Source organism: Pseudomonas sp. GL-B-12, from assembly GCF_019955895.1.
Classification (GTDB): Bacteria; Pseudomonadota; Gammaproteobacteria; order Pseudomonadales; family Pseudomonadaceae; genus Aquipseudomonas.
In genome coordinates, this window is the sequence record NZ_JAHBCX010000013.1 from 1 (window position 1) to 57671 (window position 57671).

General features: G+C 60.6%; 46 protein-coding genes and 3 pseudogenes (1 of these 49 running past the window's edge). 38 read left to right on the top strand and 11 right to left on the bottom strand.

The features are described 5' to 3' along the window. From KGA85_RS08720 to KGA85_RS08760, 9 genes and pseudogenes are all read left to right on the top strand, one after another. Window positions 1-548, top strand: a 548-nt coding sequence (locus tag KGA85_RS08720; protein WP_317850329.1) for a calcium-binding protein, incomplete at its 5' end; no start/stop codon positions are given. Between the two features lie 341 nt (window positions 549-889). Next, window positions 890-971, top strand: a pseudogene (locus KGA85_RS31395) (hypothetical protein); the annotation flags it as partial. Window positions 972-1156: 185 nt separating this feature from the next. Further along, the gene (locus KGA85_RS08730) at window positions 1157-2386 is read left to right on the top strand and encodes a Zn-dependent hydrolase (RefSeq protein WP_223456456.1); all 1230 of its coding nucleotides are present in this window, start codon (window positions 1157-1159) and stop codon (window positions 2384-2386) included. 151 nt (window positions 2387-2537) lie between these two features. Beyond that, a complete protein-coding gene (locus tag KGA85_RS08735; RefSeq protein ID WP_223456458.1) occupies window positions 2538-3563 on the top strand; it encodes a histone deacetylase family protein in 1026 nt (341 codons plus the stop codon). A gap of 233 nt (window positions 3564-3796) precedes the next feature. Next, window positions 3797-5701, top strand: coding sequence for a sigma-54-dependent Fis family transcriptional regulator (locus KGA85_RS08740; protein WP_223543059.1), 1905 nt, complete (start codon window positions 3797-3799; stop codon window positions 5699-5701). Beyond that, window positions 5701-7419 carry an ABC transporter ATP-binding protein gene (locus tag KGA85_RS08745; protein ID WP_223456462.1) on the top strand — a complete coding sequence of 573 codons (1719 nt, stop codon included), beginning with the start codon at window positions 5701-5703 and terminating at the stop codon, window positions 7417-7419. Before KGA85_RS08740 ends, KGA85_RS08745 begins: the two co-directional genes overlap by 1 nt. Continuing rightward, a complete protein-coding gene (locus KGA85_RS08750) occupies window positions 7409-8086 on the top strand; it encodes a S8 family serine peptidase (RefSeq protein WP_223456465.1) in 678 nt (225 codons plus the stop codon). The genes KGA85_RS08745 and KGA85_RS08750 overlap by 11 nt, the downstream gene beginning before the upstream one ends. Next, window positions 8083-9381 carry an NAD(P)/FAD-dependent oxidoreductase gene (locus KGA85_RS08755; RefSeq protein WP_223456467.1) on the top strand — a complete coding sequence of 433 codons (1299 nt, stop codon included), beginning with the start codon at window positions 8083-8085 and terminating at the stop codon, window positions 9379-9381. The genes KGA85_RS08750 and KGA85_RS08755 overlap by 4 nt, the downstream gene beginning before the upstream one ends. A 93-nt stretch (window positions 9382-9474) precedes the next feature. Further along, window positions 9475-10473: an acyltransferase family protein gene (locus tag KGA85_RS08760; RefSeq protein WP_223456468.1), complete on the top strand. Its 999-nt coding sequence runs from the start codon at window positions 9475-9477 to the stop codon at window positions 10471-10473. A 112-nt stretch (window positions 10474-10585) separates the two neighbouring features. On the opposite strand, the gene KGA85_RS08765 is transcribed toward KGA85_RS08760, so the two are convergent. After that, window positions 10586-12076: an aldehyde dehydrogenase family protein gene (locus KGA85_RS08765; RefSeq protein WP_223456470.1), complete on the bottom strand. Its 1491-nt coding sequence runs from the start codon at window positions 12074-12076 to the stop codon at window positions 10586-10588. A gap of 564 nt (window positions 12077-12640) precedes the next feature. Between KGA85_RS08765 and peaA the strand changes: the two genes are divergently transcribed. From peaA to peaD, 4 genes are all read left to right on the top strand, one after another. Continuing rightward, the gene (gene peaA, locus KGA85_RS08770; protein WP_223456472.1) at window positions 12641-14221 is read left to right on the top strand and encodes a quinohemoprotein amine dehydrogenase subunit alpha; all 1581 of its coding nucleotides are present in this window, start codon (window positions 12641-12643) and stop codon (window positions 14219-14221) included. 96 nt (window positions 14222-14317) lie between these two features. Further along, window positions 14318-15748: a quinohemoprotein amine dehydrogenase maturation protein gene (peaB, locus tag KGA85_RS08775; RefSeq protein ID WP_223456474.1), complete on the top strand. Its 1431-nt coding sequence runs from the start codon at window positions 14318-14320 to the stop codon at window positions 15746-15748. A gap of 1 nt (window position 15749) precedes the next feature. After that, entirely contained in the window at window positions 15750-16073 is a 324-nt protein-coding gene (qhpC, locus tag KGA85_RS08780) for a quinohemoprotein amine dehydrogenase subunit gamma (protein WP_008016081.1), read from the top strand. A 21-nt stretch (window positions 16074-16094) separates the two neighbouring features. Further along, complete coding sequence (gene peaD, locus KGA85_RS08785; protein WP_223456476.1) at window positions 16095-17213, top strand: quinohemoprotein amine dehydrogenase subunit beta; 1119 nt, start codon at window positions 16095-16097, stop codon at window positions 17211-17213. Window positions 17214-17385: 172 nt separating this feature from the next. Here the strand turns inward: peaD and KGA85_RS08790 are convergent, their stop codons facing one another. Both KGA85_RS08790 and KGA85_RS08795 read right to left on the bottom strand, forming a co-directional pair. Next, window positions 17386-17787: a lysozyme inhibitor LprI family protein gene (locus tag KGA85_RS08790; RefSeq protein ID WP_223456478.1), complete on the bottom strand. Its 402-nt coding sequence runs from the start codon at window positions 17785-17787 to the stop codon at window positions 17386-17388. Between the two features lie 62 nt (window positions 17788-17849). Continuing rightward, window positions 17850-18248 carry a GFA family protein gene (locus tag KGA85_RS08795; protein WP_223456480.1) on the bottom strand — a complete coding sequence of 133 codons (399 nt, stop codon included), beginning with the start codon at window positions 18246-18248 and terminating at the stop codon, window positions 17850-17852. 199 nt (window positions 18249-18447) lie between these two features. Between KGA85_RS08795 and KGA85_RS08800 the strand changes: the two genes are divergently transcribed. After that, complete coding sequence (locus KGA85_RS08800; RefSeq protein WP_223456482.1) at window positions 18448-18954, top strand: SRPBCC family protein; 507 nt, start codon at window positions 18448-18450, stop codon at window positions 18952-18954. A gap of 266 nt (window positions 18955-19220) precedes the next feature. On the opposite strand, the gene inhA is transcribed toward KGA85_RS08800, so the two are convergent. After that, window positions 19221-19907, bottom strand: coding sequence for an isonitrile hydratase (inhA, locus tag KGA85_RS08805; protein WP_223456484.1), 687 nt, complete (start codon window positions 19905-19907; stop codon window positions 19221-19223). Window positions 19908-19995: 88 nt separating this feature from the next. Here inhA and KGA85_RS08810 point away from each other — a divergent pair, with 88 nt between their 5' ends. Then, window positions 19996-21006, top strand: a complete 1011-nt coding sequence (locus KGA85_RS08810) for a GlxA family transcriptional regulator (protein ID WP_223456486.1) — start codon at window positions 19996-19998, stop codon at window positions 21004-21006. Between the two features lie 262 nt (window positions 21007-21268). After that, a complete protein-coding gene (locus tag KGA85_RS08815) occupies window positions 21269-22441 on the top strand; it encodes an MFS transporter (RefSeq protein ID WP_223456488.1) in 1173 nt (390 codons plus the stop codon). 140 nt (window positions 22442-22581) lie between these two features. Here KGA85_RS08815 and KGA85_RS08820 read toward each other — a convergent pair whose 3' ends face one another. Beyond that, window positions 22582-22941, bottom strand: a complete 360-nt coding sequence (locus tag KGA85_RS08820; RefSeq protein WP_223456489.1) for a DUF6124 family protein — start codon at window positions 22939-22941, stop codon at window positions 22582-22584. Window positions 22942-23469: 528 nt separating this feature from the next. Here KGA85_RS08820 and KGA85_RS08825 point away from each other — a divergent pair. Both KGA85_RS08825 and KGA85_RS08830 read left to right on the top strand, forming a co-directional pair. Next, entirely contained in the window at window positions 23470-24006 is a 537-nt protein-coding gene (locus KGA85_RS08825; protein WP_223456491.1) for a glyoxalase superfamily protein, read from the top strand. A gap of 78 nt (window positions 24007-24084) precedes the next feature. Continuing rightward, window positions 24085-24612 (top strand): PaaI family thioesterase, encoded by a 528-nt coding sequence (locus KGA85_RS08830; protein WP_223456493.1) that lies wholly within the window; start codon window positions 24085-24087, stop codon window positions 24610-24612. Window positions 24613-24670: 58 nt separating this feature from the next. Here the strand turns inward: KGA85_RS08830 and KGA85_RS08835 are convergent, their stop codons facing one another. Both KGA85_RS08835 and KGA85_RS08840 read right to left on the bottom strand, forming a co-directional pair. Next, complete coding sequence (locus tag KGA85_RS08835; RefSeq protein ID WP_223456494.1) at window positions 24671-27088, bottom strand: TonB-dependent siderophore receptor; 2418 nt, start codon at window positions 27086-27088, stop codon at window positions 24671-24673. Between the two features lie 126 nt (window positions 27089-27214). Beyond that, a pseudogene (locus KGA85_RS08840) lies at window positions 27215-28028 on the bottom strand (ATP-binding cassette domain-containing protein); the annotation flags it as partial. 193 nt (window positions 28029-28221) lie between these two features. On the opposite strand from KGA85_RS08840, the gene KGA85_RS08850 reads away from it, so the two are divergent. The 7 genes and pseudogenes from KGA85_RS08850 (at window position 28222) to KGA85_RS08880 (ending at window position 38004) form a co-directional block, all read left to right on the top strand. Then, window positions 28222-28704, top strand: a complete 483-nt coding sequence (locus KGA85_RS08850; RefSeq protein WP_223456496.1) for a sigma-70 family RNA polymerase sigma factor — start codon at window positions 28222-28224, stop codon at window positions 28702-28704. Next, window positions 28701-29330, top strand: a pseudogene (locus tag KGA85_RS08855) (SidA/IucD/PvdA family monooxygenase); the annotation flags it as partial. The gene KGA85_RS08850 and the pseudogene KGA85_RS08855, both read left to right, overlap by 4 nt. Before the next feature lie 570 nt (window positions 29331-29900). Further along, on the top strand, window positions 29901-32615 hold the full coding sequence (gene mgtA / locus KGA85_RS08860; protein WP_223537529.1) for a magnesium-translocating P-type ATPase: 2715 nt from the start codon (window positions 29901-29903) through the stop codon (window positions 32613-32615). A gap of 180 nt (window positions 32616-32795) precedes the next feature. Beyond that, window positions 32796-33512, top strand: coding sequence for an MgtC/SapB family protein (locus KGA85_RS08865; RefSeq protein ID WP_223456499.1), 717 nt, complete (start codon window positions 32796-32798; stop codon window positions 33510-33512). A 127-nt stretch (window positions 33513-33639) separates the two neighbouring features. Beyond that, window positions 33640-34041 carry a chemotaxis protein CheY gene (locus tag KGA85_RS08870; RefSeq protein WP_223537532.1) on the top strand — a complete coding sequence of 134 codons (402 nt, stop codon included), beginning with the start codon at window positions 33640-33642 and terminating at the stop codon, window positions 34039-34041. Between the two features lie 108 nt (window positions 34042-34149). Then, window positions 34150-34776, top strand: coding sequence for a response regulator transcription factor (locus tag KGA85_RS08875; protein WP_223537535.1), 627 nt, complete (start codon window positions 34150-34152; stop codon window positions 34774-34776). Continuing rightward, a complete protein-coding gene (locus KGA85_RS08880; RefSeq protein WP_223543060.1) occupies window positions 34777-38004 on the top strand; it encodes a transporter substrate-binding domain-containing protein in 3228 nt (1075 codons plus the stop codon). Window positions 38005-38007: 3 nt separating this feature from the next. On the opposite strand, the gene dkgB is transcribed toward KGA85_RS08880, so the two are convergent. Both dkgB and KGA85_RS08890 read right to left on the bottom strand, forming a co-directional pair. Next, window positions 38008-38811, bottom strand: a complete 804-nt coding sequence (dkgB, locus tag KGA85_RS08885; protein ID WP_223456547.1) for a 2,5-didehydrogluconate reductase DkgB — start codon at window positions 38809-38811, stop codon at window positions 38008-38010. A gap of 180 nt (window positions 38812-38991) precedes the next feature. Further along, window positions 38992-39900: a LysR family transcriptional regulator gene (locus KGA85_RS08890; RefSeq protein WP_223456548.1), complete on the bottom strand. Its 909-nt coding sequence runs from the start codon at window positions 39898-39900 to the stop codon at window positions 38992-38994. Between the two features lie 104 nt (window positions 39901-40004). On the opposite strand from KGA85_RS08890, the gene KGA85_RS08895 reads away from it, so the two are divergent. The 5 genes from KGA85_RS08895 (at window position 40005) to KGA85_RS08915 (ending at window position 44628) form a co-directional block, all read left to right on the top strand. Further along, on the top strand, window positions 40005-40871 hold the full coding sequence (locus tag KGA85_RS08895) for a pirin family protein (RefSeq protein ID WP_223533626.1): 867 nt from the start codon (window positions 40005-40007) through the stop codon (window positions 40869-40871). A 93-nt stretch (window positions 40872-40964) separates the two neighbouring features. Then, window positions 40965-41648 carry an isochorismatase family protein gene (locus KGA85_RS08900; RefSeq protein ID WP_008049795.1) on the top strand — a complete coding sequence of 228 codons (684 nt, stop codon included), beginning with the start codon at window positions 40965-40967 and terminating at the stop codon, window positions 41646-41648. A gap of 56 nt (window positions 41649-41704) precedes the next feature. Beyond that, a complete protein-coding gene (ycaC, locus tag KGA85_RS08905) occupies window positions 41705-42331 on the top strand; it encodes an isochorismate family cysteine hydrolase YcaC (RefSeq protein ID WP_095942550.1) in 627 nt (208 codons plus the stop codon). A gap of 235 nt (window positions 42332-42566) precedes the next feature. Further along, window positions 42567-44009: a mechanosensitive ion channel family protein gene (locus KGA85_RS08910; RefSeq protein ID WP_223456552.1), complete on the top strand. Its 1443-nt coding sequence runs from the start codon at window positions 42567-42569 to the stop codon at window positions 44007-44009. Window positions 44010-44187: 178 nt separating this feature from the next. Beyond that, complete coding sequence (locus KGA85_RS08915) at window positions 44188-44628, top strand: carboxymuconolactone decarboxylase family protein (RefSeq protein WP_046043133.1); 441 nt, start codon at window positions 44188-44190, stop codon at window positions 44626-44628. Between the two features lie 12 nt (window positions 44629-44640). Here the strand turns inward: KGA85_RS08915 and KGA85_RS08920 are convergent, their stop codons facing one another. Beyond that, on the bottom strand, window positions 44641-46233 hold the full coding sequence (locus tag KGA85_RS08920) for a DHA2 family efflux MFS transporter permease subunit (RefSeq protein WP_223456554.1): 1593 nt from the start codon (window positions 46231-46233) through the stop codon (window positions 44641-44643). Next, window positions 46230-47351 carry an HlyD family secretion protein gene (locus KGA85_RS08925; RefSeq protein ID WP_223537541.1) on the bottom strand — a complete coding sequence of 374 codons (1122 nt, stop codon included), beginning with the start codon at window positions 47349-47351 and terminating at the stop codon, window positions 46230-46232. Before KGA85_RS08925 ends, KGA85_RS08920 begins: the two co-directional genes overlap by 4 nt. A gap of 333 nt (window positions 47352-47684) precedes the next feature. Between KGA85_RS08925 and KGA85_RS08930 the strand changes: the two genes are divergently transcribed. The 8 genes from KGA85_RS08930 to KGA85_RS08965 all read left to right on the top strand — a co-directional run. Beyond that, entirely contained in the window at window positions 47685-51074 is a 3390-nt protein-coding gene (locus tag KGA85_RS08930; protein ID WP_223543061.1) for a type VI secretion system Vgr family protein, read from the top strand. Window positions 51075-51082: 8 nt separating this feature from the next. Further along, a complete protein-coding gene (locus tag KGA85_RS08935; RefSeq protein WP_223533284.1) occupies window positions 51083-51598 on the top strand; it encodes a hypothetical protein in 516 nt (171 codons plus the stop codon). A 500-nt stretch (window positions 51599-52098) separates the two neighbouring features. After that, window positions 52099-54138 carry a lipase family protein gene (locus KGA85_RS08940; protein WP_223543062.1) on the top strand — a complete coding sequence of 680 codons (2040 nt, stop codon included), beginning with the start codon at window positions 52099-52101 and terminating at the stop codon, window positions 54136-54138. 29 nt (window positions 54139-54167) lie between these two features. Beyond that, window positions 54168-54941, top strand: coding sequence for a hypothetical protein (locus KGA85_RS08945; protein WP_223456701.1), 774 nt, complete (start codon window positions 54168-54170; stop codon window positions 54939-54941). A gap of 225 nt (window positions 54942-55166) precedes the next feature. Further along, window positions 55167-55454 carry a YceK/YidQ family lipoprotein gene (locus KGA85_RS08950; RefSeq protein ID WP_223456703.1) on the top strand — a complete coding sequence of 96 codons (288 nt, stop codon included), beginning with the start codon at window positions 55167-55169 and terminating at the stop codon, window positions 55452-55454. 127 nt (window positions 55455-55581) lie between these two features. Then, the gene (locus KGA85_RS08955) at window positions 55582-55848 is read left to right on the top strand and encodes a PAAR domain-containing protein (RefSeq protein WP_223456705.1); all 267 of its coding nucleotides are present in this window, start codon (window positions 55582-55584) and stop codon (window positions 55846-55848) included. 3 nt (window positions 55849-55851) lie between these two features. Beyond that, a complete protein-coding gene (locus tag KGA85_RS08960) occupies window positions 55852-57003 on the top strand; it encodes a hypothetical protein (RefSeq protein WP_223533281.1) in 1152 nt (383 codons plus the stop codon). Continuing rightward, window positions 57000-57671: the 5' end (the start) of an ImcF-related family protein gene (locus tag KGA85_RS08965; protein ID WP_223536763.1), read on the top strand. Its footprint extends 2694 nt past the window's final position; 672 of the gene's 3366 nt are visible here — the first part of the coding sequence; it begins with the start codon at window positions 57000-57002; its stop codon lies off the right edge, out of view. Before KGA85_RS08960 ends, KGA85_RS08965 begins: the two co-directional genes overlap by 4 nt.

The window sequence follows — 57671 nt, forward strand, 5'->3', positions numbered from 1 at the left end:
ACATCATCATCGGTGGCGCAGGTACCGACACGATGGTCGGTGGCGTCGACAACGATGTCTACGCAGTCACCGAGCTTGGGGACGTGGTGAGCGAGCTTGGCGGTGATGGTAGCGACACGGTCTGGACCTCGCTCGGGAGCTACGTCCTGGGTGCCAACGTCGAAAACCTGTTTTTCGGCGGCAGCGGCAACTTTGCGGGCACCGGCAACGCGCTCGACAACGTGATCGTGGGGGGGGCGGGTAATGACGTCCTCGTCGGTGGCGCAGGTAACGACGTGATGAGTGGCGGCGTCGCCGGCAACGATATCTTCGCGTTTGCCCCAGGCTTCGGCAACGATACGATCCTGAACTTCGGAGCCAACCCGGCCGCAGGGCAGGACTTGCTCGATATCACGGGGATGGGGGTCACCAGCGCGGTGTTCGCGTCCAACGTGAGCATAACGGCTGACGGGGCGGACACGGTGGTAGGGATCGGGGCGGACGCCATCCGCCTGGTGGGTGTCAACAGCGCGGCCGTTGATCAGACGGACTTCATTCTGGTCACTTGAGGTCCTGGTCAGTACTGTCGCAGGGAGCGTGGACAGAGGAGGGGAGGGCAATGGATGCCCTCCCTTTCTTCTTCCATTCAATTGCCCATCAGGAATCGAAGACGTCTATGGCCTGTGTGCCGCACGTCGCGCTCGGCTGCTACCTATGATTATAAGCTGGCGTAATACTTCGAATAATAAATAGAAAATTGACTAATCATGGTCCTGGAACGAAAAATCATCCCCAGACCGGCGCCGCCAGAGCGCCGCGGATTTGCCGTTTCTCTCCTGCCAGAAAAATAACCAAAGGAGTCCCCCATGAAGCCTCCCGCTTCGTCCCAGCCGCTGCCTTCATTGGCACCATGATCGAGTGGTACGACTTTTACATCTATGCCATCGCCGCCGCGCTGGTGTTCGGCGTGTTGTTCTTTCCCGCCGACGACAAACTGTTCAGCACCATGGCCGCTTTCGGCACGTTCGCCGTGGGTGGCGAGTGGGGCGGGGCGGTGTTCTACAGCCTGATCGTCGCGACTTCGCTGCTGTGTGTGCTGTCCCTTGCCCGTCGCCATGCCAGTGCTGAACGTCTGGAACTGGCCAAGGCCTGACCCTGAATTTTCATGGAGAAACACATGTTGAAGATCAATGGCGAACGCCTCTGGGCGAGTCTGATGGCGATGGCCGAAATCGGTGCCACCGCCCGTGGCGGCAGCTGCCGCCTGGCCCTGAGCGACGAGGACAAGGCCGGTCGCGAACTCTTTGCCCACTGGTGCCGCGAAGCCGGCATGACCCTGAGCGTGGATGCCATCGGCAACCTGTTCGCCCGCCGCGCCGGCACCGATCCTGATGCGGCACCGGTGATGATGGGCAGCCACCTCGACACCCAGCCTGAAGGCGGGCGGTTTGATGGCGTGTACGGCGTGCTCGCCGGCCTGGAAGTGGTGCGCTGCCTCAATGATCTGGGCATCCAGACCCGCAAGCCGCTGGAAGTGGCGGTGTGGACCAACGAAGAAGGCGCACGCTTCACCCCGGCGATGTTCGGTTCGGCGGTGTTCACCGGCATCATGGCGCTGGACACCGCACTGGCGGTGCGCGACATCGATGGCATCAGCGTCGCCGAGGCGCTGCAACGTACCGGTTATGCCGGCGAGCGCCCGCTGGGTGGCGCGGTGGATGCGTACTTTGAAGCCCACATCGAACAAGGGCCGATCCTTGAAGATAACGCCAAGAGCATCGGCGTCGTCAGCGGCGGCCAGGCGATTCGCTGGCTCGACGTGCGGGTCGAAGGCATGGCGGCCCACGCCGGCACCACGCCTATGCCGCTGCGCAAGGATGCCTTGTACGGCGTGGCGCAGATGATCCAGGCCATCGAAGGCCTGGCGGCGGACTTCACCCCCGAAGGCCTGACCACGGTGGGTGAATTGAGTATCAACAAGTCGTCGCGCAACACCATTCCGGGCCTGGTGAACTTCACCGTCGACCTGCGTCATCACCGTGATGACACCATCGAGGCGATGGAGCAACAGGTCCGTGCGCGGCTGCAGGCGATAGCCGACGCTCGCGGTTTGAAAATGGCGATCACCCCGCACTGGATCAGCCCGGCGACGCCGTTCGATGCGGACTGTGTGGCGGCGGTGCAGCAGGCCGTGGATGCGCTGGGCTACGCTCAGCAAACGATCGTCAGTGGCGCCGGACATGACGCGATCCACCTGGCGCGATACTGCCCGACGGCCATGGTGTTCATCCCGTGCGTGGGTTGCCTGAGCCACAACGAAGCCGAAGATGTGTTGCCTGAAGACATGCGCCAGGGCACCGATGTGTTGCTCAACGCGGTGTTGGCCCGCGCCGGGAAGGCCGACTAAACACAATCCCTGTAGGAGCGAGCCTGCTCGCGATAGCGGTGGATCAGTCGCCATCAATGTTGAATGTGCCGATCTCATCGCGAGCAGGCTCGCTCCCACAGAGGGATGTGTCCGGTTTCAAGATTTTCGTTAACTGACAGGTATTCATTCCATGCGCAGTTTTTTCCACCCCGAACAATTGCTCCACCATCCACGCAGTTACTACTCCCGAGGCCAGATGCGTACGCCGCAGGAAGTGCCGGAGCGTGCGCAGCGTCTGGTGCAGGCGTCTCATGCGCTGGGTTTCAATGTCGAGCAACCGGCCGATTCCGGGCTCGATCCGCTGCTGGCGGTGCATGGCGCACCGTACCTCACGTTTTTGCAGGAAGCCCATCAGCGCTGGAAAGAGATTCCCGAGGATTGGGGCGACGAGGTGATGTCGAATATCTTCGTCCGCGAGCCCAATGCCCTGCGCGGGATTCTCGCGCAGGCAGCGCGCTATCTGGCCGATGGCAGTTGCCCGGTGGGCGAGCAGACCTGGCGTTCTGCTTACTGGTCGGCGCAAAGCGCCATCGCCGGTGCCCGGGCGTTGCTCGATGGCGAGCCGGCAGCGTATGCCCTGTGCCGTCCACCGGGCCACCACGCCAGGGCCGAAGCGGCGGGTGGTTTCTGTTATGTGAACAACGCGGCGGTGGCGGCGCAGGTATTGCGTGCCGGTTTTTCGCGGGTAGCGGTGCTGGATACCGACATGCACCACGGCCAGGGTATTCAGGAGATCTTCTACGATCGCGATGACGTGCTCTACGTTTCGGTGCACGGCGATCCGACCAACTTCTATCCGGGTGTCGCAGGCTTTGCCGAAGAGCGTGGTGTCGGGGCGGGCGAGGGTTTCAACCTCAACCTGCCGATGGCCCATGGCGCCAGTGAGGCCGACTTCCTCGAGCAACTGGATATGGCGCTGAAAGCTGTGACGGACTTTGGTGCCGAGGTGCTGGTGCTGTCCCTGGGCTTCGATATTTTCGAACTGGACCCGCAAAGCAAAGTGGCGGTGACTCGGGAAGGGTTTGCCGTGCTCGGTGAGCGGATTCGCAGCCTCGGGTTGCCGTGCCTGATCGTGCAGGAGGGCGGGTATCACCTGGAGAGTCTGGAGGATAATGCGCGGGCGTTTTTTGTAAGCCCTGAGGTGTGGCAGCTCTGATTTTTGATTTGTCTCGCAGACCGCTTCGCGAGCAGGCTCGCTCCCACATTTGAACCCGTTGAACTGCAAATTTGTGTTCAACACCGACCACTGTGGGAGCGAGCCTGCTCGCGATGAACGATAACCCGTTCCATAAGCGCCCTACGGCACTTGCCATAGCCCTTACGTTAACGTAAAGATTGCGCCAGGGCGCCGACGTATGAAGGCGCAGGGCGGACGACCCGGAGCGCTTGATGACGCTAATAAAAACAAACTCCCCCAAACTGCATCGCGAAGCCCGGCTGGCCCGGGAAAAGCTGCACCTGGAAGGCGAAGTGCCGGATGGCGTCCTGCGTGCGGAAATCGATGCCTCGTGGCGACGCAGCCTGAGTCATGGCGTGCATTTCAATGCCAAGCACGAGCTGGCGCTAGAGTCGAGTGCCAGCCTCGACGTGTTGCTGGCGAGCAACCGCTTGCTGATCGACGCCGCGCTGCCAGCCATCGATTACCTGGCCGAGCGTCAGGGCAAGGAAGGGCTGATCATCCTGGCCAACTCCGACGCCACCATCCTCGCCGTCGAAGGCCGCGCCGACCGTCTCAAGGGCAGTGGCCTGCAAGACATCACCCTCGGCGCCTGCTGGAGCGAAGCGGTTCGCGGCACCAACGCCCTCGGCACGGCACTGGTGGAAGCCCGGCCGACCCTGATCGATTGCGGCGAACATTATCTGGATCGCCTCAGTGATTTTTCCTGCACTTCGGTGCCGATCCATTGCCCCCAGGGCGACATTCTTGGCGTCCTCGACCTGACCCGCGAAGGCCCCCTCGGCCGCGCCCACGACAGCACTGCGCTGCTGGCCATGGCGGTCAGCCAGATCGAAAGCCGGGTGTTCAACGCCAGTTATCCGGACGAAATCGTCCTGGCCTTTCATAGCCGCAGGCAATACCTGGAATCCCCGTGGCAAGGCCTGCTGGCCGTGAGTCTTGGCGGGCAGATCCTGGCGGTCAGCGCCCAGGCCTGCCAGTTGCTCCACGCCGAGCGCTCGGCCCTGGTCGGTCGGCGCTGCGAGGAGTTTCTCGGAGTCGACGGCCTGCAGTTGTTGGCGCGTCTGCATCAGGGTGGGGCCGGCAGCCTGCAAACCGCCAAGGGCGAGTTCTTCTACAAAACCCTGCGCGCGCCGCAACGCTCGATCAACGTCAGCAGCCCACCGCGGACTGCGGCGAAAACGCCCAAGGCGCAACCGGATCTGGAAGCGCTGGCCGGCAGCAACACGCGCTACGCCCGTGCCTTGCGCATGGCACGTCAAGGCCTGGCCAATGAACTGCCGGTCTTGTTGTTGGGCGAAACCGGCACCGGTAAAGAGGTCATCGCTCGCGCCCTGCACATGGCCGGAAGCCGCTGCGATAAACCCTTCGTGGCGGTGAACTGCGCGGCCATTCCCGAAGGCCTGATCGAGTCCGAACTGTTCGGCTACCGCGAAGGCGCGTTCACCGGTTCACGCCGGGGCGGCATGGTCGGGCGCTTGCAGCAGGCCCATGGCGGCACCTTGTTCCTCGATGAAATCGGCGACATGCCATTGGCCTTGCAGGCCCGGCTGTTGCGGGTGTTGCAGGATCGCAAGGTCGCACCCCTGGGCGCAGGCGAAGAGCAGAACATCGACGTCGCGCTGATCTGCGCCACCCACCGCGACCTCAAGCGTCTGGTGGAAGAAAAACACTTTCGCGAGGACCTGTTCTACCGGGTCAACGGCATCAGCGTGATGCTCCCGGCCCTGCGCGAACGCGAGGATTTCAGCGCGCTCGTCACTCGCATGCTGACGACACTGGGCGCACCCGCCGTGGTCCTGCACGATGATCTCGATCGCTTGCTCAGCGGCTATCACTGGCCGGGCAACATCCGCCAACTGGAGATGGTCCTGCGCACCGCGCTGGCCATGCGCGAACCGGGTGATACCGTGCTGACCCTCGATCACTTGCCCGACAGCATGCTCGACGAGTTGACCGCCAGCGAACGGCCCCAGGCCGGCAGCATCCGGGAAAACGAACTGGAGCTGATCCGTCAGTCCCTGGACACGCACCAAGGCAACGTCTCGGCCGCCGCCGACGCCCTGGGCATCAGCCGCGCGACCCTGTATCGCAAGCTCAAACAGTTGCGTTCGTGATGCAGCGCTTGATCGTTCGGCTGATCGACAGCCAGAACCCCGAGGCCCTGCAAGCGTCACTGCGCTGGCTGTACAGCTTCGTGCGACCCCATCGCCTGGCGATTGCCGGGCTGCTGGGTTTGTCGGTCTGCGCCTCGGCACTGGTACTGGTGCAGCCGTGGCTGACCAAACTGCTGATCGACGATGGCCTGTTGGCGCGCAACTTCCCGATGCTGGTGTTGATTGCCGGGCTGATGATCGTCGCCGGGTTGCTGGGCACGGCGCTTTCCGGCATCAACCGCTACCTGCACACGCGACTGTCCGGGCGCATGCTGTTTGCCCTGCGCGACGACCTGTACCGGCATTTGCAAACCCTGTCGCCGAGCTTTTACGGCCAGCGGCGCATCGGCGACCTGATGTCGCGCCTCGATGGCGACGTCGCGGAAATCCAGCGGTTTGCCGTGGACTCGCTGTTTTCGGCGGTGTCGAGTGTGATCGGTCTGGTGGTTGCCATCGCGATGCTGTTGACGCTGTCGTGGAAACTCTCGCTGCTGGCGGTGGTGCTGATTCCCCTCGATGTCCTCTGGCTGCGCTGGATGCGGCGCAAGGTCGAGCGCGATGTGCGGCAGTTGCGCGAGCGTTCGGCGGACATGTCGTCGTTCATGGTCGAGACGCTGCCGGTGATGAAGTTCATCCAGTCCGCCGGTCAGCAACAGCGCGAAGCGCGGCGCCTCGAGACGCTGGGGCAGGGCTACATGAGCCAGTTGCTGCGCCTGCAAGTCACCGAGTTTTTCACCCAGGCCGTGCCCGGCACCCTGACCTCGCTGTCACGGGCCTGCGCATTTTTGATCGGCGGTTACTGGGTGGTGCAGGGCACCTGGCAACTCGGTGCGCTGATTGCGTTTTCCACTTATCTGGGCATGGCCGTGGGGCCGGTGCAGAGCTTGCTCGGGCTTTACGTCGCCATCCAGCGGATGACCGTCAGCCTCGGCCGGGTGATGGAGTTGCGCGGCGAACAACCGACCGTGTTGACACCCGCCACGCCACGGGCGATGCCCACTGGCGGCGATCTCTGGTTCGACAGCGTGCACTTCGCCCATCCCGGCCGCCAATCGACCCTGCGCGGCATCGAGGCGCGGATCCCCTACGGTATGAAAGTGGCCCTCAGCGGCGGCTCGGGCGTGGGTAAATCCACCCTGATCGACCTGCTGCAACGTCATCACGATCCGCAATCGGGCCGGGTACTGCTGGGCGACGTCGATCTGCGCGAACTGGATCTGTTCCAGTTGCGTCGGCGCATTGCCATCGTCAGCCAGGACATCGTGCTGTTTCGCGGCAGCCTTGCCGACAACCTGGCCTATGCGGTGCCGGACGCCAGCCGCGAAGCGATTGCCGAAGTGGCGCGACTGGCGCAACTCGACAGCCTGATCGAGTCCTTGCCCGAAGGCCTCGACAGCCCGTTGGGCGAGCGTGGCCAGCAGTTGTCCGGAGGGCAGAAGCAACGCATCGCGATTGCCCGGGCGCTGTTGCAGGACCCTTTGATCCTGGTGCTCGATGAAGCCACTTCCGCAGTGGATGAAGCCACCGAACGCGAAGTCATCGACGCCATCGACCGCTTGTTTGCCGGGCGTACGCGCATCCTGATCAGCCATCGCCCTTCAACCCTGGCCGATGCCGATCTGCGTTTCGAGTTGCTCGACGGCGTGCTGACCTCGAAAACGGTGCTGCATGAAACCTGAGTTACGCATTGGTGTGGTGGACAGCGGCCACTCGGCGGCACAACGGGTGCAAGTGATCGCCGGTCGGCGCTTTTCATTGCTAGAAGACGGCCTGGCCGAGGGCGACTTGCGCGACGACCCGCTGGGGCATGGCAGTGCGGTGATCGAGGCGATCGGCCGGCGTGCACCCTCGGCACTGTTTTGCGTGGCGCAGGTGTTCGACCAGCGCGGTGTCACCAGCGCCTTGCAGATCGCCATGGCGATTGACTGGCTGCTGACGCAGGACGTGCGACTGATCAATCTGAGCCTTGGCCTGCGCCAGGATCGCAGCCTGTTGCGCGCCGCCTGTGCGGCGGCGGTGGCGCGGGGCGTGCTGCTGTGTGCATCGAGCCCGGCCCAGGGGGAAGGGGTGTTTCCGGCGAACTATCCGCAGGTGTTGCGGGTGACCGGCGATGCGCGGTGCGCCGAGCAGGAATGGTCGTGGCTCAACAGCGCCCAGGCAGATTTCGCTGCGTGTGTGCATGGCACCTACCCGGGGCAATCCGGGGCGAGCCTCGGTTGTGCCGCCTTGAGCGGGCACATCGCCGGGTTCCTCGCCGAACAGCCTGACGCCAGCAATGCGCAAGTCATCGAGTGGTTGCGCGACCATGCCCGCTACCGTGGCCCTGAACGGCGCTTCGGACCATGAACGACATCGTCATTCTTGGCGCCGGACCGGCCGGCGCCGCCGTTGCGCTGGGGCTACGGCGGCTGGGCCATGGCGTCACGCTGATCAGCGAATGGCGTCGGTTTGCCGCGCTCGAAGGCGTGTCCGTGCGGGTTCTCGAGGCTTTGCGCGGCGCGGGCCTGCATCAGGCGTTGGCGGAGGCAGCGCTGCCTTCTCAACGCCAGGTGAACTGGAATGGCCAGCACCATGCGCAGAACATCGAATACTTGCTCGACCGTCCGGTGTTTGACCGAGGCCTGCGTGAGGATTTGCGTCTGGCGGGGGTCGAGCTGATCGAGGGCCGGGTGCTGACGGCTCAGTCATCGGCCAACGGTCATCGAATCGAAATCGACGGATGCGAACCGCTGTTCGCGCCATTTCTCGTGGAAGCTCGAGGACGTCAAGCCCCCGCTATCGGCAAGGGCTTGCGTGGGCCCGAGACGGTCAGCTTGCTCAATCGCTGGCAGGGTTTGCCGGGCAGCACCGCCAGCGCCGTGGAAAGCCTCGAGGACGGCTGGGCGTGGATGGCACGGCGTGCCGACGGCCAGTGTTACTGGCAATGGACGGTGGACGTGGCCAGCGCCGGGTTGCCGGGCAAGGCGATGTTGCTCGATTACTGCCGGCAGCGGCGCCAGGGTTCGAAGCTGGCCGCCGCATTTTTTGCTGGCGAAGCAGAAGGTGATCTACAACTGCACGCCCGCAGCAGCACGGCGATCCTGAGCCCGCAGGTGTGTGGCGATAACTGGATTCGGGTCGGCGATGCGGCAATGGCTGTCGATCCGTTGTCGGGCAACGGGATCTTTCAGTCCTTGTCTTCGGCGTTGCAGGCGCCGGCAGTGATCAACACGCTGCTGTGTAAACCCGAGCGGGCGGCTCTGGCCCAACGTTTCCACCAGCAGCGGGTGGAGCAGTTGTTTTTGCGGTTTGCGCGGATCGGCCGGGATTTTTATGCCGATGAGCAACGCTGGCTGGATCAGCCGTTCTGGCAGGCACGACGGAACTGGCCGGACGCCGAGATGGCCCATGCCGAGGCGGATTTTGCGGCACTGAAAATCGAACGGGCGCCGGTGCTACGTGACGGTTTTGTCGATGAGGCCGAGGTGGTGATCACGGCGGACCAGCCGTTGGGCATCTGGCATGTGCACGGGGTTGAGGTGGCGGCGTTGGTGCAGAGGTTAAAGCAGGGCGAGCCTGCGGATCAGGTGTTGGCCGGTTTGACGGTGGAGCAGGGGCGGATGGTTCGCAGCTGGTTGCTGGGTCAGGGTTTCAAACCCTGAGTGAAGAACGTCCGGACCCGGCGAAAAGCCTGTTCTCCCAGCGCAAAGCATCGTAATTTACGCGCCATAACGACAAGGATTTTTGGGGTGTAAGTGGGAGCCTATCGTCTGCTACTGGCCGTTCTGGTGGCCGTTTCTCATATGGGCAAGACGTTCATGGGGCTAAACCCCGGCGTGATTGCCGTGATTTCCTTCCTGATCATCAGCGGTTTCGTGATGACCTCGCTGATCGAGCGCAACTACAAGGCGCCGGAGAAAGTCGGCCTGTTCTACCTGGACCGCGCCCTGCGGCTCTACCCTCAATTCCTGTTCTACTTCGCAGTTTCCTGTGCGGTGATCTATTTCCTGCTGCCCGGCACACCTCAAGCCGCCGAGCTGACGCTGCGCAACATCGCCGCAAGCCTGGCTATTGTGCCACTCGGTTTCTACATGTTCGGAGCGGCGGGATCGTGGATCTTGCCGCCGGCCTGGTCTTTGGGGCTTGAGATGTGCTTCTACCTGGTGATCCCTTTTCTGATCATCTACAGGGCGCGGGGTGTTGCGTTTGCTCTATCCGTCGTCGTCTTCATGGTCGCGTGCCTGGGTTTCATCAACACCGATCTGTACGGCTACCGTCTATTGCCGGGCGTACTGTTCATGTTCCTGTGCGGCAGCTACCTGTACAAAGCGCAGCCGAAGGATCTGGCGATCGCTGCCGGCACCGCCGTGGCGGCGGCCCTGATGTTTGCGGCCATCATGGCGGGATGGATAGAGCGCCGACCGTTCAATGCCGAAGTGACCGCCGGCATAGCGCTGGGCGTGCCCGCCGTGTACCTGCTGACAAAGCTCAAGTATCACCGGATTGACGAGTTCCTCGGCAATATCAGCTACGGCGTGTTCCTGAATCACTATGTGGTGATGTACTTCCTGCACGCTATCGGGTCGGTTGCCTACGATGGGGCCATTGTTGCAACAGTGCTGGCCTTGTCGTTGCTGCTTAGCGGCGTTTCGTACTACTGCGTCGAACGGCCGGCCCTGAAGCTTCGTCACGCGCTACGGGCCGGCGCAAAAAGTCGGGTGGGTCAAACGCAGGGCCGCGAAACAGCGGCATAGTGGCTGGACTGGCGCTTTCGCGGCAGCCCGCTTCTGCAGGGAATTTGTGTTCAACGCACAACTCCTGTGGGAGCGGGCTCGCCCGCGAAGGCGGCCCGAAGATCGCTACGAATTACAGCTTGATCAACACCGACTTCAACTCGGTGTAATGCTCGATCGCCGCATACCCCATCTCACGCCCGACCCCGGACATCTTGTAGCCGCCGAACGGCAGCGCCGGGTCCAGGGCGCTGTGGCAGTTGACCCACACTGACCCTGACTTGATCCGTGGAATCATCCGGTGCACCGCCGCCAGGTCGTTGGACCAGATACTCGCGCCCAATCCATACGGACTGTCATTGGCCATGCGCAGGGCATCGGCCTCGTCATCGAACGGGATGGCCACCAGCACTGGGCCGAAGATTTCTTCCTGCACCAGTGAGTGCTTCTGATCGACGTCGACAATCACTGTCGGCTTGACGAAAAAGCCCGGCCCGAACTGTTCACCGCCGCAGGCGATGGTCGCGCCGCTTTCCCGGCCCTTTTCGATGTACCCGTAGACGCGCTCCTGCTGGCGCGCCGAGATCAATGGCCCCATGTCGACGCTCGGGTCCAGGCCGTTGCCGAGTTTCATGGCGTTGGCGATGTCGCTGATGTCCGCCACTACATTGTCGAAGTGCTTGCGCTGCACATACAGCCTGGAACCTGCGCAGCAGACCTGGCCCTGGTTGAAGAAAATCGCGCTGGCAGCCCCAGCCGCGGCGGTTTTCAGGTCGGCGTCGGCCATGACAATGGTCGGTGATTTGCCGCCCAGCTCCAGGGTGACCCGGGTCATGGAATCCATGGCGATCTTGCCGATCTGCTTGCCCACCGCGGTGGAGCCGGTGAAGGTCAGCTTGTCCACCAGCGGGTTGTGGGTCAGGGCCGAGCCTGCGGTGATGCCGGTGCCGGTGACCACGTTGAACACGCCTTCGGAATAACCTGCCTCCAGCACCAGTTCTGCAAGTTTCAGTGCGGTCAGCGGGGTTTCGTCGGCGGGCTTGAGCACCACGGTACAACCGGTGGCCAGGGCCGGACCGAGTTTCCAGCAGGCCAGCAACAGCGGGAAGTTCCAGGCAACGATGGCGCCGACCACGCCCACCGCTTCGCGTCGAATGAAACTGTGGAACTGGTCGTTGGGCATCAGCGGTGCCGACACGTCAACCGTAGAACCTTCGATCTTGGTCGCCCAACCGGCCATGTAGCGCAGGAAGTCGATGGCCAGTTGCACGTCCATCACCTGGGCCACCGCCGCGCTTTTACCGTTGTTCAGGCATTCCAGCTGCGCCAGCAACTCGGCGTCGCGCTGCATCAGGTCGGCGAGTTTCCATAACAGATTCTGCCGCTCCCGGGGACGGGTGCGGGTCCAGGTTGAGTCGTCGAACGCCTGGCGGGCGGCGAGTACCGCGCGGTCGACATCCTCCGGCGTTGCCCGTGGCACCACGCACAGCACTTCGCCGGTGGCCGGGTTGTGCAGGGGCATGGTCTGGCCGTCGGCGGCCTCGACCCAGTCACCGCCGATGAGCATGCGCGGGGCGCGCTGGATGAATGCCGAAGTGGCGGGAAGCAGGTTTGGGAGCGACATGATGAAACCTCGTCTTGTTCGTGTGGCGAGGTCATTCGCAACGGCTGTGCCAATTTGCCCAAAGCCCCGTGTTAGCAGGTTTCGGCGGCCAAATGAACTCATGAACGAGCGCAGGACTGTCGCAAACTGAGACGCCGCTGACACACTCGTCGCGCCCTGTAGGAGCTGGCTTGTCGGGTCGCCGCATCGCAGCGATGGTCGTTAACGATAACGCGTTCTTACAGAGTGAGCGCGTTACCTGAGAGTCCATCGCTGGCAAGCCAGCTCCTACAGAAAGCAAAACGATCATTGGTCATCGCCCATCGACGTGGCTCACCTATGCTCGTCTCAGAGTGAAACTGTTGTCGCGAAATAAAACGTGTTCCCGCGATGGCTGTACTGCCAAAACCCCTGCCTTTTCCGGCAAATCATTGATTCAAATAGGTTTTAACAAGCTGGCACGCTCCGTGTATTGCACCTCTCAGACGTTTCTCTTGCCTCCGTCAGCGGTTCACCGCCGGCGGTAGAAACCATAAAAACGATAAGCCACAACAATAAGAACGCACCGTGCGAGGTTCGACGTTGATGAAGAGAAAACTCCGATCAGGTATGAGCGCCAGCCTGCTGGCCGTAGCCGCTTGCGTAGCGCTGCATTCGCCTCATAGCCTGGCAGCCCGCGACGCCCAGACCATCCTCAAGGAAACCTGTCAGGGCTGTCACACCCCCGAAGCCGATAACGCCCTCAGCCGCATCAGCCACCAGCGCAAAACGCCGGAAGGCTGGTTGATGAGCATCGCCCGCATGCAGACCATGCACGGTTTGCAGATCAGCGATGACGACCGTCGTACGCTGGTCAAGTACCTGGCCGACACCCAGGGCCTGGCGCCGAGCGAAACCGACGGCGTGCGCTATGCGCTGGAGCGGCGGCTCAATACCGTCGAGCAGTTCGACGACCAGACCAGCCAGATGTGCGGCCGCTGCCACTCCGGTGCGCGGGTCGCCCTGCAACGGCGTCCGGCGCAGGAGTGGGAGCGCCTGGTGAACTTCCACCTCGGTCAGTGGCCGTCCCTGGAATACCAGGCGCTGGCCCGGGACCGCGACTGGTTCGACATCGCCCGCAAGGACATGGTGCCGCTGCTGGCCAAGCGTTATCCGCTGGACAACCCGGCCTGGAAAAAATGGCAGAGCGCGGCGCCCAAAGCCGGTGCCCTGGTAGGCGACTGGAGCTTCAGCGGCCACTTGCCGGGCAAGGGTGAACTGGCCGGTGTCATGACTGTGAGTGCCGATGGCAGCGACACCTTCAAGGTCAGCGTCAAAGGCCAGTACGCCGACGGCAGCCCGTTCAATGGCGACGGCAGTGCGATTCTCTACACCGGCTACGAATGGCGCGGCAACGTGACCATCGATGGCGTGACCATGCGCCAGGTGTTCGCCGCCCAGGGCAATGCGATGCAGGGCCGGATGTTCGAGGCCGAGCATGACGAGCGCGGCCTGGACTTCGTCGCCGCCAAGCAGGGCTCCAACCGTTTGCTGGCGGTGCAGCCGGGCTATCTGAAGGCTGGCAGCGAAATCGAAGTGACCCTGATCGGCAGTGGCCTGAGCGGCAAGCCGGACTTCGGCAAAGGCGTGGAAGTGCTCGAAGTGGTCGAGCAGAGCCCTGAGCGGATCAAGGTCAAGCTCAAGGCGGCGGCCAATGCCCAACCGGGCGTGCGCGCGGTCAGCGTTGGCGCGCTGAAGGGCCCAAGTCTGTCGGTGTACAGCAAGATCGCCTCGGTCAAGGTGGTGCCGGAATTCTCGGTGGCACGGATCGGCGAGGGCGGTGGTTCGACGCCGAAAGTCCAGGGCCGTTTCGATGCGGAAGCCTGGGGCAAGGGTGCTGACGGCAAGCCGTATCGCATCGGTGTGTTCCCGGCGCAGTGGAAAGTCGAAGCCTTCGACGACCGCGCCAAGGAAGACGAAGACGTCAAGTTTGCCGGCACCATGCAGGCCGACGCGGGCGTGTTCACCCCGGGCGATGCCGGGCCGAACCCGGCACGCAAGATGTCCACCAACAATGCCGGCAACCTCAAGGTGATCGCCGCCGTCGACGACGCAGGGAAATCCCTGAGCGGCGAAGGCCACATGATCGTGACCGTGCAACGCTGGAACAATCCACCCATTCCATGAGTTGGCTGTCCTTGGCTTAACACAGCTTCAAGGCTACAGACACTTTTCGGAATGACCGCAAGCCCCGCCAAGCGGGGCCTGCACAGGAGGTTGGCAATGGGCGCTATCTTGAATCTGGTCGAACGCAACCTGCACGAAGTGCAGGTCGATGCAGACCGCATGCTGTTTCACATCCCCAGCAGTTCGCTGTTCGCCAGCGATGAACTGACGGGCACCATCATCGATACCTTGCGCGGGCCCGGTTGTTCCTCGGACGACCTGATCCAGCGCCTGGCCGCGCGTTTCAACGGCGAGGAAGTCACCGAGACCCTGCGCGAGCTGATGGCCCTGGAACTGGTCAGCGACGGTTCGCCGCTGACCCCGGACATCGCCACCAAGCGCGTCGAGCGCACGGCAATCAATACCGTGGTGCTCAACGTCAACACCGGCTGCAACCTGAGCTGCACGTATTGCTACAAGGAAGACCTCGACAAGCCGTCGGCGGGCAAGAAGATGGACGTCGAAACGGCGATTGCCTCGGTGGAAATGCTGCTGCGCGAATCCCCGGACGAAGAGCGTTTCACCGTGGTGTTCTTCGGCGGCGAACCGCTGAGCAATCGCAAGCTGATCGAGTACATGGTCGACTACTGTGAGAAGCGTTTTCGCGAGGCGGGAAAGTTCGTCGAATTCGTCATGACCACCAACGCCACGTTGCTCACCGAAGAAACCGTCGACTATTTGAATGCACACCGCTTCGGTTTGTCGGTAAGCATCGACGGGCCGAAGACCGTGCACGACCGCAACCGCATCACCGTGGGCGGGCAGGGCACGTATGACGTGGTGCGGCGCAAGGCCGAGATGCTGCTGTCGCGCTACAACAGCCGTCCGGTCGGCGCGCGGGTTACCCTGACCACCGGCGTGACCGACGTCGAAACCATCTGGGATCACCTGTTCAACGAACTGGGTTTTGCCGAAGTCGGCTTTGCCCCGGTGACCTCCGGCGACATCAGCAGCTTCAACCTCACCAGCGATGAACTGGTGCAGGTGTTCGCCAGCATGAAGGCGCTGGGTCGTCGTTACCTGGAAGCGGCGCTGGAGCACCGCAACATCGGCTTCTCCAACCTGCACCAGCTCATCACCGACATCCACGAAGGCCACAAGAAAGCCCTGCCATGCGGCGCGGGCCTGAAGATGCTGGCGGTGGATCACAAGGGTGAACTGAACCTGTGCCATCGCTTTACCGGTTCGAGCCTGCCGACCTTCGGCAACGTCCACAGCGGTGTGAAACAGGTGGAGTTGAACGACTTCCTGTCCCAGCGCCTGGACCGCACCAACACCGGCTGCGAGGACTGCCAGATCCGCAACCTGTGTTCCGGCGGCTGCTACCACGAGAGCTACGCCCGCTACGGCGACCCGACCCACCCGACCTATCACTACTGCGAACTGATGCGTGACTGGGTCGACTTCGGCATCGAGGTCTACACCCGGATCATGGCCAATAACCCTGCGTTCATCAGCAGTTACATCACTCCGCGCAAGGCTCACTGATATGAAACATCTCAAGGCAATCAATAACAAAGCGTTGAAGCTGGATCAGGCCGCGGATGAAAACCGCATTGAAGAAGTGGTGGCCATGAGCTCCGTGGCGGGCTGTGCCTCGACCACCGACCCGGGCTGGGAAATCGATGCGTTTGGCGGTGTGTCGTCGCTGTGCCAGCCGATGGAGGCCGACCTCTACGGTTGCTCCGACCCCTGCTGGTGGCCGGCCCAGGTGCCCGACATGATGAGCACCTACCCGGACTGGAACAAGGATGCCCAGGCGTCCAACGACAACTGGCGCAACCTCGGCACTGTCTTCCCCAAAGACAAGTGATCACAGAAGAAGGATTCCAGCATGCGTAACATCAAAGCCTGCGGCCTGGCCGCGTTCGCCGTCCTGAGCAGCTGTTCTGTCAGTGTTCTGGCCGATGAAAACACCGCGTTGCAAGACGGTCACGAATACATGTTGACCACCAATTACCCGAACAACCTGCACGTGATCGACCTGGCCACCGACACCCTGTTCAAGACCTGCAAGATGCCCGACGCCTTCGGCCCCGGCACCGTGCAGCTGTCGCCGGACCGCAAGACCGCCTACGTGCTGAACAATCACTATGCGGATGTCTATGGCGTTGAACTGGACAGTTGCAAACAGGTGTTCCACGCCAGCATCACCCAGAAGCCAGGGGAGAAAGCGCGCTCGATGTTTGCTTTCACCCTCAGCCATGACGGCAAGGAGCTGTACACGGTCGCCAACCCGACGCTGATGATGAACGACCGTTACGAAGTGCAGCAGCCACGACTCGACGTGTATGCCACCAACGCTGGCATGGACGCCAAGCCGGTGCGCAGTTTCCCTGCACCGCGGCAGCTGACCATCATGCAGAGCGGTGACGACGGCACGCTGTACGTGGCCGGGGCGGACGTCTACAAGGTCAATGTGCAAACCGGCAAGTTCGACGTGCTGATCCCCAGCCGCCACTGGAAGCGCCCGAACTACAGCGCGCCGGACGTGCTCTACGTGTGGAACCAGCAGACCTACCGGCATGACTTCTCGCTGCTCTACACCGCGGCGAAGTTCAAGGACAAGAAACAGGACCCGGCCACCGCCGAATACCTGTACGGCCTGTTCAGTATCGACCTGAAGACCGGCAAGACCGAAACCACCGACTTCGGCCCTCTGACCGAAATCTACTTCAGCGGCATGCGCTCGCCCAAGAACCCGAACCTGATGTTTGGCGTGCTCAACCGCCTGGCCAAGTACGACATCAAACAGAAGAAAATGCTCCAGTCCGCCACGCTCGATCATTCCTACTACTGCATTTCCTTCAACAAGGACGGCAGCAAGATCTACCTGGCGGGGACCTTCAACGATGTGGCGATCTTTGATGCCGACAGCCTGAAGCAGACGGGCAGCATCAAGTTGCCGGGCGGGGATATGGCGATTACTACGGCGCAGATTTTTGTCCGGTAAATCGCAGCGTCTGAGCTGACGCCATCGCGGGCAAGCCCGCTCCCACAGGTGACCGAGTTGGAACGCATATTTGCATCCACACCGGCCCATGTGGGAGCGGGCTTGCCCCGGGCGGCGTTCCGACGAAGAGGCCCTCAAAAACACCACAAGAACAGCACAAGAACAGCAAAAATCAAACCCCCGGCACCGGACAACTCAAATCCCCCTCCTGACACTTCAAGTACTGCTTGAAAGTCTGAACCCGTGCCTTGGTCAGCTCCGTGGTGCAGTTGCTGTAGATCAGCGGATACACACTCCCGCCTTCCACCCCGGACGCCGAGAATTTGCACTCGGCATCGCGAAACGCAACCCACGCACGTTGCGCACCCACCAACTGCTTCTTGCTGTCCGGGTTGCTCTTGAGTCGCGAAGTGATCTGCTGGTACAGCGCATTCAATTCCTTGTCGGCGGCCGCATTCTGCTGCGCCGCGCACTGGTTCATCGTCGCCTGGTCGCTGGCATTGTCGCAGTCCACGGCGAACGCCATTGAGGTAAACATCAGGGACGTCAGCGCCAATAGTAAGCGTGGGTTCATGCTGGAGTGCTCGCTGTGACCGAATGAGAGATGCAGTGTAGCGCCGAGGGGCATTCAGCCCGCTACGCTTGCCATTGCGCGTGTGTTTCCACCGAATCGTATTCCAGCCATGGCACGTCATGGGATGTCCAGATATGCGCCTGGGGCGTCATCTGCGGATCGGTATCCAGTGTCGCCACACGAACAATAACGTGAGGCTGGGCCGGTCGTTCGGCCATCAGATGTGAACCGCAGGCCGAACAGAAATACCGAAACTTGCCCGGCGACGATTCATGGCGGCTCAGGCGATCCTGGCCTTTGGTCCAGCGAAAATGCTCGCGCATCACCCCGGCGGTCGATGCAAAAGCCGCCGCGTGAGCCTTGCGACAGGTTTGGCAATGGCAATGGCTGATGGGCATGTCGAGGCTATCGAGTTGGTATTCGATGGCCTTGCACAGGCAACTGCCGCGCAGTTTGTTCATGGCTGACTCCTTTCAGGGGAATATTTCGATGGGGAACGTTAGCAGTTTCGATTCTCTGACTATTCTCCTGCTCCAGAACTTATTGTCGTAAATGCAACCGAATATCTCAGGTATGGTTGATTGCACATCCCGATTGGTACAACTTTAGAGTTGGTCTTGTGGTCTTACTGACCTACTGTTCATGTACAGGAGGTGACTTATGAACCCAGCATCTGATCGCATCGAAAGGAAAATCCTGCTCAAGGCCAAGCGTTCGCAGGTCTGGCGTGTGCTGGCCAATGCCGAAATGTTCGGACAGTGGTTTGGCGTGGCTCTGGAAGGCAAGCGTTTTGTGGCAGGCGAGTGGACCCAGGGGCAGATTACTTATCCCGGTTATGAGCATTTGCGCTGGAATGTACTGGTAGAGCGGGTCGAGCCGGAGCGGTTGTTTTCGTTCCGCTGGCACCCTTATGCCGTGAACCCGGAAGTCGATTACTCCCAGGAACCCACCACACTGGTGAAATTCGAGCTCGAAGATATGGACAACGGCACGTTGCTCAAGGTCTCCGAGTCCGGTTTCGATCACGTTCCCCAGGCCCGTCGCGAAAGGGCTTTCCGCATGGACAGTCGTGGTTGGGAAGAGCAAATGAACAATATCGAGCAGTTTTTGATCGACAGTGCCAAGTCCCACGAGCAACAGAGTGGCTCAAGTCGGCTCGAAACCTGAGTCGTTCAAGGGTTTCGGAAGGGGGTATATAGCGAATGTCTTACACGCGATGGTAGCGATGTCGCCTGTTACAAATTGGATCCGGTGCGTATTCTGGCCTCACCCACTGAAGCACAGGATGTGCTCAGGATCATGGATGATCGACCATCTGCAAGGAACGCTACGACAAGGAGTCGTCATGGTCTTGGAAAAACCCGCTTCGGCGGGTTTTTTTTTGCGCGCATGAAAAGTCGTGGCGGCAGGAACCGGGTTCCCGCCGCCATTTTTCACTGTCGGTCGAGTTTCGCCGCCGCGCGCTCGGTGATCTCCGCCCGCAGCTTCAACGAGCCGGCAGCCCGCTGGCGAGCCTCTTCCAGCACACCGGCCGGGGCCGTCTTGGGGCAGCCCGCGGTAAACGGCGGGGCCGGGGCGTATTCCAGTTGCAGTTGCACCAGCTCGGCGGTGGCCTGGTCGAACAGCTCTGCCGCCAGGGTCAGGGCGAAGTCGATACCGGCGGTGATGCCGCCACCGGTCAGCAGATTGCCGTCGCGAACCACCCGGTCTTGCACCGCGATTGCGCCCAGCGGCTTGAGCAATTCGTGATAGGCCCAGTGCGTTGTGGCGCGTTTGCCCTTGAGCAATCCCGCCGCGCCCAGCACCAGCGAGCCGGTGCACACCGAAGTGATGTACCGGGCGTTGGCGGCCTGGGCCTTGAGAAAGTCCAGGGTCTGGTCATCTTCCATCAAGGGTCCGACGCCACTGCCGCCGGGCACGCAGATCACATCCAGTGCCGGGCAATCGTCGAAGGTGGTGGTCGGTTTCAACAGCAGGCCGGTGCTGGCGGTGACCGGCATCAGGTCTTTCCAGATCATATGCACTTTCACGTCCGGTAGCGAGGCCAGTACGTCGTAAGGGCCAGTCAGGTCCAGTTGCTGAACCTGTGGAAACAACAGAAAACCGATCTGCAACGTCATGGTGTTTTTCTCGTGAAGTGGGTGGACGGTTTGACTGTAGGCTCGTAGGCTTTGGCGTATACGCCAATATCCCCACGAATTACGCCAAATGTCGAAAACCATCCATGTGCTCGCTTTCGCCAATGTGCAATTGCTCGACGTCACCGGGCCGTTGCAGGTATTCGCTTCGGCCAACGACATTGCCCGCCAGCAAGGCCTGCCGCCACCCTACGCGCCGACGGTGATTGCCAGTGGCGGCGGGGCGGTGATGTCGTCGGCGGGGTTGGCGCTGTTGGCCGAACCGTTACCGGATGAGGGCACCGACACCCTGATCATCGCCGGTGGCTGGGGTGTTTACGCAGCGGCCGAAGATGCGCCGTTGGTCGCCTGGGTACGCGAACATGCCCGTGGCTGCCGACGGGTTTCCTCGGTGTGCACCGGCGCGTTCCTGCTGGCGGCCAGTGGCTGGCTCGATGGCCGGCGGGTGGTCACCCACTGGACCCGTTGCGAGCAACTGGCGCAGCAGCACCCGCAACTGCACGTCGAGCCCAACCCGATCTTCATCAACGACGGCCCGGTCTGGACCTCAGCCGGGGTGACTGCTGGCATCGACCTGGCGTTGGCCATGGTCGAACAAGATCTGGGGCGCACCATGGCCTTGGAAGTCGCCCGGCAACTGGTGGTGTTTCTCAAGCGCCCGGGTGGCCAGTCGCAATTCAGCGTGACCCTGTCCCTGCAACAGGAAGGCAACCGTTTCGACGAACTTCATGCCTGGATCAGCGAAAACCTGACCCACGACCTTGGCATCCCGACCCTGGCCTTGCAGGCCGGCATGAGCGAACGCAGCTTCGTGCGCCACTACCGCGCCGACACCGGCCAGACCCCGGCCCGGGCCATCGAACTGATCCGCGTCGAAACCGCGCGGCGTTTGCTCAGCGATACCGGCGTGCCGATCAAGCGGGTGGCAGTGCAATGCGGCTTCGGCAGCGAAGAAACCCTGCGCCGCAGTTTCCTGCGGGCCATGGGCGTGACGCCACAGGCTTATCGGGAGCGGTTTTCGGTCAGTGCTGCAGCAGATCCGGTGTCCAGTTCACGTCAGGCTTCAGCTTCCGCCAGCTGATTGAAATATTGTCGCGAAACTCCGGGAACCAGGGGGCCTAAGTAGCTGACTGGTTTGGGTGGCCGAGAGTTCACTTGGCGGGCGAGGAGAGGTGTCTGTGAGGGCCCCTTCGCGAGCAAGCCCGCACATTTGAGCGGTGTACGCCGGCAATTGTGGGAGCGGGCTTGCCCGCGAAGGGGCCTTCACATTCAACCAACAATTCCACGCTTCCCCCACAATCAGCCGTTATGGCAACGTGCAGTCCCCTGATGAGACCCGTCCCATGGCAAACCCCTATCGCGAATTATTCAACGCCCCCGGCAGCGGCGCTTTCGTGCTGGCCGGAATGATCGCGCGCATGCCGATTTCCATGACCGGCATCGGCCTGATCACCATGCTCTCGCAGTTGCAGGGTGGCTACGCAATGGCCGGCGCGGTGGCGGCGACGTTCGCCCTGGCCACGGCCTTTTGTGCGCCGCAGGTCTCGCGGCTGGTGGATCGATATGGTCAGGGTCGGATTCTGCCGGTGGCGGCATTGCTGGGCGGTGGGGCACTGTTGCTGTTGTTGCTGTGCACGAGGTTGCAGGCGCCGCACTGGACGCTGTTTTTCTTCGCCGCGCTGGCCGGTTGCATGCCGAGCATGTCGGCGATGGTGCGGGCGCGCTGGACCGAGGTGTATCGCGGCCGGCCGGAGTTGCAGACCGCCTACGCCCTGGAGTCGGTGCTGGATGAAGTCTGCTTCATTGTCGGGCCGCCACTGTCGGTGGGGTTGTGCGTGGTGGCATTCCCCGAGGCCGGGCCGCTGGCGGCCTTGCTGGCGCTGGCCATCGGCGTCACCGCGTTTGTCCTGCAACGGAGCACGGAGCCGCCGGTGCATCCCCATGAAGCCCATCACCTGGGCTCGATCATCCGTTCCCGCGACATTCAGTTGCTGATGCTGTTGATGGTGGCCATGGGCACCATCGTCGGCGTGGTGGACGTGGTCAGCGTCGCCTTCGCCCAGCACCAGGGCCAACCGGCGGCGGCGAGCATCGTGCTGTCGGTGTACGCCATCGGCTCGTGCCTGGCCGGATTGGCGTTCGGTGCACTGCGCTCGAAAGTGCCGCTGGCGCGTCTGTTCCTGTACGGCGGGGTAGCGACGGCGGTGACCACCTTGCCGTTGCTGCTGGCGGTGAACATTTTCGGCTTGTCCCTGGCGGTGTTTATCGCCGGCCTGTTTTTCGCGCCGACGCTGATTGTCGCCATGGCCCTGGTGGAGCAGATCGTGCCGCCGGCCAAACTCACCGAAGGCCTGACCTGGCTGGTGACCGGCCTGAGCATCGGCGTGGCGATCGGCGCCGCCGGCTCCGGCTGGCTGGTGGACGCCTTCGGCGCGCGCAGCGGGTTCTGGCTGGCGATTGCGGCGGGGGCGGTGGTGCTCGGTTCCGCGATCCCGAGTTATCGCCATCTGAAATGAAGATCAAGCCATCGGGGATAGTCCCCTGTGGGAGCGAGCCTGCTCGCGATGGCGGTCTGTCAGTCACATTGATGGTGAATGTGCTGCCGCTTTCGCGAGCAGGCTCGCTCCCACAGGTTGTTTTGCGCTGATTCGGATAACTAAGGCGGATCAAGCCGATCCAGCGCCCGATTCACCGCCAGTTCCCCGAGCATGATCACCTGCGCAATCCCCAACAGCGCATGGCGACTTGTCCCCTGCAGATGATCCACCAGATCGTTGGCCATGACATTGGCCGAAGCCAGCGATTCGCACGCATGCACCAGCAGGGTTTCGGTACTGAGTTCGGGATTGACGATGAACATGGAGCTGGGTTTGCGCGGGGAGGCCATGATGTTGGCGCCCGGGTTGAGGTAGTGATTGAGCGCGCGTTCGGCGGCTTCGTGGAATTGTTTGGAGTCGGGGTTTTCGTACGGGGAGGCCGGATCGGATTCCGGCGGATTCGGAGTAACTTTGAACATGATTTGGGTCCTGTAAGTATGAGCTACCACCGCTTCTCTACTAATAAGAAGGGTGGTAGCTGTGCGCAGGTTAGTAGACCGGGGACCCAAGGAGCCGGCGCGCCCGAGGGCGCCCTGCACACAGCCACCATAAAGTGCAGGGATGGGATGCCTGACTGTTTGATGGGCTATGCGCCTTGAGTAACCACGGGCTACTAAACCCGATCACTGGAAATCAGTGACCCGAACCAAGTTACCGACACCCCCCAAGGCGCACAAGCCGGCGGATTCTGGCGTACCTGTAGGCAACGGCGCAAGGCGTTGTGGCTTTCATGAAGTAACCTGTAGGCTGCCTAAACAAGCACTGCCGGGAACATCTTCCGCATCCCGTATCGGCTATGTATGATCGGCTTCGGCCCGATGCTGCCCGCCGCTCGCTCCCGCTGGGAAAGGTGAAAGCATTTCCTTCTTCTACAAACCCTGTCACCTCTCTTGACGGTCGAGGTTTGGCAATGCGAGCACCAGAGCATCTCGGCTACAGGAGCAGTCATGTTTTCAATCGAGCAAGCCAAGCAAATGGCCAGGCAGTTGCGCGTCTCGCTGGAGGAGCGCAATCAAGTGGTGACCCATTCCACCGCGCTGGAACTGGTCGCGCAGCAACTGGGCTACAAGGACTGGAACACCGCGTCAGCGACGCTTGCCCAGGCAAGTACCCCGTCCACGCCGGCTGCGACTTTCGACAAACCGATTCCAATCCTGCGGATGTTCGACGAAGCCAAGGCGCGTGAGTTCTATCTGGATTTCCTGGGCTTCAGCGTCGAGTTCGAGCACCGCTTCGAGGCTGATCTGCCGCTGTACCTGGGCATCAGTCGCGATGGGCTGCAATTGCACCTTTCCGAGCATCACGGCGATGCCAGCCCTGGCTCGACGGTATTCGTGCCCATGCAAAACATCGAGCTGCTCAGGGATGAATTGCAGGGCAAGCGCTACGGCTACGGACGCCCTGATATTGTTCAGCAGGGCTGGGGCAAGGAGCTGCAAGTCTACGACCCGTTCGGTAATCGGATTCGCTTCTGCCAATATTGATCAGGCGGTGCGAACCGGGGTGACCCGGTTCGCTTTCAACCACGACGATTCGCCCCCTGTATTAAGGATGGACACGGTATGACCACGCAGGACACTTCGCTTCAAGACATCGCCGCACCTGAAGGCGTTTGTTATGGCTGCGGTAGCCAGAACCCGCACGGGCTGCACATCAAGAGCTTCTGGCATGAAGACGGGGTGCATGTCGTGGCGCAGCATATGCCGGATGACAAGTTTTGCGGCTGGCCGGATCTGGTGTACGGCGGTTTGATCGCGATGCTGGTCGATTGCCACTCCAACTGGGCGGCGATGGCTTATCACTACCGGGCAGAACAGCGCGAAGTGGGCAGCTTGCCCCACATCACCTGCGTCACCGGTAACCTGGGCATCAAGTTCATCAAGCCCACCCCGATGGGGGTACCCCTGACACTGCGTGCCAGAGTCGAGGGCGATGTCGGGCGCAAAAGCCGGGTCATTTGCGAGGTCTTCGCCGGGGATGTCCTGACCGCTGTCGGGGACTCCACTTTTGTCCGCGTCGATACCGGGCAACTCAGAGCCGACGCGCACAGCCATACGTCGCAAGCAGAAAACGGAACCGGGCCGCTGTAGGAGCAAGCTCGCTCCTACAAGTGGCCCGGTCTGTGGTTGCGGATGAAGCACTCAGCCATCAGTACTGCGCGCGCAAGCTTAGGGTCAGGGTGCGCGGGTCGCCGTAGAAGTTGGTGCCCCAGGAGGCATCGACGCGGTCGTAGTACTTGCGGTCGAACAGGTTGTTGGCGGTCAGTGTCGACGACAGGTGTTCGTTGAACTTGTAGCCGACCTGCGCGGTAGCGATGGCAAAGCCGCCTTGCTGGAACTTCACGTCACGCTGGTAGTAGGTGTCGCTGACTACACGCACGCCACCGCCAACGCTGAAGTCCTTGAGCGGACCGTCGGTGAACTCGTATTTGTTCCACAGGTTGAAGTTGTGCTTGGGCGTAATGGTGCTGAAGGTCTTGCCTTTGTTGGCCTGATCGCCGTCCAGAAACTTGGTGGAGGTGTAGGCGTAACCGGTGACGATGCTCCAGTTCTCGGTCAGGTTGCCGCTCAACTCGGTTTCCCAACCCTGGCTGCGGGCCTTGCCTTCGGTCATGTAGGCACCGGAGGTGTTGTCGTATTCGGCGCGGTTTTCATCGTAGATGCGAAAGGCGGCGATGCTGGCATTCAGGCGTCCGTCGTAGAATTCGCGCTTGAGGCCGATCTCGTACTGCTTGCCTTCGCGCGGGCCGACCGGCTGGCCGTCCGTGCCGATTTCGCTCTGCGGTTTGAACACGCCGGTGTAGCTGAAGTAGGTCGACAGTTGCGGGGTGATCTTGCCGATGATGGCGCCGTACGGCACGACTTTGCGGTTGATGCTGGTGTGGGCTTCACCGAAGTTGTTGAAGAAGGCGTTGGCGTTCTTCGCATCGCTTTCGTACCAGGTTACGCGGCTGCCCCCGATGACATCGAGCCAGTCGGTGACATTGAACTTGGCACGGGTGTAGACACCGTACTGATCGGATTTTGACCAGTTGCCGTTGACGTGCGCATAGTCGTTGTGGGGAATGTCGATGCTGCCCGGATCGAACACGTTGATCGGGAAGTACTCGCCGCCGCCGTAGGTGAAGTCCTTGTCCAGGTGCTGGTACTCGGCACCCAGGGTGAACTCGTGCCGGCGATTGGCGAATTCGAACGGCGTGGTGACGAAGCTGTCGACACCGATGGTCTTTATGTGGGTGTAGTAGTCGTAGGCCACGGCCCAGCTGTCACCGGTGGCCGGGTCGACCGCGCCGTCGGCCCAGGTGAAGTTACGCTGCGGGGTTTCGGCGTCGCGGTAGGTCAGGGTGGTCTTGAACTGACCGCCGTTGTCCAGTTCGTGGTCGAGTTCGGCGAAGGTTTCCCAGACTTTTTCGTTGAGGGTGTTCCACTTGGCGTCGACGAAGGTCGAGCGCGGCACGTCGAGCAATGAGCCGTCGGCGTAGGCCGGCAAGCCGAAGGCCGGGGTGGAATGGTTCTGCTGGTAAGCGCCGCCGACCGACAGGGTGGTGGCCGGGTCGAGGTCGAATTCCAGGCGACCGTAGGCCATCGGACGTTCGTTCTGCGCGTAGTTGACGAAAGACTTGTTGTTTTCGTAAGCGGTGATGAAGCGACCGCGCACGGTGCCCTGATCGTTCAGCGGGCCGGTGACGTCGACCATGGAACGGTAGCGATCGTAAGAGCCCGCGGCCAGTTCGCCACCGAGGGCGAATTTGCTCAGGGCGCGCTTGCGCACCACGTTGATCGTACCGCCGGGTTCACCCGCGCCCTGGTACAGGCCGGACGGGCCACGCAGCACTTCGATGCGGTCGTACATCGCCAAGTCGAAACTGGTGGCCATGTCGCCCTGGCCGGTGGGTTGCGAGACGCCGTCGACCTGCACCTGGTCGACGAGGAAGCCACGCATGAAGATGTCATTGAGGCTGGAGCCGGAGTTGTAGGTCTTGATGGTCACGCCGGTGACCTGACGCAGGGCGTCCTGCAGGCTGTTCAGGTTCTGGTCGTCCATGCGCTGGCGCGTGACGACGGACACCGACTGCGGGATGTCCTTGACCTTGATGTTGCCTTTGCCGATGGTCACTTCATCGCTGGTATAGGAGTGCGTGCCTTCAGTGGTCGGCCCCAGCGCCACGCCGGTGATGGACGTCGCACCCAGTTGCAATGCACTGGAGTCACCGGCCGCTGGCACCAGCGACACGGTGTTGCCATTCAACTGAAAATTGATGCCGCTCCCCAGCAGCAAGGTTTTCAGTGCCTGTTCCGCTTCCATGTTGCCGGACACCGCCGTTGACTTGATGCCGTTGACCATGTCCTGGCTGTAGAGAATCTGCAGGTTGGTCTGCTGGCCCAGTTGGCGCAATGCACTGGCCAGCGACTGAGCCGGCACATTGACGTTCACCGGGGCGGCCTCGACCTGGGACGTACCCAGCAGCAACAGGGTCAGCAGCGCGCCCGGCACGACCGTTCGGAATTTCTTTTGCCGTTCGATGGCTAATGCCAACGGTGCGCGGGACAGAGTAAGGCTTTGCATTGCTCGAATCGCTCCACAATGGTGTGTGCAGTGTTTTAGTTAATGATAATTATTATTAGACGTACCACTTTGGCTAAACCGGAAAACAAACTTCAAAAAACAATGATTTGCGTGCGGCAACGGCGTTCAGGCGGTTGCGCGCTCGGTGACGACCCGGCCCGATTCCATGCGCACCAGTTGATCGGCCATGTCGAAGTAGCGGTCGTCGTGGGAGATGACGATGATGGTTTTGCCCAGGCGTTTGAGGTCTGGCAGCAGCTCGGTGTAGAAGATGCGGCGGAAGGTCGGTGGTGGTGAAGCTGCCGTCCCTGACGCTGACCTTGTGCGCAATTTCCAGGCGTTGCAGGTAGGTATTGGCATCTTCGGGGATGTGCTGGTCGCCCTGGACCACGTCATCGAACAGGTAGTAATCGGCAAAAATCGTGGTGAACAACTGGCGGTAGTCGTCGCGATTGTGCGCATCGATGCCCTGACCTTTGAGCCGGATTTCCCCCTGTTGTGGCGCGTAGAGCCCCAGCAGCAACTTGATCAGCGTGGTCTTGGCGCAGCCGTTTTCGCCAACGATGAAAATGATGTCGCCTTGCTCGATGGTCAGGTTCACCGGGCCCAGGCGAAACGCATCACTGCCCGGTGCGGCCGGGAAGGTGTAGCTGACGTTGTCCATTGCAGATGGTTGACCACGGTCGGCCGGGTACCGTTGTCGTTGAGCCGCAGGTGCGGCTCGGGCGAGGAAAACTGGCTGGACAGCTCCGCGATCGAAGGTGTTGATCGAGCGCACTTGGGTGTTACAGATGAAATCGGCGGAGCCCTGGATGCCGGTGTCGATGGCAATCGCCAGCACCATCATCAGCCGGTGGCTGCGGTAGCGCTCGATCTGTTCGATGGGCGCCGAGAGTACTTTTTCCCCCAGCGCTTTGCGCAGTTTGGCAATGACGTGCCGCCGCCTTCGCGAGCAAGCTCGCTCCTACAGGGCCCATGGCTAATTAGCGGGCAAGTTGAAGCAGTACTTTAAATCCATATGAGAATTACTATAAATTGCGCGTCTCGAACTGCCACTATCGTGCCACTGTGTCATTCAGCGGTTGCCGAAACGGCTCAAGGACAGAAACCGCACTCCTGTGCGGATGGGAGTCATGTTGGAAAACTACTATCGCGAGCTGGTGTGTTTCCTGAACGCCAGGCTGGGCAACCGCCAGGTGGCCGAAGATGTGGTGCATGACGCTTACCTGCGCGTGCTGGAACGCACCAGCGAAGCGCCGATCGAGCAGCCCCGGGCGTTTCTTTATCGCACTGCATTGAATCTGGTCATCGATGACCATCGACGCAACGCCTCACGTCGGGCCGAGCCGCTGGACGTACTCGACAGCGAAGAACGCTACTTCACGCCTTCGCCGCACAAGGTCCTCGATCACGGCCAGCGCCTGGATATGCTCCAGCGGGCCTTGGCGGAGCTGCCACGGTTGTGCCGCGAGAGCTTCCTGTTGCGCAAGATCGAGGGCCTATCCCATCCGCAAATCGCCGAGCAACTGGGTATTTCCCGTGCGCTGGTCGAAAAGCACATCGTCAATGCCATGAAGCATTGCCGTGTGCGGATGCGCCAGTGGGACGCCCAGTGATCCTGCGCGGCTCGGCGCTCAAGCCGGCCGACGACAGCCCCTTCGTCAACGAAGTGTTCTCGCCGGAGTTCACCGACCTGGTGTTCCAGCAGCCAAAAAGCGAGCGCAAGCGACTGGTGAACGAGTACCACAACACCAACTATTCGGTGGTGGACATCGATCTGATCGAGCGCATCTACGGCATCTTCTATCGGCAGAAGGTCTCGGGCATCGCCCGTCATGGGTTCCACATCCTGACCACCCTCTCAAAGGCCACCGCCAACGAGCGGGGCATCGAACTGGTGTTGCACAACAACGCCACCGGCGAAGTCTCGGTGCGCCACTACGACGCCGTGGTGCTGGCCACCGGCTACGAGCGGCAGATGCACCGCAAACTGCTGGCGCCGCTGGAAGAGTACCTGGGTGATTTCGAGGTCGATCGCAACTACAAGCTGATTACCGATGAACGCTTCAAGGCCGGCCTCTACATGCAGGGCTTTTGCCAGGCCAGCCATGGGCTGAGCGACACCTTGTTGTCGATCCTGCCGATTCGTGCCGATGAGATCGCCGGCTCTTTGTATGAGCACGGCAAGCATCGCGGGCATGGACGGTCGGTGGTGGATCTGTTGTTGGCGACGGCCAGCTAGGATCTTCAGCGCCTGTCAGACCGCCTTCGCGAGCAAGCCCGCTCCCACATTTTGGCCTGTGTTCGCAGATCAAGTGTGGGAGCGGGCTTGCTCGCGAAGGGGCCAGAAAGAACACCGCAAATTTTGATTCCTGAACCCTTCCTGAAGAACCCCGCGATTCCCCCTGCAAGCTTTTGTATCGGGTTTACTCTCCAAACATCGGGGCGTAAGCTTCGCGCGTTTTCATCCATTACGGAGACCCACAGTGGGTACTTGTTCGAGTGACAGTTGTCGGCCGGTCTCGGTAACCGGCATTTTCTCGGCAAGATAACGCGCAGTCTCCTGTGTCGTTGTCTCGCCGAAAAGCGAGCAGCGGCATCCCGATCATGGCCAGTCCCGGCCGTGTCCCGACGTCCCTCTCATCGACGCTGAACAGTGCGTGGTTTCGACTTTTTGTCGTGGCCGCCGCTCTATCGACACGCCTGTCATTCGTGACCGGCGCGCCAGGCCTTGCTTTGCCGGTTGTTCCGGCGGCAGCGGCGTGGACCTGCCTGCTCGACGGTTTCCCGGCTGACCAAAGGGGCACCAGCCATGAAACTTACCCTCAAGGAATTCTTCGCAGGTTTCCTGCGAAACCGCCACATCGTCCGGCACTTCCGTCGCCTGGCGTTGCTGGAAACCTTCACCGACACCACGGTCAGCCGTGAAGTCCCGCCCACCCTGGCGCAAACCCTGGTGGCCGCTGCCGGCAGCGACACCGGTCAATTGCTCAACACCCTGGGCAGTCACACCGACGGCTTGAGCGAACTCGAAGCCGATGCCCTGCGCGAGCAATACGGCCTCAACGAAGTCGAGCACGAACAGCCGCTGCCGTGGTGGACGCACCTGTGGCACTGCTACAAGAATCCATTCAACCTGCTGCTGACGTTACTGGCGGTCATCTCCTGGCTGACCGAAGACATGAAAGCCGCCATCGTGATTTTCTCCATGGTGGTGCTCTCGACCTTGCTGCGTTTCTGGCAGGAAACCAAATCCAACCAGGCCGCCGATGCCCTCAAGGCCATGGTCAGCAACACCGCCACGGTGATGCGCCGTGACCTTGAGGACCGCGGCGCGCAGCGTATCGAATTGCCGATCAGGCAACTGGTGCCGGGCGACCTGATCGTGCTGTCGGCCGGTGACATGATTCCCGCCGATTGCCGGGTGCTCAGCGCCAAGGACCTGTTCGTCAGCCAGGCAGCGATGACCGGTGAATCGATGCCGGTGGAAAAGTTTCCCCGTCAGCAGGACTGCGACACGCTCAATCCGCTGGACCTGGACAACATCCTGTTCATGGGCACCAACGTGGTGTCCGGCACGGCCATGGCGGTGATTCTTACCACCGGCAACAGTACCTATTTCGGTGCCCTGGCCCAGCGGGTCGGCGCCACTGACCGGGCGCCGACTTCGTTCCAGACCGGGGTCAACAAAGTCAGCTGGCTGCTGATCCGCTTCATGTTCGTGATGGCGCCACTGGTGTTGTTCATCAACGGTTTCACCAAGGGCGACTGGACCGAAGCGCTGCTGTTCGCACTGTCGATTGCCGTGGGCCTGACCCCGGAAATGCTGCCGATGATCGTCACCTCGACCCTGGCCAAGGGCGCGGTGTTCCTGTCGCGCAAGAAAGTCATCGTCAAACGCCTCGACGCCATCCAGAACTTCGGCGCCATGGACGTGCTGTGCACCGACAAGACCGGCACCCTGACCCAGGACAAGATCTTCCTGGCGCGCAACGTCGACGTCTGGGGCAACGACTCGGATGACGTGCTGGAAATGGCCTACCTCAACAGCTACTACCAGACCGGCCTGAAAAACCTGCTGGATGTGGCGGTACTCGAACACGTCGAAATCCACCGTGAGCTGAAAGTCGGCACGGCGTTTCGCAAGGTCGACGAGATCCCGTTCGACTTCACCCGCCGGCGCATGTCGGTGGTGGTGGCCGAGCGCGATCAACCGCACCTGCTGATCTGCAAGGGCGCGGTGGAAGAGGTGCTGGCGGTGTGCTCGCGGGTGCGTCACGGCGAAGTCGATGAAGCTTTGACCGAGGAACTGCTGGCGCGAATCCGTCAGGTCACTGCCTCGTTCAACGCCGAAGGCTTGCGGGTGGTTGCGGTAGCGGCACGGCCAATGGTCAAAGGGCGCGACACCTACAGTCTGGCCGATGAACAGGCACTGACACTGATCGGTTACGTAGCCTTTCTCGATCCGCCGAAAGAAAGCACCGCACCGGCCATCAAGGCCCTGGCCGCCCATGGCGTGGCGGTGAAAGTGCTGACCGGTGACAACGAACTGGTGACCGCGAAAATCTGCCGCGAAGTCGGCCTGGAACAGCAAGGCCTGCTGATGGGCAACGACATCGAACGCATGAGCGATGCCGAGCTGACGAAGGCGGTGGAGACCACCAACGTCTTTGCCAGGCTGACGCCGTCGCACAAGGAGCGCATCGTCCGTCTGCTCAAGGGCAACGGCCATGTGGTCGGTTTCATGGGCGACGGCATCAACGACGCCCCGGCCCTGCGCACCGCCGACATCGGTATTTCGGTGGACAGCGCCGTGGACATCGCTAAGGAAGCGGCCGACATCATCCTGCTGGAAAAGAGCCTGATGGTGCTGGAGGAGGGCGTGCTGGAAGGGCGCCGGACCTTCGCCAACATGCTCAAGTACATCAAGATGACCGCCAGTTCGAACTTCGGCAATGTGTTCTCGGTGCTGGTGGCCAGTGCGTTCATCCCGTTCCTGCCGATGCTGCCGATGCACCTGCTGGTGCAGAACCTGCTCTATGACATTTCGCAGATCGCCATCCCGTTCGATAACGTCGATGACGAAATGCTCAAGCAACCGCAACGCTGGCAACCGGCGGATGTCGGGCGCTTCATGCTGTTTTTCGGGCCGATCAGCTCGATCTTCGACATCACCACGTTCGCCTTGATGTGGTACGTGTTCGATGCCAACACCCCGGATCACCAGACCCTGTTCCAGTCCGGCTGGTTCGTGGTCGGGCTGCTGACCCAGACACTGATCGTGCACATGATTCGCACGCCGAAGATCCCGTTCTTGCAAAGCCGCGCGGCCACGCCGTTGCTGGTGATGACCGGGTTGATCATGGCCGTGGGGATTTTCCTGCCAATGGGACCGCTGGCGCATTACTTCAAATTGCAGGCGTTGCCGTCACTGTACTTCGTGTTCCTGCCGGTGATCCTGCTGGCGTACATGGCGCTGACCCAGGCGGTGAAGGGGTTCTACATTCGCCGGTTTGGCTGGCAATAATGCTGCCAGCATGAGCTTTGTGGCGAGGGAGCTTGCTCCCGCTCGACTGCGTAGCAGTCGCAAAACCGGCGAGCGAGGTCTGCTGGAGGTACCGCATTGTCAGGTTTTGGGGCCGCTTCGCTGCCCAGCGGGAGCAAGCTCCCTCGCCACAAGGATCGTGTGTTTCTCAAGGAGTTTTATATGCAAGCCGTCAACAACCTCAACCTGACCTCCCTGCTCGACACCCTGGTCAGCCTCAGCGCGGCCTTCATCCTCGGTGGCCTGATCGGTTTCGAGCGCCAGTACCGGCAGCGCACCGCCGGGCTGCGCACCAACGTGCTGGTGGCGGTGGGCGCGGCGATTTTCGTCGACATGGCCAACCGGCTCGCCGGTGCCGAAGGCGCCGTGCGGGTCGTAGCCTACGTGGTTTCCGGCATCGGCTTTCTCGGTGCCGGGGTGATCATGCGCGAAGAGGGCAATGTGCGCGGCCTCAATACGGCCGCCACGCTCTGGACCTCGGCGGCGGTCGGTGCCTGCGCCGGTGCCGACCTGCTGGCCGAGGCGCTGCTTGGCACCTTGTTTGTGCTCGCGGCAAACACGCTGCTGCGGCCGATCGTCAACAACATCAACCGTCAGCCGCTGGATGTGATTTCGGCGGAAGTCACCAACATCGTCTACGTCATTGCCCGGCGTACGCAGCAGAAAACCGTGCTGGCCTTGCTCGAAGCTGAGCTTGCGCGCTGCAACTATCCGGCCAGCGATGTCGATGTGCACGCCTTCGGCACGGATGAAATTGAAATCGAAGCCACCCTGGCGACCACCTCGGTCGATGGCGATGAACTGGATGCGCTGGTGGCACGGATTTCGACGTCGACCCTGGTGGTGCAGGCGTTCTGGAGTCCGAGTACCACGGAGTAAAGGCCAGGGTTTCCCTGGCACGAGTCAGACTAACCGGCATTTATTTAGGAATATTCCTACATAAACCTAGGGCGGTCTTCCGTAGGCTTTGCGACCTCTTGAAACCGACATCCTTTTGGAGGTCACCTTGCCGAACAAATCCTTGCGCATCCTGATCGCCGATGCGCAGCACTTCAACCGCCTGCGGATCGAGCGGCTGTTCAACCAGCTCGGCTACTTCCGGGTGGCACCGGTTCAGAGCCTCGACGAGCTCCTTCCACTGGTGGAGTACGGTTGCGAGCCTCTGGATCTGGTGCTCGTCAATGAGGCGATGGCCCGCGGAGCGCTGGACCTGTTCAATTACTTTGCCAATAACCCGCAGGTCCATCACGCGTTTATCTTCAATGAACAGCAGACGCAGTTGCAGCCAGTCGTGGGCAAAGTCCAGCTCAGCCAGGCCGCTCTGCCTGACCTTGCGTCAATTACGCAGTTGATGAGCGTCGTTGATCGTCGGTTGCCGTTTGTCGGAACTGTCATTTCTGTCAGGTAGTTCCTTCCAGCCCTCCATGCAAAAGTCTATGCGCAGCGTTGTGCCCAACCGCTGCGGTATCTGGAGGGCATTTTTTGCCCGATCGTGTTGTTTTGCACGGGAGTAGTCATGAAGTCAGCACTGATTGTGGAAGATCATCCGGTGGTTCGCTCCATGATCAAACTCGTACTCAAGGGTGAAGGGTTCGAGCAGATTTACGAGGCCTCCCGAGGCGATAAGGTCCTGGCGTTGATCCGGGAACATCAACCGGATGTCCTGTTGCTTGATCTGGGCCTTCCCGGTGTGGCGGGGCTTGAGGTGATGGACCGTATCAAGGCCGAAAACACGCGATGTCGAGTGGTGGTGTTCACCTCGCTGGAGGCCCAGTTCTATCAGGACCGCTGCATGCGTGCCGGGGCTGTTGCCTATGTTTCCAAGAGCAAGGACCTGGATGACTTGACGGCGGCGGTGAACTCCGTAATGGCCGGCTACACCTATTTCGCCCAGCTCCCCTCGAGTTCCGTGTCGATGGGGGATTTGCAACGCAGTGAAAAGCAGTTGATCGACAGTCTCTCCAATCGTGAGTTGACCATTCTGCAGTATCTGGCCCGGGGCTCGAAAAACCTGGAAATCGCCGAGATCATGCACCTGAGCTACAAGACCGTCAGTACCTACAAGACCCGACTCATCCTCAAGCTCAACGTGAGCTCGTCGGTGCACTTGAGGGATTTCGCCCTGCGCAATCATTTGATCTGAATGAATGCTCTCCGACGACTGGCAGGTGGGGTGCTGATCGGCCTTCTTCTATGGGCATCGACGGTCTGTGCACAACAGTCGTTGACCCTTTTGGGACGCTCGAGTGCCGAAGGCATGAGCGTCAGGTTGTCGGAAACCGAGTTGCGCTGGCTGCAGCAAAAGGGCCGATTGGTACTGGCGGTCTCGGCGCCGGACTATCCCCCCTTCGAGTTCAACACGGCGGGCAGGGTGTTCGAAGGCGTGACAGCCGATTACGCCGGGTTGCTCGAACAATTGTTGAACGTCGTCATTGAGGTTCAACGTTATCCGTCGCGGGCCGCCGCGGTGCAGGCCATCAAGGAAGGGCAGGCAGACCTGCTGGGAACGGCCAATCGATTTGAAGCCGAAGATCCACAGCTGCAGATGTCCAGTGCCTACGCTGTCGATCAACCGGTGCTGGTCACGCGCACCGATTTCCCTCCGGTGCTCGACCCGACACTGGCGGGCAAGCGGCTGGTGATGCTGTATCACTACTTGCCCGAATACAGCGTGCAACAGTTCTATTCCAAAGCGCAGGTCCAGCTGTTTCCCTCGACACTGGCGGCGATGGGCGCCGTGGCGTTCGGCCAGGCCGATGTCTATCTGGGCGATGCGATCAATGCCCATTACCTGATCAGCAAGAATTACCTGAACAACGTGCAACTGACGGACTTCTCGCCCATGGAGTCCGGGCGTTTTGCCTTTGCGATGGCCCGCGACAACGTTGCGCTATTGCGTGTCGTCAACAAGGCGCTGGCGGTCATCACCACCAATAAACAAATGAACATCCTGCGTCGTTGGGGGGCAAACGGGGTGTCTATCCCCGGCACACAGTCATTGCAATTGAGCGTGGCCGAACAGCACTGGCTCGAACGCCACCCGCGGGTGAGGGTCGCGATCAACGAAAATATCCCGCCGATTTCATTTATCGACAGCGAAGGCAAGTTTCGCGGTATTGGCATCGACGTGCTGACGAAAATCAGTTTGCGCACCGGCTTGCAATTTGACATCCGCGGCATGAAGTCGGTGGCCGAGATGATGACCGGCATCAAGAGCGGGCAGATCGATGTACTGGCCGGTATCGGTCTCAGTTCCCAGCGTGAAGATGATTTGCTGTTCACTCGCGCGTTCCTGAGCAGCCCTTCGGTGCTGGTGACCCGCGTGGCCGCGGACAGCCCCAGGGCGCTGGATGACATGGTGGGGAGAACCCTGGCGCTGACCCAGGGCAACATTGCCGGCGAGTACATTCGCCAGCATTACCCGCTGATCCAGCGGGTTGATGCGCCACTGTCGACGGACGCCATGGAAATGGTTGCCCAGGGCAAGGCCCATGGCGGCATCAACTCGTTGATCAGCGCCCGTTACCTGATTTCCCGGCAGTATCGCGATCGTCTGCAAGTGACCAGTACCGTGGGCACCGATCCCGCCCGAAGCACCCTGGCAACCAGTCGCGAGGCGACTGAACTGCATTCGATTCTGGACAAGGCGCTGCTGAGCATCCCTCCCGAGGAAATTGACGAGCTGACCCAACCCTGGCGCTATGACGCGATGGTCGAGCAGAGTTACTGGCTGCGACACCGGCAGGCGATCGTGCAAGCGTTTGCGGTGGCGGGTGTCTTGCTGTTGCTCGCGTTGGCCGGGATCGTCTGGCAGCGGCGGCAGATTCGCCAGCGTCAGCAATTGCTCGGGCAATTGCAGGAAGCCAAGGACGCGGCGGACGACGCCAACCGGGCCAAGACTACGTTCCTGGCCACCATGAGCCATGAAATCCGCACGCCGATGAACGCATTGATCGGCATGCTGGAACTGGCGCTGAAACGGGCCGATGAGGGGGAGACCGACCGCGCCGCCATCGAGGTGGCGTCCAACGCCGGGCAGCAGTTGCTGGATTTGATCGGCGACATTCTGGATGTCGCCCGGATCGAATCCGGGCATTTGTCGCTGGCGCCGGAGCGGGTCAATCTGCACGAGCTGGTGACGTCGGTCTGCCGGGTTTTCGAAGGGTTGGCAATACAGAAGAATCTGCAGTGGCGGGTCGAGTTCGACGACTACAGTGACCGCGATGCGATGCTCGATCCCACGCGCTTCAAACAGGTGCTGTCCAATCTGCTGAGCAATGCGATCAAGTTCACCCGGGAAGGCCAGGTGAGCCTGACGCTGCGAGTGCGGCCTCAAGCCCCGGCGCAGCTCGCCGTCAGTGTACGGATCGAAGACAGCGGCATTGGCATCAGCGCTTTCGACCAGCAACGCCTGTTCAGCCCGTTCGTGCAGGCGGGCAACAGCCAGCAGAGCGCCCGGCAAGGTTCCGGCCTGGGCCTGATGATCAGTCGTACCTTGTGCGAAATGATGGGCGGCCGCCTGCAGCTCGACAGTGAGCCTGGGCGCGGGACGCGGGTCGACATCAGCCTGGTGCTGCCTGCCCTGCAAGCGTTACCCGCGGGGGGCAAGCCCCTGGATCCGGCGCAGCTCACGACCCGGGCGTTGTCGATTCTGGTGGTCGACGATTATCCGGCCAATCGTCTGTTGCTTTCGCGGCAGCTGAGCTACCTGGGCCATCGTGTGGTGCTGGCTGAAGACGGGGCGCAGGGGCTTGCGCAGTGGCGAGGGCACGGGTTCGATCTGGTCATTACCGACTGCAATATGCCGGTGCTCAGTGGTTACGAATTGGCGGGCGCGATACGTGAGCAAGAGCGGGTTCAGGGGCTGTCGCCGACGCTGATTCTGGGCTTTACCGCCAATGCGCAGGCCGAGGAGAAAGCCCGGTGTCAGGCCGCGGGCATGGACGATTGCCTGTTCAAGCCCATTCGCCTGGTGGATTTGCAGGCGTGGCTGGCCCATCGGTTTCCCGGCGCCCCCCCAGCGGCAATCGACGACCCTGGCTTCGCCGAATTCGATTTGAGCGGGCTGGAACGCTATGCGGATGCGGACCGTGAGCTGATCGATCAACTATTGCACGATCTGGCGCTGACCAACCGCGAGGATCGCGTGCATTTGCTGGCCTTGCATGCCGGCGGCAATCGCCCGGGTTTGCAGGAGTTGGCACACCGGATCAAGGGCGGGGCGCTGATGGTGCGAGCGCTTGGCCTGGTCGAGTGTTGCGAACAACTGGAGCGGGCGTGCAATGACGGCCGCGCGGCACTGATCGACGACGCCGTCGACCAGTTGCAGCAAGCCATGGCCCGCCTGGACCAGCGTCTGGAGCAGGATTGAGGCTCAATCCCAATTCGGTGCGATGCCTTTGGGGCTGGTCAACCGGTGGCCGCGATCCAGCGTTGCGATCAAGGCCATGTCGGCCTCGCTCAAGGTCAGCTCGCAAGCCTTCAAGTTGCTTTCGAGGTTGGCCCGGCGCGTGGAAGACGGGATCACGGCGTAACCCGATTGCATGGCCCAAGCCAGGGTGACCTGCGCCGGTGTCGCGTGCAGGCGCTCGGCGATCTGCTGGATGAGCGGGTCCTTGAGAGCTTCACCGTAAGCCAGGGTCATGTACGAGGTGATGCCGATGCCCTGGCTGCGTGCGAACTCGACGACCTCGCGGTTTTGCAGGTAGGGGTGTAGTTCGATCTGGTGGGTGGCGATGTGCTCGGCACCAATGGCCGCGATCGCCTGTTTCATCAGGTCGATGGTGAAGTTGGACACGCCGATCTGCCGGGTCAGGCCCAGGCGCCTGGCTTCGAGCAGGGCGCCCATGAACTCTTCGACCGGCACTTGATCGTCCGGCGACGGCCAGTGGATCAGGGTCAGGTCCAGGCAGTCGGTCTGCAGTTTGCGCAGGCTTTCTTTCAGGCTGTCGATCAGGCGATCACCGGCCAGGTTGGCGACCCAGATCTTGCTGGTGATGAACAACTCTTCCCGGGCGATGCCGCTGGCCGCGATAGCCTCGCCGACTTCGGCTTCGTTCTCGTAGATTTGTGCGGTATCGATCACCCGGTAGCCGAGCGCCAGGGCGGTGCTCACCGAATCGATGACCACCTGGCCTTGCAAGCGAAACGTACCCAGGCCGAAGGCGGGAATAGACATCAATGACTCCAGAGGTTGCAGTGGGAATGGGCGGCAGTATCCGCAACTGCATCCGTGAGAAAAACCGCTGGATCGGCAAAGCAATGTTTACTGAAAATCAAGAATCATCCAAGAGGTCGACCCGGCCGCATACATCCCCCCATCAACTTGCCGCTTGCCGCTAAAAGCTTGCAGCTGCTTTCAGTCAATATCACTACGGCTGAATTCCTCCCCAAGAAAATCGATCAACGTGCGCACCGAAGGCAGCAACCCCCGGCGCGAGGGGAAGATCGCATGGATGACACCGCTCTTCGGTGCCCAGCCCGGCACCAGTTCCACCAGTTGCCCGGCAGCGATTTCATCGCGCACCACCACGCTGGGCAGGTGCACGATGCCGATCCCGGCGAGCGCCGCATGGCGCAAGGCCAACAGGTCATCGGTGACCATGCGCGGTGCATGCCGGATCATCGCGGTGCTGCCGTCGGCACCGAACAGTTCCCACTGATATTCGCGCTGCGCCGCGCCCCAGTGCAGGCTCGGCAAGCCGCTGAGGTCGGCCGGGGAGGCCGGTGTCGACAGGCGCGATAAAAAGGCCGGGCTGCCGACCACGCTCTGGGTGCTGTTGCCCAGCACCTTCATCACCATGTCGGTGTTTTCCAGCGGCGGAAAGCGTACCCGCAGGGCAATGTCGAAGCCTTCGTGAATCAGGTCGACCCGGCGATTGGTGCTCTCGATGAACAACTCCACCAAGGGGTACTTGAGCATGTAGCGGGTCAGCATCGGCCCGACCCAGGAATTGAGCAGCGCCGTCGGGCAACTGACACGCACCAGGCCCTGAGGCTCGGAGCGGTTGCGCTCGATCAGTTCGGCGGCGCTTTCCGCCTCCACCCGCATGGCCAGGCAGCGCTGGTAATAGGCCTGGCCGATTTCCGTCAATGAACAATGCCGGCTGGTGCGGTGCAGCAGGCGCACACCAAGGCGTTCTTCGAGTTCGGCAATGCGTCGGCTGAGCTTGGACTTGGGCATGTCCAGTGCGCGACCGGCCGCGGCAAAACCGTGATGCTCCACCACCTGGGTGAAGTAGTAGAGGGTGTTGAGGTCTTCCACCATCGTTCTCCAAATAGAACGCTAAAGCTGATTTTTGCAGTCTAGCGCAGCAAAGGTCACGGTTTTAAGCTTTGTCCATGGCTTCACTCACCTCATCAGGAGACACCATGAAAAACATCATCGGTATCTACACCAGTCCACGGACCCATTGGGTTGGCGACGGTTTTCCGGTTCGCACGCTGTTTTCCTACGACAACCTGGGCAAGCACATCAGCCCGTTCCTGTTGCTGGATCACGCCGGCCCCGCTGAATTCACCCCGACCAGCGAGCGACGTGGCGTTGGTCAGCATCCGCATCGTGGCTTCGAAACCGTGACTATCGTTTACAAGGGCGAACTGGAGCACCGGGACTCCACCGGCAGCGGCGGCAAGATCGGCCCCGGCGATGTGCAATGGATGACCGCGGCCTCGGGGATCCTGCATGAAGAGTTTCACTCCGAAGGTTTCGCCAGGAGCGGTGGCACCCTGGAGATGGTGCAACTGTGGGTCAACCTGCCGGCCAGGGACAAAATGGCCGACCCCGGCTACCAAACGATTCTCGACCGTGACATCCCGAGCATCGCCTTGAAGGACAACGCCGGCAGCCTGCGCCTGATCGCCGGTGAGTTCGACGGCCACAAGGGCGCGGCGCGCACCTTCACCCCGGTCGACGTGTGGGACATTCGTTTGAATGCCGGCAAGTTGCTCACCCTGGATCTGCATGAAGGGCGCAACACCGCACTGGTGGTTCTGCGCGGCACGGTTCAGGTCAACGGCCTGGAATCGGTGCGCCAGGGGCAACTGGCCCTGTTCGACCGCAAGGGCGATCAGTTGACCCTCGAAGCCAGCGAAGACGCGGTGGTGCTGTTGCTCAGCGGCGAACCGATCGACGAGCCGATCGTCGGCCACGGGCCGTTCGTGATGAACACCGAGCAAGAAATCCACCAGGCCTTCGCCGACTTCCAGTCCGGTCGCTTCGGCCGGATGCACGGTTAATTCGCAGCGCTTCAACACCCGACTCTACACAGGATGAGTAGGCCGGTTTTCAGGCCAGGGATGGCTGTTGCCCAAAAGAAAGAGGAAACGCACATGAACACTGTCTACGCGGCCAACTTCAACGGCCAGAAACCGACCATCGACCCCAATGACAGCGCGATGCTGCTGATCGATCACCAGAGCGGACTGTTCCAGATCGTCAAGGACATGGACGTACCCCAACTGCGCGCCAACGCCATTGCCCTGGCCAAGGCCGCGACCCTGTTGAAGATGCCGGTGATCACCACCGCTTCCGTTCCCCAGGGGCCGAACGGGCCGTTGATCCCGGAAATCCACGAGGCCGCACCCCATGCGCAGTACGTGGCGCGCAAAGGTGAAATCAACGCCTGGGACAACCCGGAGTTTCACGCGGCGGTCAAAGCCACCGGCAAGAAAACCCTGGTGATCGCCGGCACCTTGACCAGCGTGTGCCTGGCGTTCCCGTCCATCGCCGCCGTGCATGAAGGCTACAAGGTGTTTGCCGTGGTCGACGCCTCCGGCAACCACTCGAAACTGGCCACTGATCTGACCGTTGCCCGTTTGGCCCAGGCCGGGGTGGTGCCGATCGACATCATGGCTACGCTCTCTGAGCTGCAAGGCTCGTGGAACCGTCCGGATGCCGAGCAGTGGGCCGCTGTCTACGCCCAAGCCATGCCGCATTATCAATTGCTGATCGAGAGTTACCTCAAGGCTCAGCAAGTGGCGAACGAACACGAGGCGCTGGACTCCCAGCGCTGACCGGTGACCCCACGCCGATTTTCATTCGGCATCGATAACACGCGAGGACTACTGCAATGACTACTTCCTACAAGCGTCTCGACAAGGACAACGCCGCGGTTCTGATGGTTGATCATCAGGCGGGCCTGCTGTCACTGGTGCGCGACATCGACCCGGATCGATTCAAGAACAACGTGCTGGCCCTGGCCGACCTGGCCAAGTACTTCAAGCTGCCGACCATCCTCACCACCAGTTTCGAAACCGGTCCCAACGGCCCGCTGGTGCCCGAGCTCAAGGCACTTTTTCCGGACGCGCCGTACATCGCTCGCCCGGGCCAGATCAACGCCTGGGACAACGAAGATTTCGTCAAGGCGATCAAGGCCACCGGCAAGAAACAACTGATCATCGCCGGTGTGGTGACGGAAGTGTGCGTGGCATTCCCGGCTCTTTCGGCCCTGGCCGAAGGTTTTGAGGTGTTCGTGGTCACCGACGCGTCCGGCACTTTCAACGAACTGACCCGCGAATCGGCGTGGAACCGAATGACCGCTCAGGGCGCGCAACTGATGACCTGGTTCGGCCTGGCCTGTGAACTGCACCGCGACTGGCGCAACGACATCGAAGGGTTGGGCACGCTGTTCTCCAACCATATTCCGGATTACCGCAACCTGATGACCAGCTACAGCACGCTGGCCAATAGCAAGTAACTTCGGCATCACGCTTCCCCCCTGTGGGAGCGGGCTTGCTCGCGAAGACGGATTCACGTTCAGCATTTTTGTTGGCTGACACACCGCTTTCGTCGGATCGCCGCCCGGAGCAAGCCCGCTCCCACAGGTTTTTTTGGTGTCTAGCCAGACGTGTTCATCCTGCCAAATCAATTGCTCCTACACTATGGCCAATCTGTGCGATCTTCGCGTTATTAGCCCTGGCTGGAGTTGCTTGATGCTGTCTTTCCTCACCGAACACCCATTGATCTGCGCCATGGTGCTGATCCTGATTGACCTCGGGTTGTGGCGTTTAATCGGTGACAACCGCAACCCTTGGAAGCTTCTGTTGCGGGTCACGATTTTCGCGCTATACAGCCTTCTGCTGTTCAACGAAGGCCTGAACCCGATGGAGCCGCCGCCCTGGGCCGACAACGTACCGTTGCACCTGGCGGCCACCGGATTGCAGATCGGCTGGTGGTTGTTCGGCGCGCGGATGCTGACGGTGCTGATCGGCGCGGTGATGATGCAACGGGTGGGGCATACCGGGCGATTGCTTCAGGATTTGCTCGGTGCGGTGATTTTCCTGATCGCGATCATTGCCGCCCTGGCCTATGTGCTCGATCTACCGGTCAAGGGCGTGCTGGCGACGTCCGGTGCGTTGGCGATCATTGTCGGCCTGGCCTTGCAAAGTACCCTCAGTGACGTTTTCTCCGGGATCGTCCTGAACACCACCAAACCCTATCAACTGGATGACTACATCTCCATTGATGGCATGGAAGGCCGGGTCACCGACATCGACTGGCGTGCCACGCGCCTGCAGACCTCCCAGGGTTGCATGGCGGTGATTCCCAACTCCCTGGCCGCCAAGGCCAAGATCATCAATTTCAGTCGGCCGAGCGATATGTTCGGCATCTCCGTTTCGTTGGAAGTGAGCCCGCACGCGCGGCCGAACACGGTGATCGAAGCCCTGGAGCGGGCCATGCAAGGCTGCCGCTTTCTGCTGGAGACACCGTCGCCGAGTGTCGGCATGAAAAGTGCGAGCAACACCGGAGTGATCTATGAAATCAGCGGGTTTGTCGCGTCGATGGACGAGAAGCGTTCGGTGCGCAATCAACTGTTCGACCTGGCCTACCGGCACTTGCAGGCGTCCGGCGTCAACCTGCTGTCGAGCGTGGAGCCCAATCCGCCAGGCAACCTGTCGCGGGCCCGGGCGTTGCTCGACAGTTCGCCGATTTTCTCCACCCTGCGCCAGGAAGAGAAAGACACTTTCAGCCAGAACATGACCTTGCAATCATTCCGCGCCGGGGAAACGATCCTGGAGGCGGGGGAGGTCAGTGATCACTTGTTCATCATCGAGTCCGGGGTGGTGACGGTGACGCTGACCCGGCACGGCGAACCTTTCGAATCCGGGCGCATGGGGCCGGGTGAAGTGATCGGCGAGGCCGGGATACTGGCCGACAGTTCGGTGCCTGCGCGGTTCATCGCCAAGACATTCTGTGGCCTGTACCGCATCGAAAAGTCCTACCTCAAGCCGTGCCTGGATGCCCGTCATGACATCAGCGATGCAATGAAAACCTTGCTCGATTACCGGCTGCACAAGGCGAAAACCCTGACTCAGGACCTGCCGGTGGCGGTGGCGAAAAAGGGCTTTTTGCAGTGGTTGCGCAATCGGGCGTGAATGGCCGCTGCTCCGGGCGGCGATCTGGTGGTGCAGGCCAAGTGATGGGAACTCTCAAATAGCACTTTCTTTCAAGAAGGCACCGCAGTGGCCTCCTCGACTTCTGAAAGATTGGCTATTTGTGTAAACCGGCCAGGGGACTAACGTAGTGACACACCCACTTGCCCTGGAGCACGCCATGAAAACCCGTATCGATTTCTACACTGCGTCCCCTGATGCCCTCAAGGCGATGATCGCCCTGGAAACAGCGGTGTCGAAGCTGCCGCTGGAAAAAAACCTGATCGAACTGGTCAAGCTGCGCACCTCGCAAATCAACGGCTGCGCCTTCTGCCTGGACATGCACAGCGCCGATGCACGCAAGGGTGGTGAGTCCGAGCGTCGCCTGGCCACACTGTCGGCCTGGCGCGAAACACCGTTCTTCACCGAGCGTGAACGCGCCGCACTGGCCTGGACCGAATCCCTGACCCTGATCAGCCAGACCCATGCCCCGGACGAAGACTATGAACTGGCTACCGCCCAGTTCGATGCCAAGGAAATGGTCGACCTGACCGTCGCCATCACCACCATCAATGCCTGGAACCGCCTGGCCATCGGCTTCCGCAAAATGCCCCAGGCCTGACCCGCACAAGCATCAATGAGCATCGGCACTCGGCGCGGCCGGTGGTTGCACCTTGCGCATCAGGGGCACCATCGCCGTGGCAATAATGAAGCAGACCATGATCATCAGGAACGCGTCGCCATAGGTTTGCGTCTGGGCTTCGCGGTAGGTCAGCAACCATAGCTGATGCAGGCTGGCGGTGACCCCGGCGTCACCGCTCTGACCGAGGGCAGCGAAGTTGTTGCCGACCTGGGACAGCCATTGGTTGAGCGCCTCGTTGGTGCTGTTGAGATTCTCCGCCAACCGGGTGAAATGCAGGTTGGTGCGGTCGTTGAGGATGGTCGCGCAGGCGGCAATGCCGATAGCCCCGCCCAGGTTGCGCATCAGGTTGAACAACCCCGACGCATGCTTGAGCCGTGCCGGCGCCAGGCCGCCGAGGGTCAAGGTCACCGTCGGCGGCACCGCCAATTGCTGGGCAATCCCGCGCAGGGCTTGCGGCAGCATCAATTCCCTGGCCCCCCAGTCATGGGTGATCGGGCTGAAATCCCACATCGATAACGCGAACAGCCCAAGGCCGGTCATCATGATCCAGCGCAGGTCGATGCGATTGGCCAGAAAGGCGTACAGCGGAATCGCCATGATCTGGAACACCCCGGTGGAGAAAACCGCCAGACCAATGTCCAGCGCTCCGTAGCCACGCACCCGGCCAAGGAACAGCGGCGTCAGGTAAATCGTGGCGAACAGGCCGATACCAGTGACGAACGAGAAGAAACAGCCAAGGGCGAAATTGCGGTCCTTCAAGGCGCGCAGATCGACAATCGGATTGGCCGCGTGCAAGGTCCGGCCGATGAAAGCCAGCCCGGCCAGGCCGCTGATCCACGCGGTGGTCAGGATCGTGCGGTCGCTGAACCAGTTCCAGCGCGGGCCTTCTTCGAGGGTGTATTCCAGGCAGCCGAGGAACAGCGCCAGAAACACCATGCTCAAGTAATCCGCGCCTTTGAGCAGCGACAGTTCCGGCTGGTCGATTTTTACCAGCATCGGCACGGCCACGGCGACAAAGATGCCGGGGACCAGGTTGATGTAGAACAGCCAGTGCCAGGACGATATGTCGGTGATCCAGCCACCGATCACCGGTCCCAGGGTCGGTGCCAATGAGGCCACCGCACCGATGGTCGCGGCGGCGATCACCCGTTGTTTGCCGGTGAAGAACACGAAGGCCGTGGTGAACACCAGCGGAATCATCGAGCCGCCCAGAAACCCTTGCAGGGCGCGGAAGGCAATCATGCTCTGGATGTTCCAGGCCACGCCGCACAGCAGGCTGGTCAGGGTGAAACCCACCGCCGATGCGCAGAACAGCCAGCGCGTGGAAAATACCCGGGACAGCCAGCCCGACAGCGGGATCACGATGATTTCGGCGATCAGGTAACTGGTTTGTACCCACGCGGTTTCGTCGGTGCCGGCGGAGAGCCCGCCGCCGATGTCACGCAACGAAGCCGAGACAATCTGGATATCCAGCAGCGCAATGAACATACCGATGCACATGCTGGCAAAGGCGAAAACCTTCGTCGCCGTCGCCATGTTCGCGGCATTGAACGGTTGCGCCGGGGCGGCGAGGGCGCGGCTCATGGCGCGCTGGCCACGGCTGGCGCTTCAGGCTCCTTGCGCGTGTCCACTTCAGCGGTCACCGACAACCCCGGACGCAGGTGGCCGAGCACACTGTCGGGCGGGTCGAGGTGAATCCGCACCGGCACCCGCTGCACGATCTTGGTGAAGTTGCCGGTAGCGTTTTCCGGCGGCAACACACTGAATTGCGAACCGCTGGCGGGGGCGAGGCTGTCCAGGTGACCGTGGAATTCCTGCCCCGACAGCACATCGGCACGGATCACCACCCGTTGCCCAGGCACCATGTGCGCCAGTTGGTCTTCCTTGAAGTTGGCATCGACCCACAGACCGCTGGTCGGTACCACCGAGAGCAATTGCGAGCCGGCCTGGGCATAGGCGCCGACCCGGGCCCGGCGATTGCCGATCACACCGTCGACCGGTGCCTTCAGTTCGGTGTAGCCGACATTCAATTGCGCCAGGTCGCGCTCGGCCTTGGCCTGGATCAGGGCGGCCCGGGCTTGTTGTTTCTGGGTGTCGATCACATTCAACTGGCGCTGCGCGGCCAGCAGTTCAGCCTGGGCGCGGTTGCTTTGGGCCTGGGCCGTCTTGAACGTGGTGTTGGCTCGCTGGGCGCTTTCCACCGAGACGGCGTTGGTGATCACCAGTTTTTTGTAGCGGGCATCGTCATCCCGCGAACGGGCGGTTTCGGCACCGGCGGCGTCGATGCCGGCGCGGGCCTGGCCGATGACGGCCTGTTGCAATTGTTCGGTGGCGTCGAGGTTGGCCAGCAAGGCCTCCTGGGCGGCCACTGCGCCTTCGGCCTTGGCCAGGTTGGCGCGGTAGTCGCGCGAATCGAGACGGATCAGCACGTCGCCAGCCTTGACCTGCTGGTTGTCGGCCACCAGCACTTCGTCGATATAGCCTGCCACTTTCGGCCCGATCACCGTTACATCGCCGCCGATGTAGGCGTCGTCGGTTTCTTCGATGAAACGCCCGGCGGTCCACCAATGCGCGCCATACACACCAGCCAGCACCAGTGCTGCGATGCCCACTGTTGGCAACAGCAGGCGTTTGAGCAGGGGAGGTTTTGCCGGTTTCACCGGGGAGTCCAGATCGGGTTCTACGGTGGACATGCTGGTCATGGAGGGATACCTGTCAGGGTGTCGGTAATTATGATGGCTGTAATATGACGTATGTAATATTTTGTGGCAAATGGTTTTTGCTGCCGGTCGTCAGGTGGAGTCCTGGTCAGAAAGACTCATTCATGGTCGGTGTCGAGATGCCGAGGATTCTTTTGCTGTTGTAGGTAGATTCTTAGGGCGTCGTGGCCTGCTGCATTATTCGGAAGCACCCTACACGCTTATTAGAAACGTCCTATATCAACCTTTTTTGCCTTCCTGAAAGCTGCCCAGCGTTTGAACGAGGGTGGCAACGAAGCCTCCCCGTCCGCTTCAAAAGCCAAGGGAGGCCTGATTTTGTCCAACACACCGCGCACCTTCTTCGACCACAGCCGCCACAAACTACAGATCGATGGCCTCGACACCCACCTCGACGTCCTCACCTTCGAGGGCCATGAGCACCTTAGCCAACCCTACCTCTACCGCATCGAATTCACCGCCAGCGACCTCGACATCGGCGCGGAAAAATTCATCGGCCAGTACGCCGAATTCAGCCTGTTCGCCGACCCCTCGACCCTGCGCGTGGCCTCTTGGGAAGTACCCAGACCGCCCAAGCCCCTGCGCACCGTCTATGGCCGCATTACCGCCTGCCAGCGCCTGTCCGGCTCAATCGACGAAGCCCGCTACGAAGTCATCCTGCAACCGCGCCTGGCCCTGCTCGATCGCGGCCAGCAAACGCGGATCTATCAGCACCAGTCCGTGCCAGACATCGTCAAAAGCATTCTGCGCGACCGCCATGGTCTGGACACCGGGCACTTTCGCTTCAACCTCAAGCGCGAGTACCCGCCGCGCGAGCAGGTGATGCAGTACCAGGAAAGCGACCTGGCTTTCATCAGTCGCATCCTGGCCGACGTCGGCATCTGGTACCGCTGCACCCAGCACGAAGAGCTCGCCTTCGACGTCGTCGAGTTCTGCGACGACCAGCGCTGCTACCAGTTCGACGTCGAACTGCCGCTGCGCTCGCCGTCGGGCTTCAGCAACAGCGTCGAGGACAGCGTCTGGGCCCTGAAAACCCGCCACCGGGTGGTGGAACAGCACGTCAGCGTACGCGCCTATCACCCCGACGACAGCCGCGCCTACCTCGACGGCGAGGTCGACCAGACCCTCGGCGAGCCCGCCACCCACGGCGTGGCCACGACCCGCGGCGTCGCCGACAACACCTACGGCGACGCCTACCACTACGCCGAACCCTACCGCGTGCTCGGCAAGTCCCACCTGCGCGACGAAGACCTGCAAAGCGAAAGCGGCTTTTTCTATGCGCGCCTGCGCCACGAACGCTACCTCAACAACCAGACCCACCTCAGCGGCACCAGCAGCAGCGCCACCCTGGCCCCGGGTCAGGTCCTGACCATCAGCGGCGACGCCCCCAAGGCCTTCGCCTCCCGCGTGGTGATCACAAAGATCACCACGCGCGCCGCCCGCGACCGCAGCCTGACCTGCGATTTCGAGGCCATGCCCTACGCGTTGCGCCTGTGTTTCCGGCCCGAGGTGCCGCCCAAACCACAAATCGCCGGCACCCTGCCGGCACGCATCACCCACCCCCAGAGCAACCCCCTGTACACCGAAATCGATATGCAAGGGCGCTACCGGGTCAAGTTCCTCTTCGACCGCGACACCTGGCCCGCCGGCCGCGAAAGCAAATGGCTGCGCCAGGCCCGCGCCTACGCCGGCGACACCTACGGCCTGCACCTGCCGCTGATCGCTGGCACCGAAGTCGCCATCGCTTTCGAGCAGGGCGACCCGGACCGCCCCTACATCGCCCACGCCCTGCACGACGACCAGCACCCGGACCTGGTGACCCAGCGCAACGACCACCGCAACGTGCTGCGCACGCCGGCCAACAACAAGTTGCGCCTGGATGACACGCGGGGGCAGGAGCACGTCAAGCTCAGTACCGAGTATGGCGGCAAGAGCCAGTTGAATCTGGGGCATCTGGTGGATGCCGAACGCAAAAAACGGGGGGAAGGGTTTGAGCTGCGCACCGATGACTGGGGCGCCATTCGTGGCGGAAAGGGTCTTTTCATCAGCGCGGACAAACAGGAGAAAGCTCAGGGTGTGCAACTCGACATGGATGCTGCCGTCGCCCAATTGGAAAGTGCCTTGTCGCTGGCGCGCTCCCTGGCCGATGCGGCTCGCGCGGCCAAAGCAACCCCCGGCGACACCGCCAGCCAGGAACGGCTCAGACAAGTCCTCGATGGCTTGAAGCAACCGGGTCTGTTGCTGCACGCCCCGGCAGGTATAGGCATGGTCAGCCCGGAGGCGGTGTGCCTGTCCTCGGGAAGCGAAAGCGTGAGCGCCGTTGCCGCGCACAACGTCGACCTCAGCGCCGGGCAGAACATCACCGCCACCGCCGAGGACGGCATCAGCCTGCTCGCTCACAGCGCGGACATGCAGCTCAAGACGGCCAAGGGCAACATCGATTTGCATGCTTTGGAGGGCCTTCTGCACGCCCTGGCGAAGGGCGACATCAAGATTGAGAGCGTGGATGGCCGGGTGCACATCCGCGCTGAGAAAGAGCTGATATTGGAATGCGGAGGGGTCTTTGTCCGCTTGAAAGACGGCGACCTCGATCAGGGCGCCCCCGGCAATATCTATCAACGGGCCAAGCATGTTCAAAAGTTTGGCAGCGCCAGGCTGGATACGCCGGCAACACCGTTACCCGGAGGTTATTCCGCGGAATACGTTCTGAGAGATGAGAGCCAGGCACCGCTGGCGTTTACCCGCTACCGGATCACCACTGAACAGGGCGAAGTGTTTAACGGCGTAACCGACAAGGAGGGGCGAACCATGAGCGCTCATACCCTGTTGCCGGGTGGGCTGGAGATTGAGTTTCCGGATTCCACCTTCTATGACGAACAACTTCGTCTGCTCGGGCCTAACGGCGAATTGGCAAGCAACATCAAGTACTCGGCCACATTGGCTGACGGTCGCATTCTGGATGGCGTGACTGATGGGCAGGGTTACACGCAGCGGTTGGTGACCGAGAAGCCGACGCAGATCACCCAGTTGCTGCTGTTTCCCCCAGAGGATGCGCAACCGTTGTGCTGCGCGGCGCAAAACGCCCAAGCGCCGATGCAAATTGACCTGACCGCCAGTGATGTTTCGACCAACGATACGGACGTGGGCCGCTCGAGAAAAGATGTTCCCCTGCCCAAAGGCAAGAAGCGCTCTCTGACGTCCGGCGAAATCGCCATGGCCCGAACCGTCTTTAAAGATGCGGTCAATTACAGCAAGGTCAAAGTGCATCACGGCGGATGGTGGTTGTTTGTCGGGTTTCAGAATACGGCGGTGACACCGAATGGGGAGATGTATTACCCGGAAAGTACTAAGTACTACAGAGATGATTTTTCAAGTACAAAAGACGACAGAGATAAAGCCCTGTTCATGCATGAAATGACGCACGTGTGGCAGTACCAACTGGGTTATCCAGTGAAGAAAAAAGGCCTGACAGTTAGCAGTCGAGGTGCTGAGGCATATGAATACAGTTTGTTTAACGATGGTAAGTTTTCAAATTATAACATGGAACAGCAGGGGGAGATAATTTCGGATTATTACATCATTTGTGTGGTTGGGAATCCTCTCGGGGTGTGGGACCAAAAAAATGTTGGGAAAAGCCCAGAGCTTCTTTCGGCTACGCTCGGAAGCTTTCTGAATGATCCCTCCAGCAAGAAAAATCTTCCAGGATGAAAATGCCCGTGAAATCGATTTCATTGTTGCTGATTGCGCTGTCTTGCGTTGTGAAAGAGGCGAGCGCCACGTCTTTTGGCCTGCTTGGCGAGGCCAAGATTGTTGCTATCAATAATAAGCCGGCTATTTGTTTGCCGAGTGATGTAGGTAAGGGTTTTTCAGTTGGCTGGATATCAGTATCAGAAAGTTATGTGCGAAATGCCCCTGGCTGGGGGGTTGCGTTGAAGCTAGATGCCAAACCTCTGGTATTACAGCCTGGGGGATGCATAGAGTTTGGTAGTGTTCCCGATGGCTATGAGTTATATGATGGGAAAATAAAAATACCTCCACTTAAATTTGAGGAAAATAAAACCTACGTTTTTCAAATGACTGATGCTTATCGGACTACTGATACCTATCGGGCTGCTTTCTGCGTGAAGAAGGTGGCAGGTGATATTTTTGAATTTCTTCAATACGAGCGCCTTTCTGATGGCAGAGAAAAAGCTCCAGTTTGTAGCATTGATTTTCATCGGGTAGGGAAATAGCGATGCTGAAAATAAAATGGCTTTATTGGTTTTGGGGTGCGATGGATTTCTTTTACATTATCCGGTTCGGCTACCTCAATTTTTCCCAGGGCAAGGTGCCGTTTTATAGCGATATTCAATCCTATGTCCAGTTAAGGTCAGAGCATGGGGTTAGTTCGGATGTGCTCTTGTTGTTGTCAGTTCTTCTGAATGTGTCGATAGTTGTTTCAATGGTTTTGTTTTTCGTCGGTTCGCGAACGATTCCGTATCTAATTTACGTTCAATTACCACTTCGGTTATTGCTTGTTGTGCCTTCGCTATCGATTTTTTTATGGCTTTCGAAAGCTGCAGGCGCAACGTCAGTTATATGGTTGATTAGCCTGCTGTTGTTTTGTGAGGCTGTTAAATTGTTTTCCATTTTGTTTAGGAAAAAATGGTGTGTTTAGTTGTTTTGTGCAGATCAATTGCTGGCGACTTGCGACGGTTTCAGAATAAATAACTAACAGCATTAAAGGACTGACATGAACGATAGGTTGCACCGTACGGACACACTGGGCTCCTGCAAGACTGTGATCTGCGGCAAACAGAAAATGCACTGGATCGAGTTCCAATTGCTCGATGAACAGGGCGAGCCCCTGGCGGACCTGCCTTATCGCGCGGTAAACGAAGCGACCCGCACCGACTTCATTCCAGAGTACAAGGGCCGCCGCACCAATGCCGAGGGAGTGATCCGCCTAGACGGCCTGCACCCCTTGGCCATCACCTTACTGATAGACGCCGAGTTATTGGCCGAGCTACTGCAAAATCGCCGCCTGCGTGCCCAGCGAGCCGAACCCGCGCGCCCCGGCTTCGCTGATCGCACGCCGCTGTATGGTCCGCAGCGTTCGGGCTTCTCGCCCATCGAACAGCAGGCGGTCGCAGCCGGGCATGGCTATCACTACCTGCGTATCGGCCAATTGTGCGATCGACTGCCGACATTCGACCCTCCCTTGGCGGATGCCAGGCAACCTCCGGCCTACCATTTTCCAGACCCAAAGTTTGGCGGGTTTACCATCGGCGACGATCAACTCGATCGCCGGCATGTGTTGGAAGTCTGTCCGCTACGTGCCTGGTCACTGACCTTGCATCACCAGACGGAGTACAGCCTGGTCAATGCTTACAACCTGGCGCTGATGAGTATTCTGGCGTACAGCACGCGGCCCGAGAATACATTGGGTTCCGTTAAGGAGTTCTTCGAACTGCAATGTTTGGACTTATCTCGTACACCCATAATTCTGGACAGCGGTCAGAAATTGCCGTGCGTGGTCACCGATGTTCCCTTCGATGGGCGTTACACCATCGCCAAACCGTTGGACACCACTCAGGTCCGACCACCAGAGGGCGACACCCAACTGTTTTATGCCATCAATGCCACCCAGGTGCTCGTGGCTTGGCGGGGTACCGAGGGGGCGTCCGATCTAGGTACTGATGCGACTTTCCGCCCAGTAAAACCTGAAGTGCAGGCCTTGTGCGAGCCCAAGGTCGCCTGCGCCGACCTGACGCCAGAGGGCAGTGTGCATTTGGGCTTTCGCGATGCGTTCGAACTGTCCAGAAGGGTTTATGCCAGGGATCTGGGTAAGACGATTCCTGAGGCTATTCAAGGTAGAGAACTGTTCATCTGCGGCCACAGCCTGGGCGGCGCCCTTGGGTTAGTGCATGCAGCTTCACTGAAAGCACAGAACCCGCTGCTATACACCTACGGCATGCCACGCACCTTCACTCTTAAGGCCGTTAAATGCCTCGACGAGATCGTGCATTTCCGTCACGTCAACGACATCGATCCAATCCCCAGCGTGCCACCTGAAGCGGCGTTGGATAACTACCTTTACGACCTCTATGGCCCGCTGGGCACTACTCTAGGGGTTGGCTGGTCGATGCTGCAGTTGACCGCCAGTCAGTTGTTCCGCCATGGCGATCCCTTTTGTCACCACGGCGAAATCGCCATGTTCTTCAAGACCGAACAGCACACCCGCCGGCGAGGCTCGCCGTACCCCGCCTACCGCAACAAGGACGGGCTCGGCGCGCCTTACCACACCACCATTGCCTATCGCCTGTCGGAAAAGGTCAAGTTTTACCTGGTACCGAGCCTGAGCCCCGACGACGACCAGCAGGCCGAGCAGGCGCAGCAGCGCCTCACCACCTCGTTGACCGCCGAGAGTCGGGCGAGGTTTTTCCCGCCCTTCAGCAATCCCAAGGCCGGCCGATTCGTGGGTCTCGGCAATCACTTCATGAGCAATTACCAGCCGTACATCTATGGCCAGTTGCTGGAGTCAATCAACCCCGAGCGCTCGCCGTTGTTGAAGCGGCAACTGGATCGACAGAATTTCGAACAGCAGACCAGGGATCATTACGCAAGCCTTGTCGAAGACGAACTGGCACGCAACAGGGTGTTCCTCGACTTGCAAAGTCGTCTCGGCGACACCTTGCGGGTGACGCAACAGGCCGATGGCGGTGCCGAAGCGTTGCAACGCTTCGATGCCGTGGCCGACCCGAGCGCCTGCTACGAAAGAACCCACTGTTGAGCCCGGCCCGCGCTGCCAAGGATCCGACCATGATCAAGAAAACGCCCATCGCGATACTCACTCTGTTCGTCAGCCTCAGCGGTTGTGCCAAGGACCAGAGCCTGGCGCCGCCACCGGACAGCGAATCGATAACCGTGACGGTGAAAATGCCGAAGGAGCTGGAAACGGAAACCCTACAGGTGATGTACCGCTCGACCCTGTGCACCTTTACCGACCGCTCCGCCTTCGGCGAAGCCTATCAACGCGATGGCTATCAACGTACCGATCTGCAACTCGTGCGTGAGGGACAAAGTGACCTCTATGTGGCCAAGCTACCGATCGATGGTGGCGGTGTCTGCCAGTGGCGATTGAGCAACGTGACTTTTGGGGTGACCTATGGCGATCCAACACGCTTTGGAGAGAACGTCACCTATGGTGCTGGGGGCGGGGTGGTGGTGATCTTCGATCACAACAACTCGCCACGCGGTGGCGCGGACATCAAGGTCGAAGGGGATTTGACGATCAGGAAGGACTATTACCCGTGGTTGAGCGAAGCCTTTCTTGGAGGCTATAGAAAACAGATCAGCTTGGCGGGTGAGGGCGATATCTATGTGATGTATCAGGCCCTGCAAGCCCGACAGGTGTATTTCGAACCCGTCCTGCACTCCGACTTTCTGGTCAAATCGGAGGGTACCAAGGTACATAAAATAGGCAGCTTCATAAAATTCTCTTATCCAGATGGTACGACCGTGGCCGACGGTCGTTTCCAACCAGATTTCCGTAAATTACAAGCGATCCGCCAGGCAGCGGAGAACAAACAGTGAGCCTCGCATCTCCTGCCGCGCACAGCCCTTTTGCTCAGGTATGCAACCAACTGTTCCTCGATCGGCAGAGTCTTTTCGGTCATATCTTGCGGAAACCCGACAGCCCTTCAGATCAAGAATAGGAGACTGTTTTCGTAACAATGACTGATACCCGTAACGAGTGTCGCTGTTGTCCGTGTTTGGTCAGTGTCTTGAATGTAAAAAATCAATGTTGGAGTTGAGTTAATGAAATTGTTTATTTTTGCTCTGTCTGGTTTGTTTGTGCTTTCCATTTCAGGGTGTGGATCTATTGGGGCGGGACTTGCGTACGGACCAAACTGCCCTTATCAGGGGGTCCAGTTTGATTTCAAAGCTGCGACTAGTTGGAACTTTATTAAGGAAACGTATGGGTTTGTTATTCCTCTAGCTATTGTCGACTTACCATTTTCTTTCGTTTTTGACACATTTGGACTCGAGCGTGCCCTCGAGCGCACCAATGGCGATGACAGTTGTCCTCGAAAATACGACTTTTAAAGGGCAGGCGTCAAAGAGCATGGGGTGCGTTTTCGTTAATTACTCTGTTGAAGGAGAAGATGCTTCATTAAGTAATTTGGTTGCTTGTTTCGGTTTGTAATCCAGGGCTGATTTTGGAGAAATTAATATGTACCAGGGATTTGTGTTATTGGGTGATAGCACCACGCACGGGGGAGAAGTGATTTCAGCCTCTTCCACAACGATCGTTAACGGAAAACCAGTGGCGTTGGTGGATGATGATGTCAGTTGTCCGATCCCGGGACATGGCGTGAACCCCATCGTCGAGGGGAGTCCCGACTGGTCCGAAAACGGCCGGGCCATGGTGGTGAATGGCTGCCGCAGTGCGTGCGGCTGCCAGATGCTTTCCAGCGCTCCCGACTGTGTGGTGGGTTGAGCCATGGGCTGGGATCGAAAGGCTCCTTCTGTGGTGCAAGCTCCGACGCCGCCGATGCTGGGTCGTTGGGTACTCGCGGCCGTCGTCGCGGTGGTGGTGGGTGTGCTGTTGTTTCTGTTGCACGCCTCAATTCAGTTAGCGCAACTGCAGGCGATCAATGTCTGGTTATTGTCTGGCTCGCCACTGCTGGTCTGGGTTTTGCTGTTCGGTTCCCGTGCCTATTTCTACGGTGGGGCGCTGAGCCAGCATCAATTTCTCGAGGAGGAGGCAGTCAATGCGCAACTGGCCTGGCAAGACTGGGCGCAACGATATCTGGCCGTGCATACCAGCTGTGTGCTGCTGCCGGATCAGGTGTCTGCCAGTGGGCTGCAAGTTCGGCGAGATTTGCCACTGCGCACAGGACAAGCCAGGCGTATAGCAGCTCTGCCTGAGCAGGGCGATCGCGCGCAGGCGGGGCTGCAGATGTTGTTGCCAGTGCTCGGTCCGGCCTTGCAGGCCTTGCCTGCTGAACAGGCGTTGCGAGTCACGCTGTTGAGTGACGTCGAGCCCGATCACTACGCTGCATTGCGCGACGTCTGGCAGCAGTGGAAAACCGCCCATCTCAAGCAACCTGCAACGGTCACCCTGACCAATAAATTGTCGTGCCAATGGATCGACGACACGCTGAAGTCTGCCACCGCAGCCCTCGACTTGATTTTGGTAATGCAGGTAAACGGCGGGGAGGCGTATTCCGATGGGCTGGCGGCCTTGTTGTTATGCCCGGACCAGTTGGCCGTTGCCTGGGACCTTCCTGTGCAAGGTGGCTTGTTGCGCCCGATGCCTTTGGACGTCGCCACCTTGAACAGCGAGCTGGAGTTGTTCCAGCAAACCCAGACGATGGCGCTTCAGGCGACGGGTGTGTTGGCGGACAGCGCTGACTGGCGGCCGCTGACCGGCAATGTTTTTGCCACTATCGGTGGTCAGGCAGCCTCCTTGAGTGCGCAGCAGCTGTGGGTTCAGGAGCACCTGTGCGGACTGCCCGGACCCTTTGGTCATTGGTTGGCAACCGCCTTCGGGTTGGAAATGGTTCGACACCAGCGGCAGGCAGTGCTGCTGCTCGCCAAAGAAGAGTCACGGTATTGGATCAGTACCGTTAGCGCGGGAGAGGTGGCATGAAAGCATGGAGTAACCCATGGCGTCGCGCGGGTGCGGCGGTGTGGATCAGCGTACTGGTGGTCGCCCTGGGATGGGTGATACAGGCCTATGGTGAACGGATGGGGCTGGTGGAAAACCATCACCGAATGCTCGCTTTCTTGTTGATCGTTCTTATTGCGGCTATCGCGCAGCTTGCCCCCCGGTTGTTGATGCAGTTGAAACAGCGAAGTCATCGCGATCAGGGACAGGTAGACAAAGTGCTCCCACGGGCGGACGCGGGTTTGATACTGCCTAAGTGTACTGAATTTGATAGCTCCAGATTGTATGCGTACTTGCGCCGCAATTATGGCTCGCTGTGGCACCGCAAAGTACGCCTCCTGCTCGTCGTCGGCGAACCTCAGCAGATCAAGGCCATCGCCCCCGGCCTGGGCACCGACCATTGGCTGGAAGGCGAGGGCACCGTGCTGCTGTGGGGTGGCAGTGTGCAGCAAGAGCTGGACGACAAGGTGATCGCCCAGTTCCGCCGCCTGACCCGCTGGCGTCCCCTCGACGGCGTGATTTGGGCGTTGAACGCCGAGCAAAGTGCCGACGGCTATCATATGGGTAAAGGCGCGCAGCACCTTCAAGACCTCGCTCGTAGGCTGGGCTGGTCACTCTCGCTGCACCTGTGGCAGGTTTGCGCCAGTCAC

Coding starts and splice junctions, on each gene's coding strand:
- KGA85_RS08795 (WP_223456480.1), bottom strand. CDS start 18,248: ATGAACAAACTGCGCGGCAGTTGCCTGTGCAAGGCCATCGAATACCAA.
- dkgB (WP_223456547.1), bottom strand. CDS start 38,811: ATGTCTATTCCCGCCTTCGGCCTGGGTACGTTTCGCTTGCAAGGCCAG.
- mgtA (WP_223537529.1), top strand. CDS start 29,901: ATGAAACTTACCCTCAAGGAATTCTTCGCAGGTTTCCTGCGAAACCGC.
- peaD (WP_223456476.1), top strand. CDS start 16,095: ATGCGTAACATCAAAGCCTGCGGCCTGGCCGCGTTCGCCGTCCTGAGC.
- KGA85_RS08745 (WP_223456462.1), top strand. CDS start 5,701: ATGCAGCGCTTGATCGTTCGGCTGATCGACAGCCAGAACCCCGAGGCC.
- KGA85_RS08765 (WP_223456470.1), bottom strand. CDS start 12,076: ATGTCGCTCCCAAACCTGCTTCCCGCCACTTCGGCATTCATCCAGCGC.
- KGA85_RS08865 (WP_223456499.1), top strand. CDS start 32,796: ATGCAAGCCGTCAACAACCTCAACCTGACCTCCCTGCTCGACACCCTG.
- KGA85_RS08945 (WP_223456701.1), top strand. CDS start 54,168: ATGATCAAGAAAACGCCCATCGCGATACTCACTCTGTTCGTCAGCCTC.
- peaB (WP_223456474.1), top strand. CDS start 14,318: ATGGGCGCTATCTTGAATCTGGTCGAACGCAACCTGCACGAAGTGCAG.
- KGA85_RS08815 (WP_223456488.1), top strand. CDS start 21,269: ATGGCAAACCCCTATCGCGAATTATTCAACGCCCCCGGCAGCGGCGCT.
- KGA85_RS08755 (WP_223456467.1), top strand. CDS start 8,083: ATGAACGACATCGTCATTCTTGGCGCCGGACCGGCCGGCGCCGCCGTT.
- KGA85_RS08810 (WP_223456486.1), top strand. CDS start 19,996: ATGTCGAAAACCATCCATGTGCTCGCTTTCGCCAATGTGCAATTGCTC.
- ycaC (WP_095942550.1), top strand. CDS start 41,705: ATGACTACTTCCTACAAGCGTCTCGACAAGGACAACGCCGCGGTTCTG.
- KGA85_RS08800 (WP_223456482.1), top strand. CDS start 18,448: ATGAACCCAGCATCTGATCGCATCGAAAGGAAAATCCTGCTCAAGGCC.
- KGA85_RS08890 (WP_223456548.1), bottom strand. CDS start 39,900: ATGGTGGAAGACCTCAACACCCTCTACTACTTCACCCAGGTGGTGGAG.
- KGA85_RS08915 (WP_046043133.1), top strand. CDS start 44,188: ATGAAAACCCGTATCGATTTCTACACTGCGTCCCCTGATGCCCTCAAG.
- KGA85_RS08820 (WP_223456489.1), bottom strand. CDS start 22,941: ATGTTCAAAGTTACTCCGAATCCGCCGGAATCCGATCCGGCCTCCCCG.
- KGA85_RS08835 (WP_223456494.1), bottom strand. CDS start 27,088: ATGCAAAGCCTTACTCTGTCCCGCGCACCGTTGGCATTAGCCATCGAA.
- KGA85_RS08830 (WP_223456493.1), top strand. CDS start 24,085: ATGACCACGCAGGACACTTCGCTTCAAGACATCGCCGCACCTGAAGGC.
- KGA85_RS08850 (WP_223456496.1), top strand. CDS start 28,222: ATGTTGGAAAACTACTATCGCGAGCTGGTGTGTTTCCTGAACGCCAGG.
- KGA85_RS08740 (WP_223543059.1), top strand. CDS start 3,797: ATGACGCTAATAAAAACAAACTCCCCCAAACTGCATCGCGAAGCCCGG.
- qhpC (WP_008016081.1), top strand. CDS start 15,750: ATGAAACATCTCAAGGCAATCAATAACAAAGCGTTGAAGCTGGATCAG.
- peaA (WP_223456472.1), top strand. CDS start 12,641: ATGAAGAGAAAACTCCGATCAGGTATGAGCGCCAGCCTGCTGGCCGTA.
- KGA85_RS08875 (WP_223537535.1), top strand. CDS start 34,150: ATGAAGTCAGCACTGATTGTGGAAGATCATCCGGTGGTTCGCTCCATG.
- KGA85_RS08955 (WP_223456705.1), top strand. CDS start 55,582: ATGTACCAGGGATTTGTGTTATTGGGTGATAGCACCACGCACGGGGGA.
- KGA85_RS08900 (WP_008049795.1), top strand. CDS start 40,965: ATGAACACTGTCTACGCGGCCAACTTCAACGGCCAGAAACCGACCATC.
- KGA85_RS08735 (WP_223456458.1), top strand. CDS start 2,538: ATGCGCAGTTTTTTCCACCCCGAACAATTGCTCCACCATCCACGCAGT.
- inhA (WP_223456484.1), bottom strand. CDS start 19,907: ATGACGTTGCAGATCGGTTTTCTGTTGTTTCCACAGGTTCAGCAACTG.
- KGA85_RS08925 (WP_223537541.1), bottom strand. CDS start 47,351: ATGACCAGCATGTCCACCGTAGAACCCGATCTGGACTCCCCGGTGAAA.
- KGA85_RS08940 (WP_223543062.1), top strand. CDS start 52,099: ATGAACGATAGGTTGCACCGTACGGACACACTGGGCTCCTGCAAGACT.
- KGA85_RS08960 (WP_223533281.1), top strand. CDS start 55,852: ATGGGCTGGGATCGAAAGGCTCCTTCTGTGGTGCAAGCTCCGACGCCG.
- KGA85_RS08790 (WP_223456478.1), bottom strand. CDS start 17,787: ATGAACCCACGCTTACTATTGGCGCTGACGTCCCTGATGTTTACCTCA.
- KGA85_RS08880 (WP_223543060.1), top strand. CDS start 34,777: ATGAATGCTCTCCGACGACTGGCAGGTGGGGTGCTGATCGGCCTTCTT.
- KGA85_RS08750 (WP_223456465.1), top strand. CDS start 7,409: ATGAAACCTGAGTTACGCATTGGTGTGGTGGACAGCGGCCACTCGGCG.
- KGA85_RS08895 (WP_223533626.1), top strand. CDS start 40,005: ATGAAAAACATCATCGGTATCTACACCAGTCCACGGACCCATTGGGTT.
- KGA85_RS08920 (WP_223456554.1), bottom strand. CDS start 46,233: ATGAGCCGCGCCCTCGCCGCCCCGGCGCAACCGTTCAATGCCGCGAAC.
- KGA85_RS08910 (WP_223456552.1), top strand. CDS start 42,567: ATGCTGTCTTTCCTCACCGAACACCCATTGATCTGCGCCATGGTGCTG.
- KGA85_RS08950 (WP_223456703.1), top strand. CDS start 55,167: ATGAAATTGTTTATTTTTGCTCTGTCTGGTTTGTTTGTGCTTTCCATT.
- KGA85_RS08730 (WP_223456456.1), top strand. CDS start 1,157: ATGTTGAAGATCAATGGCGAACGCCTCTGGGCGAGTCTGATGGCGATG.
- KGA85_RS08825 (WP_223456491.1), top strand. CDS start 23,470: ATGTTTTCAATCGAGCAAGCCAAGCAAATGGCCAGGCAGTTGCGCGTC.